We start from the raw sequence: 57,143 nt of genomic DNA on the forward strand, positions 1-57,143 counted from the left end.
ATATAAATATATGAGGTATACTGTTTTTTGTGGATCGAGTGCGGGTAGCAAAGTAGAATATATGGCAAGTGCGAAGGCTTTAGGTGCCGCTTTGGCAAAAAAGCAAATTGGCGTTGTGTATGGAGGTGCAAAAGTTGGGTTAATGGGGGCAATTGCCGATGGAGCTTTGTCGCATGGAGGTGAGGTTATTGGCGTATTGCCTCATTTTTTAGCAGATGTAGAATTGGGACATACGGGACTAACGTCGCTCTATCACGTGGATACGATGCACGAACGCAAAGCAAAAATGGATGAATTATCCGATGGGATTATCGCCTTACCAGGGGGATATGGTACCCTAGAAGAGTTCTTTGAAGTTTTGACTTGGGGACAATTAGGTTTGCACAAAAAGCCAATTGCACTGTACAATGTGGCAGGATTTTACAATCCGTTGATGCTAATGATTGATAGTATGGTAGAACAGGGGTTCCTCAAAAAAGAAAATAAAGAAATGATCATTATCTCAGACGATATTGACGCGCTATTACAACAAATGATTCAGTATGAAGCACCAAAAGTAGGCAAGTGGATAGCAAAGGATCAACCAGTCTAACTGTGCTAAAAAAAGATTAAAAACAGTTTTTTTCGGACTTTTTTTCGTATTTTACCTACTCAAGTATGAATAAACGTTAAAAATGGAAAAAAACAATAATAATATAGCGATACTCGTCGATGGCGATAACGCACAAGCAAAATTATTAGAGAATATTTTAGCGGAAGTATCGAAATACGGCAAAGTTACCATTCGCCGTATTTATGGAGATTGGACTACCCCGCAAATGAATAGTTGGAAAGACTTGCTCAATGATTTGTCTTTTTCACCCATTCAAAAATTCAACTATACCTCAGGGAAAAATTCAACAGACAGTTCGTTGATTATTGACGCCATGGATATTTTACACGATAAAATGGTCGATGGTTTTTGTATTGTCTCTAGCGATAGTGACTATACTGGATTGGCGAAACGAATCCGAGAGGAAGGAATTTTTGTGATGGGAATAGGGGAAAAGAAAACACCTAATGCCTTTGTACAGTCTTGTGAGATTTTTACCTATTGCGAAACGTTAACGCCCAAACCTGTAAAAGCAGAAAAGAGTATCAGTCAAGAGAAAAAACAAGTGATAGAAGAGGAAGATGATACTCTTACGATCACCAAAAAAGAAATGCGTTTGATTGATCGCGCTTTTGATATGTCAGTGGATGAAGAAGTAGAAGCGTATATTTCTACTGTAGGTAATAACCTTCGTAAACTAGATCCTAGTTTTGACTCTCGTGATTACGGGTTTAGAAACTTGACTGAAATGTTTAAACACTTAAAAACCTATGAGGTTATCAATAACAATGTAAAAGGGTTGAATCACCCCTTGGTCAAGAAGAAATAAAGAGAAAATATCAATAAAAAAGGTCAGCATTGCTGACCTTTTTATGTTTTACGCTATTTGTTTTTTTGCTGTCATATTCTTTATGATAGAAAGCAAAATATAAAGCAAGATGATCAGTGGAATTGCCAAGTAGTGCAGTACAACTAACAAGAGGATTGATGCTGCAACAAATCCCAACTGTAATTTATAAGCCCCTATGTTTTTAGGGTCTATTTTTAGTGAAAACAACGGTAATTCTGCATTCATAATATAGGCACTCAATACGCTGATAATCACTAATACATAGGGATTACTCAAGAAAGAGATCACCGCTTCAGAATTAGTTGTGCTTACAATAAGAGGTAAACTCAAAATGAAGAGCGCATTCCCCGGTGTAGGCAATCCGATAAACGAATCTGTTTGTCGGGTGTCAATATTGAATTTCGCTAGTCGATAGGCTGCGCCCAAAGTGATGAGGAAACCGATATACGGAACAATAGCCATGTAGTATGTCTCTGGTGTCAAATTGTATGGCCCTTGAGTTTCCTGAATATTAGCCAATTGTTTGTAAATAATTAATCCAGGAACCACTCCACTGGTTACCATATCCGCTAAGGAATCCAATTGAAGTCCTAATTCGCTTTTTACTTGAAGAATTCGAGCTAAGAATCCGTCCCAATAGTCAAAGAAAATACCAATACACACCCATATAAAAGCCATGAGAATATTATCGTCAAAGGCGTATATACAAGCGATTAGTCCTGAAAGGAGGTTCAATAAAGTAATGAAATTTGGAATATGTTTTTTCATGTAAGCTATATTTAGGTCTTGATCTAGGTTATAAAGATAAACGTTAATTTCCTAAAGCAAAGGTATTATAAACTTACAAATAATAATATCGTCCTCGCCTTTTAGTTTTTTACTATTTTTACAACTTAGTAAGAATAATAAAAAGATGTTTGTGAAAAAACTAACATTCGGTACATTGCTCTTTTGTGTTGGATTTGCTACCCATGCCCAAAAAGCGAGAAAATATTCCAATGAGTTCTTAAATATTGGAGTAGATGCTGTTGCTATGGGAATGGCAAATAGCGTGGTATCTTCTACGGCCGATGTAAATGCCGTATATTGGAATCCTGCGGGATTAATGCGATTGGAAGACCAGCAAATATCCCTAATGCACGCAAGTTACTTTGCCAATATTGCGCAATATGATTATGGAGCATTTGCGATGCCTTTGGATGAAAAAAGTGCTTTGGGATTTTCGATCATCCGCTTTGGGGTGGATGATATCATGAATACGACTGAACTAATCGATCAACACGGAAATATTGATTATAATCGCATCAGCCTATTTTCCGCGGCAGATTACGCCTTTGTATTGTCTTATGCGCGAAATACACCCATTGAAGGACTAACCTATGGGGTGAATGCCAAAGTAGTACGCCGTGTAATTGGAAAATTTGCCGATTCTTGGGGATTTGGATTTGATGCTGGGATACAATATAAAACCAAGTCCGATTGGATGTTTGGAGTCATGGCTAGGGACATTACAACGACCTATAACATGTGGAGCATCAATAAAAAAGAGTACAGCAAAGTACAAGAAGCCGTAGAGGGGATGAATCAAGAACTACCCGAAACGACTGAAATTACCCTGCCTAAACTGCAAATGGGGGTCTCAAAAAACGTACAACTATCTCGTGATTTGAACCTGTTAGCAGCCTTAGCACTACACGTAGAATTTGCGGAAACCAATGCGGTAATCTCCAGTGGTTCTATGAGTATGACGCCCTCTTTAGGAGTTGAATTTGGCTATGCCAATTTGGTTTTTGTGCGTGGAGGTGTCGGCAACTTTCAAAATAATAGACAAATGGACAACACCCAAAAAACAGAGTTTCAACCCAATATTGGTGTGGGATTCCACTATAAAGGGATTCAAGTGGATTACGCGCTAACAGATATTGGCGATCAAAGTGCTGCCATCTATTCAAATGTCTTCTCGTTAAAATTAGATTTAGGAATTTTTAGAAAATAAAAAGATGAAAAAAATAGTCGCGTTGCTTTTTGCAGTGCTCTTGGTCCAACTAAGCTATGGAAATCCAACCGAACGAATATTGTCTAACAAAGCTAGAATTAGCGTCTTGACGTGTGGAACAGGAAAAGAGCTCTACGCTTTGTTTGGACATACAGCCATTCGAGTATACGATCCCGCACAGGGGATAGATCGCGTGTATAATTATGGTCTTTTTGATTTTCGAACGCCCAATTTCTACGGTAAATTCGTTAAAGGCGATTTACTCTATTTTGTAGATTATGACGATTATGAGCGCTTCGTCATGAATTATGCCTATGATAATCGCTCCGTGGTCGAGCAAGAATTAAACCTCTCTCATACACAAAAACAAAAGGTGTGGAACAACTTAAACCAATCGTTAAAAGAAGAAAACCGCTATTATATTTATAAATTTATCGACCAAAATTGTACCACTAAGGTAGTCGATGTTCTAAACGATGTATTGCCAACGCCAGTAGAAATTAGCGTTGAAGGCAATACCGCCACCTATCGAACAATTTTAAATACCTATTTAAAAGATCGCTATTTCGAAATGTTGGGCATTAATTTAATTTTCGGTAATAAAGTCGATCACCCCTCTAATTTGTTGTTTTTACCTGATAAATTTCAATTGGGATTGACACAGACTAAAAACGGTAATCTACCTTTAGTTCAAGATGAAATTACGGTTTTTCAAGCAGAGCAAACGGAGAACTATGTATGGTGGAATACCTATTGGTTTGCTTCTTTACTCGTGCTTTTCTTGATGGGATTAGCCGTAAATAACGTGGTGCGATCTGTTTATTTCATCCTTTTTGGCTTGTTAGGATGTTTTTTCTTTTTAGTAGGTTTTTATTCTCTTCATGGAGAATTGTTGTGGAATAATGTGGTTTTTTTATGTAATCCTTTGTTGATTTTGATTCCGTTTGTTAAAAACTTAAATAAAATTAAGTCTATATTAGGTATTATTGTTGTGATATTGTTAATTTTATATATTGTATTGAATCTTTATTCAGAAAAATTAATAATAACCTTACCTTTGTACCTGTTAACTCTTGTAACTTTATTTTTGGAATTTAAGCCAGTTTTACAAAATAGAGTGAAGAATAAATAGTAGACTATGTTTTCTTTTTTTAAATCAAAACCTATTTTAAAAGATTTAATTCCCGATAACTATGTGGATATTCACTCGCATTTGATTTATGGAATTGACGATGGTGCCCAAACCATTGAGGATACGCGAACTATTATTAAAGCGATGCAGCAGATGGGATTTGACCAAGCGATTGCTACCCCGCACACAACCCCATTAGTTTGGGAAAATACAAGAGAAGGTATTTTAAATCAGTACAAGAAGGTACAGGAAGAATTACCTACAGAATCAAAAGCGATCGAATTACGTGTCGCTTCTGAGTACATGATGGATGAAACCTTACTGCCTCACATCGAAAATAAAGAGTTGCTAACGTTAAAGAAGGACTATGTGCTGGTGGAGATGTCGTACATGAATCCGCCTATTCAATTGATGGATATTTTGTTTCAGCTAAAGTCAAACGGATACGACATTGTTTTAGCTCATCCAGAGCGCTATAATTTTTACCATCAAAATACAGCAATGTATAAGAAGTTAAAGAAAGCGGGTTGTCTCTTTCAAATGAATTTGCTTTCCGCAACCGGTTACTATGGTAAACACGTTCTAGAAGCAGCTAATTTTTTATTGTCGAATGGATTAATCGATTTCGTTGGATCAGATATTCACCACGAAAAACACATCAAAGGATTTGAAGCTAAAGTAGAGGTGAAGGGAATTGAATTCTTTACCCAAGCGATAAGCAATAATCAAGAATTTAGAAAGTAAAACACATAGATATAAAAAAAAAGCCACTCGTCTGAGTGGCTTTTTTTTTATATGAGTAAGAAATTACTTATCAGTTACTTCTCCTTTTATTCTCAATGGAACTGTTCCATTTTCATAGTTTATCGCATTAGATTCAACCGTAATTGTACGGCTAATTCTACCAATACTCATGTTGTATTTTACATCGATTTTTCCTTTTTTACCTGGCATAATAGGCTCTGTTGGTTTAGAAGGAACTGTACATCCACATGTAGAACGTACGTTTGTGATGATCAATGGTTGATCACCTGTGTTGGTGAATTCGAAGGTACGTAATCCATCGTCTTTTCCTCTAACCACTGTACCGTAATCGATAGTGTTGTTTTCAGCGGCAAATTGAATTTTTGGACCACTTTGAGCGAATGATAAAGCACTAGATAATACTAATGCGAATACTGCTATTAAATTTTTCATTACTATAACTTTTTGTTGTTTTGTAAAATTAGAAACTTTTCGAAAACTCGCAAATTTTTTTACCTATTCGATTTTAGATAAACTTTTATAATTGACGAGTAATAATTACTTTTGTACAACACAAAGATAATGAAAACTAAGGTTACAAAGAATGAAAAAAACTTTTTTTCTGCCAAGCAACTAGATGTTTTGTCTTTTTTTAATAATTAAATTATAGAATAATGGTAATTCCTGCACAATTTGACGCAAAGCTAGTAGAGCAAAAATGGTATCAGTATTGGATGGAAAATAATTTTTTCCGATCTATACCAGATGAAAGACAGCCGTACACCATTGTAATACCTCCACCAAACGTAACTGGAGTATTGCATATGGGGCATATGTTGAACGTTACAATTCAAGATGTATTAATTCGTCGCGCCCGTTTAAAAGGGTTAAACGCATGTTGGGTCCCGGGAACGGATCACGCATCTATTGCAACTGAAGCCAAAGTCGTCGCTAAATTGAGAGAGCAGGGAATCAATAAAAACGACTTAACTAGAGAAGAGTTTTTAAAACACGCATGGGAGTGGAAAGAAGAATATGGAGGTGTGATTTTAGATCAGTTGAAAAAACTAGGGGCTTCATGTGATTGGGATCGTACGAAGTTTACGATGGATCCTGAAATGTCACAACAAGTGATTAAGTTGTTTGTTGATTTGTATAACAAAGGATTAATTTACCGCGGGTATCGCATGGTGAACTGGGATCCTGAAGCGAAGACTACCTTATCTGATGAAGAGGTGATCTACGAAGAACGCCAAGGAAAACTATACCACCTAAAATATCAAATCGAAGGAACGTCTGATTATTTGACAATTGCAACCACACGTCCTGAAACCATTTTGGGAGATACTGCTATTTGTATTCATCCAGCAGATGAACGCTACCAACATCTCAAAGGAAAACAAGCAATTGTGCCAATATGCAATCGCTCAATTCCTATTATATTTGATGAGTATGTCGATATGGAGTTCGGAACAGGATGTTTAAAAGTAACGCCTGCCCATGATATCAATGACAAAGAGCTTGGTGAACGCCACAATTTAGAAATTATAGACATTTTTAATGCTGATGCTACACTAAACGATCTTGGATTGCACTACAAAGGCAAAGATCGCTTTGTTGTACGCAAAGAAATTGAAGCTGAATTAGCGTCAATTGGCGCATTGGAAAAAGTAGAAAACTACCTGAATAACGTAGGAACATCTGAGCGCACCAAAGCTGTAATTGAACCGCGTTTGTCTGATCAGTGGTTTTTGAAAATGGAAGAATTGGCAAAACCTGCTTTAGATGCCGTAATGACAACGGAAGAGGTTAAACTGTATCCAAGTCGTTATAACAGTACTTATAGAAGCTGGTTGGAAAATATTCGCGATTGGAATATTTCTCGTCAATTGTGGTGGGGGCATCAAATTCCTGCATTCTACTACGGCGATGGAAAGGAAGATTTTGTTGTTGCTGAAACAGTAGAAGCTGCACTTGAATTAGCGAAAACAAAAACAGGAAAAACGGATTTGACTGTCGCTGATTTAAAACAAGATGAAGATGCTTTAGATACGTGGTTCTCTTCTTGGTTGTGGCCGATGGCGGTATTTAACGGATTAATCGACCCTGAAAACGAAGAATTTAAGTACTATTACCCAACAAATGATTTAGTGACCGGTCCAGATATTATTTTCTTCTGGGTGGCACGTATGATTATGGCAGGGTATGAATACACGGGTAAACAGCCGTTTACCAATGTTTATTTTACGGGAATTGTACGTGATAAACAGCGTCGAAAAATGTCTAAATCACTAGGAAACTCTCCAGATGCTTTAGGTTTGATCGACAAATTTGGTGCTGATGGAGTTCGCGTAGGTTTATTGCTATCGGCTTCTGCTGGAAACGATATCTTGTTTGATGAAGATTTATGTGCGCAAGGAAAGGCCTTTACCAATAAGGTTTGGAATGCCTTCCGTCTGATCAAAGGATGGGAAGTTTCTCAAACGTTGGAACAGCCTGAAACAGCAAAAGTTTCTTTGGCTTGGTATGAAGCAAAATTGCAAAAAACACTAGTGGAAATCGAAGATCACTTCTCAAAATACAGAATCTCAGATGCGTTAATGGCTATCTATAAATTAGTTTGGGATGATTTCTGCTCTTGGTTCTTGGAAATGATTAAACCAGGATACCAACAGCCAATTGATGCGGTTACCTACCGTAAAGCAATTGAATTGTTGGAAGAAAATCTCAAGCTTTTACATCCATTTATGCCATTCTTAACCGAAGAAATTTGGCAACATATCGATTCTCGTACGCCTGAACAAGCGTTAGTAGTTTCTGCTTGGCCAGAAATAAAAGGGTTTGACGAAAAGTTGATTAAAGAGTTTGAATTTGCCATGGAAGTAATTGCTGGTATTCGTACCATCAGAAAAGATAAAAATATCTCTTTCAAAGAAAGCATTGATCTTAAAATAATCAACAACGAAAAAGTGTCAACTTATTTTGATAGTGTAATCTCAAAATTAGGAAACATTGTTAGTATGGAATACGTTGCGGATCAAGTTAGTGGTGCGTTGTCCTACCGAGTGAAATCAAATGAATACTTTATCCCGATTGCAGGTAGTGTGAATGTGGAAGAGGAAATAGCAAAACTTGAAGAAGAGTTGAAGTATCTGAAAGGTTTCTTGAAATCTGTACAAGGGAAGCTATCAAATGAAAAATTCGTTAGTGGAGCACCAGAACAGGTGGTGGCAAATGAAAAGCAAAAAGAAGCAGATGCTTTGGCAAAAATTTCAACCATTGAACACAGTTTAGCTGGTTTGAAATAGAAATAAAAACAAGTTGATTATAAGGTCTTTCGTTTGTGTACACAAACGAAAGACCTTTTTTTTTATCTTCGCCTTCATGAAATACAACCTCCATACACATCATCGATGCAAGGACGCAGATACGTTAGCTATTGTCAGTCAAGACTTGTTAGCTGTGGACCTTAGCATTCCTCATTTTTCTTTGGGTATTCACCCTTGGTATATCACGCCTACTTTGATTGAAGAACAGTTGCATTTCATTGAATCACAGCTGCATTATCCCAATTGTTTAGCTATTGGAGAGTGTGGGCTAGATAAGAAAATAGATATTCCTTTGGCATTGCAAGAAGAAGTATTAGTTCGTCAATTACTTCTTGCAGAAAAATATAAAAAAGCTGTAATTTTGCACGTCGTTTCGGCTTATCAAGAAATTATAGCACTCAAAAAGCGGTTGAAACTGACCGTTCCTCTTGTGGTCCATGGATTTAATAAACATCAACAGGTGGCAGAAAGTTTGTGGAAAAATGGCATTTATCTCTCTTTTGGTCAGGCGTTGTTGTACAATACTCAATTGCAAGAGACTTTTGTTGCTGTGCCTCAAGCGTTTTTGTTTTTGGAGACGGATGATGTTCAGGAGATTACAATAGCGGATATCTATGCTAAAGCTGAAACGTTGCGTCCTGCTATAGGAGAAATTGTGGCGTCGAATTTTAAACGCATACTGAATAAAGAATAATAAGAACAGCCTTTTTAGGGTGATTAATAAATAGAAATAGATGGCTATTTGGCAAGAAAGAGCAGCCTTGCTTTTTAAAGAAGAAGGACTAGAAAAATTAAAAAACGCCAACGTATTAGTTGTTGGATTAGGAGGTGTTGGATCATTTGCCGCTGAGTTTTTGGCTCGTGCAGGGGTGGGAACGATGACGATTGTCGATGGTGATACAGTGGATATCACAAATATCAACAGACAATTGCCTGCTTTGCACTCTACTGTGGGAATGGCAAAAGTGCACGTAGTAGGTGATCGCCTGATGGATATCAATCCCGAATTGAACCTAACGCGTATACAAGAGTTTTTGTCTCCTGAACGCACACACGAAGTGGTAACCGATGATTACGACTACGTTTTGGATTGTATTGACAGTATTACCCCTAAAATTAATTTAATCCTCGCAGCCAAACGCAAGCGAATCAAAGTTATTAGTGCTATGGGAGCTGGTGGAAAGATGCAAGCGTCGAAAATAGTCGTAAAAGACATCAGTAAAACCGATGTATGTCCGTTGGCCAAACAAATTCGCAAGCGCCTAAAAAAAGAGGGGATTTCCTCGGGCGTAAAAGCTATATTTTCAACAGAAAAACCTGATGAAAGCAGTTTGAAAATGACGGATGGATCTAACTTTAAAAAATCGTTCTTCGGTACGAATAGCTGGATGCCAGCTTTGTTTGGTTTACACGCAGCAGAAAATGTAATCCGCTATTTGTTAGCAAAGTAAAAGCATAAAAAAGGAACTTGATCAAGTTCCTTTTTTTTATGTTATAGGTTGCCTTAAGACGGCAATAGGTCCATGGCAAGTAAGAGTTGTAATACAATGATCAATATTGAAAGCACCCACAAAAAACCATAAATAACATAGTGTAGGAGACTAGTTTTTTCACCCGCTATTTTTTTTGCTTTTTGCAACATCAACATCGGAATAATTAACGCTAAAACAACCAAAGAAATTGAAGCATATCCCAATGCAATTACAAAACCATCAGGATAGAACAGAGCAAAAAGGATAGGAGGCAAGAACGTTAGAATGAACGCTGTTGCGTTGTGCTTAATCTTTGGACGATCTTTAGCTAAATCCTTGATATAATCGTTTAATGCTAATGCAACACCCCAAAAAGAGGTTAAGATGGCTGCAGCGGCAAAGATGGTGAATGAAATCTTGATCCATGGAGAGTCACTACTAGCTTTAATCGCGACTAATAATCCTTCAAGTCCTGCATTATCTCTCAAAATAGTGCTGAACACGCTGCTTTCAATAGTACCTAAAATGGTCATTTCCCAGATGAGGTATAAGATCAACGGCAGTATACTTCCCGCAAAAAACACCCATTTTAGTTGGCGTAAATTACCGTCTAAGTATTTAACCAAACTTGGGATGACCACACTAAACCCAAAAGAGGTAAAGATAATAGGGATTGTGGCTAATGCAGGTAAGGGAGTGGTTGGGATATAGCTCAAATAAGCCGTTTCAATATGGGGAAGTAATAATCCCAATACCAAAAATAGACACAAGAGTTTGACTGAAAACACCACTTTCGTGCTGTAATCAACAGCTCGAGTACCAAAGGCAATAATGCCGCCGAAAAGCAAGGTAAAGAGAATGGCACTTAGTTGAGGTGGAATTTTTAGGTCGAGTACATGCTCTAAATTGGTGCGTAAAATATCACCACCACCAGCGATATAAGCGCTTGTCAAAGCATACATTAACGTTAACATACTTACGCCAGTAACATATGCGCCTGGTTTTCCCAAATATTTTATCGTCAGGGTGTTTAACCCATCCTCAGGTGAATTGTATCGATAGACGTTTACTAATAAAACGGAAGTATAAAACATAGCAAACCAAATACAGAATAAGATGAACGACATTAATATAAAGCCAACATTGGCTGATATAATGGGGATAGCTAACATGCCCGCGCCTATTGTAGTCCCTGCTACAATAAGAATACTTCCGATAATTTTTTGCATTTCGTTTAAAATTTATATTTTTTGTTATTTGTTCATTCATATAGGGGTAACTAATAATGTGGATACACCACAATTATTATACCTCTGTAAGGCTTTTTTTAAAATTCACTAAAAAAGACTATAAAAAAAATAAATATATGTTTTTATTCGTAGACTTTTCAATATGATTTCGCTTATTATTGAGATTATCTCAGTATAACTGGTTTTTTTTTGTCGTTTTTTTGTTTTTACTTCTTTTGAACGGGTTGCTTATTGCTGTTTTTTTAAGGTTAATTCATTGGTTTTTAGCGATTAAATAAGATGTAAATCCGAGTGTAATTGGAAAAGTACCAGGGATTCCCTAAACTGTCTCCCTGTGAATTGGATTACAATGTTTATCTTTGAGTAGATCAAAAGGAAAGCACTATGTTGAAAATTGAAGAAGAATTACTGTCCAAAAACATCAAACCTACCGCTATGCGCATCTTGGTTTTAAAGTTTTTAAAACAGCAAGAAGGAGCGGTGTCTCTAGCGGATATAGAAAATAGCTTTGATCAATCGGATCGAGTAACTATTTACCGCACCGTTAAAACATTTGAAAGTAAAGGACTTTTGCATCGCATTACGGCAACTAACACCACGCAATACGCTTTGTGTTCTTCTAATTGTTCTGAGGATAAACACCGAGATACCCACTTGCATTTTATTTGCAACCAATGTAAAAAAACAATCTGCCTGACCCAAGTCGCCATTCCAACTATTGAGATACCTGATGGATTTCAGTTGAGTCAAATCGAAGTTATTGCACAAGGAATATGCAACGATTGTAAATCTTAGGTTGTTTGAGTAATATGCTGCATAATGCGTTTCGCGTGTATTCTCGAATTCTCAATAAACCAAGTGTGTGTATTTAATCCTCCGCAAACTACACCGGCCAAATATAACTTTGGAATATTGGTCTCCATTGTTTCAGGATGATAGGTAGGGAATTGATCGACGGTGTCTTGTATTGTAATTCCCAGTTGTTGTAAGAAATTAAAATCTGGGCGATAACCCGTAAGTGCCAAGACAAAGTCATTGGAAATACAATAGGATTCTTTGCCGCTTTGAATGTACACTTCTGATGCTGTAATAGCAGTTAATTGGCTGTTGTAATACACTTGGATGGCGCCTTCTGCAATTCGATTCTCAATGTCGGGTTTTACCCAATACTTTACGTGAGAACTTATGGCTTGATCTCGAACAACCATCGTTACTTTGGCTCCTTTTCGGTAACATTCAAGTGCTGCATCTACAGAAGAATTACTCGCTCCAACAACCACAACTTGCATATTGGCATAAAAATGAGGGTCGTTGTAATAGTGAGAAACTTTAGGAAGATCTTCTCCTGGGATGTTCAATAAGTTGGGGAAATCGTAAAACCCAGTAGCAACTACAACATGAGAAGCTGCATACTGTGCCTTTGTTGTTTGTACGTGAAAATGCCCTTCGACTTGTTTGTCTACTGCTGTAACTTTTTCAAATAAGTGAATGCATAAATCGTGCAACTGAGTAACACGTCTATAATACTCTAAGGCTTCTTTTCGTCTTGGTTTATTTTCCGCACTAATAAAGGGGATGTGATCCAATTCTAGCAATTCTGAAGTTGAGAAGAACTGCATATTGATCGGATAGTGATACAAGGAATTTACTAAACAACCTTTTTCAATAATTACATAGGTTAATCCTGCTTTTTTCGCTTCTATTCCACAGGCAATGCCTATAGGACCTCCACCAATAATGAGTACGTCAACGTGTTTCATTGTGTAAGAAAATAAACCCAACAAGGGTAGTTTTTAGTCTTTCTAACAAAAGTATTGAATTATTTTGGATAGGCGACAAATGTCTAGGGAAAGACTTCGCTAAAAAAGGGTTAAAAAAAAAGGATGCCCAGTGGACATCCTTTATTATTTTATGTTGAAAAGATTACTCAGTTACTTTATCAGCTACTAAGTGAATTCCAATTTCCATATCTTGGCTAATCGCCCAGTCAGCTGGATTTAAAGCAGCTCCTGAATCTTTATCTGTAGTACCGAATACTAATCCCCATGCAGCGCGATCTGCGATGAATGAAGCATGCATAACCGCTTTACCGTTTTCTACTGTAACTTTAGCAGGGAAAGTGATGTTTACTGTTTTTCCTAAAATTGTTAAGTTTCCACTTACCATTTTGTTTGCTCCTTCTACAGTACTTTTGTGTTGTGTAGCGTCGAAATCTTCTACTTTAGTGATTTTGAAATCTACCGTAGGGTTTTTTTCTACGTCGAAGAAATCAGGACTTTTTAAGTGTCCTCCTAATTTTTCAATATCCTCATCAGCATCAACAGAAGCGCGGTCAACCTTAATAGAGTTCATGTCTATAGTGTATGAACCTGCGTTTAATCCATTTGCGTCAATGGCAATATCTCCAGCGCTTAAAGCTAATGTACCAAAACGAGGATTAAGTCCACCTTTGTGTCCTACTTTCCAGTTAACACTACTTTCTGTTAAGTTTACAACATACTTGTCTCCTTGTTCTGTTGCAACTTCTTGTTCTGTTGTAGTTGTTGCTTTATCAGCATTCTTATTTCCACATGATGCTAATGAAAGAGCAGCTACAACTGCTACTGATAATAAAATTTTTTTCATCTTAATTCGCTATTTTGTTACCCCAAATGTACAATACAAAAATGGATATGCAAGAGTTTATTCAGGTGTGGGATGTTAAAAAGTTGTAAATATTCGTTTTTTGTGAAATTATGACGCCTTTTTAGTTGATAATGTTTTTAAAAATATGTCTTTTTGGATAAAAAAGGTAGCTTTTTTCGTAAATCTTCTGTTAACTTCGCTGGCTGTGATCTGATGAATGGCTCCATTTGCTTAGGTAAAAAAAAAAGGATGCCCTATAGCATCCTCTTATGATCGTTTTTACGTGTTTTTTAAAACTATAGTTCCTTAAAAGTGGAAATAATATTCATTAATTCATCGCCTTGGTAGGTTTGGTTTTGTCCAATGGTCCAACCAATAATCTCATAGTATCCTTTTTTACCTTCTATCATTGTCTGAATCATGTACATATAGTTTCCTTCTTGAGACATAGACAGTTTGTATATTTTTCCCGACAATCCGTTTATTCTAACGTTTTCTTCTTTTACTATCTGGTAATCGGGTCTTTTTTCATAAGTAGCCAGCGCTTTTTTCGTAAACGTTGCGAAATCGGGCGCAGAAGTCTTAGGAGATTCTTTTGCTACGAGGTAAACTTGTTTGAATGTGTTTCCATACTGAATGGCCGCATCTGGATATAAATCGGTCATGGCAGCCAACGTACCAGGCATCTCCATAGAGAATTGATCATTGACATTCACTGTTTGAGGGGGTGCCACTTTTTGATTGCAACTTGCCATCCCTAAGGTTATACATAGAATAAAGAGAAGTTTTTTCATCTGAAAACAATTTTAAATAATGAATATTTAAAGTTAAGTCAAAATTCTCAAACGCTGAGCCCTGAAAGAGTAATTTTTTTTCAGCCAAAGTAGAGCGCATAAGCACTTGTCAAGGGGCTGATTGAGTTTGACTGCCTTGCTAGGCGTTATTTTAAGCGCATGTGTTTTCTGAATTGAATAGATTATCGTAATTTAGAAGACATTAATCAACAAAATAAAAAGAATTATGGCAAAAAGAGTTTTAATGTTAGCGGGTGATTTTGTGGAAGACTACGAAGTAATGGTTCCCTACCAAGCATTGCTATCTGTAGGAGTAGCAGTGGATGTGGTTTGTCCTGGAAAGAAAAAGAACGATATCATTGCAACGGCAATTCACGATTTCGTTGGATTTCAGACTTATGCGGAAAGCAGGGGGCATAATTTCGTGATTAACAAGAGTTTTGATGAGGTAAAAGTAGGGGATTATGCTGGGCTATATGTCTGTGGAGGACGTGCCCCTGAATATATTCGATTAAACAAAAAGGTGATTGAAATCGTTCAGTTCTTTTTTGAAAAGAATTTGCCAATTGCGGCTATTTGTCACGGAATTCAGGTCCTAACACCTGCAAATGTCCTACAAGGCAGAACCTTGACTGCGTATCCAGCAGTGGGACCAGACATCGTTGTAGCAGGAGGTGTATACAAGGAAATAGATGCGGACAAAGCCATAACGGACGGCAATTTAACCACTTCACCTGCCTGGCCTGGCCATCCTGCTATTTTGAGTGAATTTTATAAGTTATTAGGGATAAAAATAGGATAGGGATGATCCTGTAGTAGTTTGCGCGGCGAAAAGAAGAACACTTGTAAAACATTTCTTATTTTAGCAGCGCAAATTTTTTATATATGATTTCAGAACTACAATTCCAAGCCGAATTAAATCAAATTATAGTCAATGCAATACGCGAAGACGTTGGAGATGGAGATCACAGCTCCTTGGCGTGTATCCCATCAAATGCTAAGGGGAAAGCCCAAGTTCTAGTTAAAGAAGAGGGAATTATTGCGGGAGTTGCATTTGCTCAAATGATTTTAAACTACGTGGATGCGAGTTTAGTTGTTGAGGTGTTTATTCCTGATGGAACGGCAGTTCAAGTGGGAGATGTAGTATTAACCGTAGCAGGATCTTCTCAGTCCATTTTAAAAGCGGAACGCTTTATGTTGAATGCGATGCAACGCATGAGTGCCATCGCAACTAAAACGCGCGTTTTTGTGGATTTACTTGAGGGAACGGGAACTAAAATTCTAGATACGCGTAAAACTACACCAGGTATTCGCGCCATTGAAAAATGGGCCGTGAAAATTGCAGGAGGTGAAAATCATCGCTTTGCCCTATATGACATGATCATGCTCAAAGACAACCACATCGATTTTGCCGGCGGCATAAAAGAAGCAATAGAAAAAACCAACCAATACCTAAAAGAGCAAAACAAAGCATTGAAAATTATCGTAGAAGCACGTAATTTGGATGAAGTTAAACAAATCTTAGCCTGTGAGAATGTATATCGCATCCTCTTGGATAATTTTGACTTTGAAACGACAAAAGAAGCCGTAGCCTTAATCGGTAATCAATGCCAAACTGAATCATCTGGCAATATTGATGAAACAACAGTTCGTGCTTATGCGCTTTGTGGCGTAGATTATGTTTCTTCTGGAGCCTTGACTCATTCTGTTTATAATATGGATTTAAGTTTAAAAGCGGTTTTATAACAAAGACAAAAGCGAAAATGTCAGACGTAGAGAATAAGTTAGATCGAATACCTATCGTCAATAAAATTGTTCGAGGATTGAAACGAGTGAAGTTTTCTTTCCTGGAAGGGTATTCTCTTTTTGATTTAATCGAACTATATGTAGTCGGTATTATCAAAGGAGCTTTTTCTTATCGCGCAGGTTCTATTGCCTTTAGTTTCTTTATGGCTTTGTTTCCCTTTGCCCTTTTTATTCTAAACCTCATACCCTATATTCCCATTGACAATTTTCAGGCTGACTTTTTGCAGTTTATCGAAAATTCAGTGCCTCCAAATACCTATGAAGCCATTCAATCTATTATTCTTGATATTATGAATAATAGTTATAAATCATTGCTTTCTTCAGGTTTTTTACTGTCTATTTTTTTAATGACCAATGGCGTATTCGCTATTATTGGTGGATTTGAATCGTCCTATCACATTACGATTTCACGCAATATCATTCGACAGTATTTAGTTGCTTTAGCCTTGTCGTTGGCGCTGTCCTTTGTCTTGATTTTTTCTGTTGCCTTTTACGTCATCCTCGAAGTGTTGATTTACCGATTTGCCATTGGAGTGAATTGGTTGGTCTGGTTGCGTAATTTGTACCTATTACTCGTTGTTTTATTGACAACCTCCATCTTGTACAAATTTGGTGCAAAAGAAACCAAGAAAGTGTCTTTCATCTCCATCGGATCTGTATTTACAACGATCTTGTATGTGTTAACCTCTTATGGTTTTGGGGTGTATGTGCTTCGATTCGCGCGTTATAACGAACTGTATGGCTCTATTGGAACGCTACTCGTTGTTATGTTTTACTTGTGGATTAACTGTATGATCCTATTGCTAGGTTTTGAATTAAATTTGGCAATTCGTAAGATTAAATTGAAAAAATAAGTATATTTGAGTGTATTGTTTAATTCAAATGGCTAAAATATTATGAGAAATTCAATGTTAATGATCCTATTTTTAATAGGGGGGCTGTGCTTAGCGCATGGACAGTCGATTGTTGGTAAATGGAAGACCTTTGACGATCAGACAGGAGATGCGAAATCCATTGTAGAGATACTAGAAAAGGACGGGAAGTACCACGGCAAGGTAGTCGAAATACTCAATCCTGCTAAAAAGGATTCTAAATGCGAAAACTGCCCGGGTACAGATAAAGGAAAACCCATTGAAGGGTTAACGATTATTAAAAACCTGACCAAAAAAGGGGCTGAATATACAGGAGGAACAATAATTGATCCTCAATCGGGGAAAGAGTACAAATGCTCGATTAAAACCAATGGAACAACTAAATTAGAAGTCAGAGGTTATGTTGGAATATCCTTAATCGGACGAACCCAAACTTGGACTAAAATGTAAAATAGAACAGAAAGAGGATGCCCAAGAAGGGTATCCTCTTTTTTTGGTCGCTCTATCAACGAGCCATTCTTGCTATGTCAGCGTACTGCCAGCATTATGCGTCCATAGTCACTCTATAATAAACGCTAGTTTTAATAGACTCACTATGGACGCACTATGGACTCACTACGGACTCACCTCAAACAATACTTGTCTCGTCCTACTATAACTGTACAGCTCTTTTTTTTGCTCCTGTTTTTTACTGTACAGCTCTTGTTTATGCTCCTGTTTTTTACTGTACAAAGTGCGAAATAAGCAAAGTAACAATTGTTTGGGCAAGGGAAATGAAAGAGTTAGCACAACAAGCTGTAGTGAAATCGTTAAAATAGGATGAAGATTTGCTTTAAAACTCGTACTTTTGGGAATCAAAAAGTCTGAGACTATTTTTAATTCGTTATAACTTAAAAATCAAATGAATAGAGTATTGGTGTGTTTTTTGTTGCTTATAAGTGTGGGATGTATGACGTCAAAGTCAACGCATCAGCCTTATTTGTATGACAATGGACCCGATTTTGTAGTGGAAGGAATGTATCGCATTGTCGATGAAGAAGGAAAAATGGGATTTGCAAACGTAAAAGGACAAGTGGTTATAAAGCCTCAATTTGCTTTTGTGTTTCCCTTTAAAAATGGCAAGGCAAAAGCAACTTTTGAAGGAAGAAGTAGAGAAGTCTCTGGATCTCGAGGCGAATACCACTATTGGGATAGTCCTTCGTGGTTTTATATTGACAACAAAGGAAACATTGTTTCTGAGAAAAACGCGAACTAAAATAATCTCCTAACTTCGTGTACAACCGAAGCGTCGAAATGATTAATCAATCCTAACATGCATTATTTTGTAGAGGTTATTGTACCTTTAGCTTTAGACCCTACGTTTACGTATCGTATTAACGAGATGGAGTTTGACTTCATTCAAGTAGGTATGCGCGTAGCCGTGCCTTTCGGTCGAAACAAGGTGTATACGGCTTTGGTGGTAGAGAAGCACCATCGTCAGCCCGCCTTGTATGAAGCCAAGGATATTCATGAAATTATTGATGTTGAGCCCGTTGTAACACCAGCGCAAATTAAATTTTGGACCTGGTTGGCCGAATACTATATGTGTACGTTGGGTGATGTCTATAAAGGGGCTATGCCTTCGCGATTACTCTTAGAAAGCGAAACCATTATTCAATGGAATGACAAATCCGTTATCTCAGTAGAGGAATTAAATGATGCTGAATACTTGTTGTATGAGGCGATGCAAATTCAAGCGATCCTCAAATTAGACGAAGTTATCGCAATTTTAAATCGCAAAAAAGTATTTCCTGTCATCAATAGTTTATTGAGCAAAGGCGCTATTTTCTTACAAGAAGAAATGGTGGAAAAATATAGGCCGAAACAGATTCGCTATGTGCGATTGGCTGAAGCTTATACTCAAGAAGATGGCTTGACCAAGCTCATGGAAGTAGTGAGTCGAGCAGTAAAACAGCGAGAGTTGGTGTTGAAGTATTTTCAACTTCAAGCCATCCAAAAGAAACCCATTAGCGTCAAACAATTGATAGACGAAGGCGAGAGCAGTCAAGCAATCGTCAATGCTTTGATCGAAAAAGGCGTATTTGAAGCATACTATTTAAATCACGATCGCGTGATTTTTAATGAAGCAACGGCTGAGGGAATTCAATTGACCGATGACCAAAGCAAGGCGCTGTGGGAAATCGAACAACAATTTAAAGAAAAAGAAGTGGTGTTGTTACACGGAGTTACCGCATCTGGGAAGACTGAAGTGTACATCAAACTCATAGAAAAATATGTAGCGCAAGAAGGGCAAGTGTTGTTTCTTCTGCCAGAAGTGGGGATTAGTACTCAATTGGTACAGCGTTTGACTGCTTATTTCGGCAATCAAGTAGCGGTCTATCACTCGCGATACTCCCACAACGAGCGTTTAGAAGTGTGGAATCAAGTTTTGCAACAGTCGGAAAAAGCAAAAGTGATCCTTGGTACGCGATTATCCGTATTCTTGCCCTTTCAAGATTTGCGATTGGTTGTCATTGATGAAGAGCACGATTCCAACTACAAACAACACGATCCTGCTCCTCGTTATCACGGAAGGGATGCTGCTGTTGTACTGGCCATGCAACACAAAGCCAAAGTGTTGATGGGTTCGGCTACACCGAGCTTAGAAAGTTATTACAATGCCCATCAAAAAAAATACGGTCTCGTAGAGTTAACCAAGCGCTATACCAATGTATTGTTGCCAGATATCGTTTTAGTAGATATCAAAGACAAGTACAAGCGCAAACAAATGACGGGGCATTTTTCTGATCAGTTGATCGATGAGATAAATCAGGCCTTGTCGTTAGAAGAACAAGTCATTCTCTTTCAAAATCGCAGGGGATTTTCTCCTGTAGTGGAGTGTATGACTTGTGGAGCTGTGCCCGAATGTCCACATTGTGATGTGAGTTTGACCTATCATAAATACAGAAACGAACTGCGTTGCCATTACTGTGGCTATACGTTGCCTATGCCCAAACAATGTGTGCGTTGTCACAGTGTCGACTTGAATACCAAAGGATTTGGAACAGAACAAGTGGAGGAAGAGTTGAGAGAACTATTTCCCAACAAGCGTATTGGGCGTATGGATCAAGATACAACTAGGGGAAAATATGCGTATGAGAAGTTGATTGAATCCTTTGAAAATCGTCAAATTGATATTTTGGTAGGCACACAGATGCTAGCGAAGGGGTTTGATTTTGACAACGTCAATTTAGTGGGGATTATGAATGCCGATAACAGCTTATATCACCCAGATTTTAGAGCTCATGAACGCGCTTTTCAAATGATGACTCAGATTGCAGGACGTTCCGGTCGATTTGACAAGAAGGGAAAAGTAGTCATTCAAACGTTTAATCCCTATCACAACATCATTCAGCAGGTAACCAATTACGATTATAAGTCGATGTATAAAGAACAGATGTATGAACGTCATAATTTTCAATATCCGCCTTTTTATCGCTTGATTCGTTTGACCTTAAAACACCGCGATTTTGAAAAGTTGAGGGAAGCGTCTTTTTGGTTGTACAACAACTTGAAGGGGCAGTTGGGAATTCCTGTTTTAGGACCAGAAGAACCCGCTATTAATCGCATCCGAAACCAGTATATCCGCGTGATTTTAATCAAAATTCCACAGCAAGTGATGTTAAATCAAACCAAGGGGAACGTGAGGCGTATCCTAAAGAGTTTTGAATCGATCGGTGCTTATCGTTCGGTTCATGTAGTGGCTAATGTGGATTTTTATTAGCAACAAAAATAGGAGAGCGATAAATCGCTCTTTTTTTATGGAGGTTAAGTTGTATTTTTGTAGCTTGGACTAAGATTTTAAAAACAAAAGAACATGAGCCAACCCAAAATTGTAGTGTCAAAAGACGCAAGAGAAAGTCAAGATAATTACGACATCATCTATTCGAATATAACCTTCATCAATTTAATTCGCGAAGAAGCTGAAACAGAAGATCCGGAAGAAGACAACGTCGATGAATTAATTCCACATGATGCTTTTTTAAGCTACTATGTCGATTATTATTTGTCTCAGTATGAAAATGGGAATTTTTCCCAGTTTGTGTACAACACAGGAGCAGATTTAGAATTGATTGATTGGATTATCGAAGGATTGGAAAAAATGGGGTCAGTAGAACACCTGGCTTTGTTGAAAAAAAGGTTAGATGTATTAGAAAATATGGATGAGGTGGTGTTAGAAGCATTTGTTGAAAGCGATTACTTTGGAACCAATCCAACCCGCGATATTTTAAATGACGATGATTTCTTTAAGATAGAAGAGGACTTGATCGAGTTAAACGCCAATTGGTTGAAACAACATCCCGAACTACTAGCTTTATCCATTGATGAAATGTATGACTACGCAGAGCAATTGTTGGGTAAAAAAGTAGAACGCGAGTAAGGAAAACTCTTTTTTTCATTTAGAAAGAGTGAATGTCACAAAGATGTCGTAAGAATGACATGAGGTATTTGCTTGTCAATCATTAGGTTTGCTTGAAAATAAATAATGTGATTTACGATGTTAAACATGGAAGAACAGATGAAAAACCTTCGCATAGGTAAGGGCTATTCACAAGAAGAATTAGCGAATTTATCAGGATTATCGATCCGTACGATTCAACGCATTGAAAAGGGAGAAACTATTCCAAGAGGACATACCTTACATCGGTTAAGTGAGGTATTGGAGGTAGAAGTAAGTGAACTAGTCGCACAAGAAGAGCGAATCGCTGCAGCGCCAAAAAGTTCAGTACGCCCGATCTATCTCTTGGTTTTGATAGGTCTTGTAGTACCTCTAGGTAATGTGATTGGTCCCTTAATTGGGTGGAGTATATATAAAAAGGAAAGTGAAGTTGCTGATGTGATAGGTAAGAATGTGATTTTGACGCAATTGATTTATAGCTTGGTTACCAGTGCGTTAATTCTATATGCTGTTTTTACCAAATTGGATCAGCATCAAGGTTATGTATTTGAGTGGTTGATTGGTCTTGGTTTTGTTTTAGCAGTAATCAATTACAGCTTAGTTTTATATGCTGGTATTCAGTCAGAAGGGAAACGTAAAATGTATGTTCCTTTTTATAAAATGACGTATGTTTAGTTTGCTTTAGGTAGGACTGGACTAGTAGTACTTGTGTAAGAAGCTGTACTTGTTCAAAATAAAAACAAAAAAACTTTGGTAGATGTTATATAAAGTACTATTTTTGCACTCAATTTTATAACAAAATAAATTTTTATTTTATGAATCAATACGAAACTGTTTTCATCTTGAATCCCGTTTTATCTGAAACTCAGGTAAAGGAAACAGTACAGAAATTCGAAGAATTTCTTACATCAAGAGGAGCTGAAATGGTAGCTAAAGAGGATTGGGGCTTAAAAAAATTAGCTTACGAAATCCAACACAAGAAAAGTGGTTTTTATCACTTGTTTGAGTACAAAGTTGCTGGAGATGTAATCATCAACCTTGAAACAGAATTCAGACGTGACGAAAGAGTTATGCGTTTCTTAACTGTTGCTTTAGATAAACACGCTATATCTTGGGCTGAGAGAAGAAGAGAAAAATTAAAATCTAAAAAAGCTTAATTATTATGTCAACTATTGAGCAATCTGCAAAAGGAAAAAAAGACGGAGATATCAGATATCTAACGCCTTTAAACATAGAAACAAACAAAACTAAAAAGTATTGTCGTTTCAAAAAATCAGGAATCAAATACATCGATTATAAAGATGCTGATTTCTTATTAAAATTCGTAAACGAGCAAGGTAAAATTTTACCTCGTCGTTTAACTGGAACTTCTTTGAAATACCAAAGAAAAGTTTCTGTAGCGGTAAAAAGAGCTCGTCACTTAGCTTTAATGCCATACGTAGCGGATTTATTAAAATAATATAAAAAAAACAAGTTGTTGGTTTTCAACTTAGAAACCTAACTTCTTATTCAAAGGACATCAACATGGAAATTATCTTAAAACAAGACGTTCAAAAATTAGGATTTAAAGATGACGTAGTAACTGTAAAACCAGGATACGGACGTAACTATTTAATTCCTCAAGGACTTGCAGTTTTAGCTACTCCTTCTGCAAAGAAAGTATTAGCTGAAAACTTAAAGCAAAGAGCGCACAAAGAAGCTAAATTAATCGCTGATGCTAAAGTTGTAGCTGAGGCATTAAAAGCAATTGAAATCAAAATCGCGGTTAAAGCTGGTGGAGATAAATTGTTTGGTTCAGTAACAAACCAAGATTTAGCTGAAGTATTTGCTAAAAACGGACAAGAAGTAGACAAGAAATTTATTGCTTCAGGTGTTATCAAACGTTTAGGTAAATATAGTGCAACAGTACGTTTACACCGTGACGTAATTGTTGAAGTTGATTACGAAGTAATCGCTGAACAAGAGTAATTCACTTGAACGAGGTTAAACTTGTTCAATGGAAATATAACTTACAAAAAGCCTTCCTTTGGAAGGCTTTTTTTAGTTTATAGTAAACCGTAAATTATCTCTCATGGATATAAAAAAACGATTCGATCGCATTGTTAGTATTTTCATTCATCTGCAATCCAAGCCTGTTGTTACGGCTCAGGAATTAGCGGATCGATTTGATGTGAGTTTACGTACTATCTATCGGGATATTCGTTCCTTAGAGCAAGCAGGAGTGCCTATTTATAGCGAAGCTGGGGTTGGTTATTCTTTAGTAGATGGTTATAAGATACCGCCCACGCTTTTCACAAGAGAAGAAGCTTTGAGTTTTGCAGCTGCAGAGAAGATTATGCAAGTCTATGTGGATCAGGAATTAAACGATCACTTTGCATCGGCTTTGTTTAAGATGAAAGCTGTGTTGCGTTCCTCTCAAAAGGAAGAAGTATCGGACATTGCGCCTTCTATTGTGATGCGTTCTGACAAAACGATTTTCAATAAAAAAGTGCCTTCTGTGTTAGCTACGCTTTTTAAAAGTATTTCTCTCAAACAACAAGTGCAATTGGTCTATGTCAACGGAACAGAAAGCGAAGCTACTACGCGTACTTTAGAACCTATAGGCGTGTTCCATGAGAATAGTTTTTGGTATTTTATGGCGTATTGTCATTTGCGCGAATCCTATCGTCAGTTTCGATCAGACCGCATTCAATCCATTCAATTATTGGATGATGTCTTTACTCTCGATCACAAAGAATTGGCATTCTATCTGCCAACAAAAGTGGAGGAGCGAAACGTAAATGTACGTATTCTGGTTGATAAGCGCATGGCATCCTATTTGGTTTGGGATCGCAAGTACTACGGTTTTGTTGAAGAAATAGATCGAGGCGAACAGGTAGAAATGCACTTTAAAATGAAAGATTTTAACAATGGATTTCCGCGTTGGTTTCTGATGTTTGCTGACCAAGCTGAAATTTTAGAGCCTATAGCCTTACAAGAAAAAGTTGAAATGCTCCTGACAACGAGCTTGTCGAAACACAAAAAATAAAGTCCCTTCAATGAATTGAAAGGACTTTTATTGTTATAGCGTTTCCCAAAAATAAGGAGGTTCAATCCCCAAAGCGCGTAAATACACATAGGCTTGTCCGCGGTGGTGAATTTCATTGTCTATAAAATAGAAGATGTGTTGTTGGATTTTTAAATCGTATTCACCAAACAACACAAAGTTCTTTTGAAATTGTGCCTCCGATATGAGGGGGAACAATTCGTTAATCTTTGCCGTATCCGCATCCCATTGCTTTAAAAGCTCCTCTTTGGATTGAAAGGTCGGTTTTTCGTCTAATTTCTCGATTTTACCTGATGTAATCGACTGTAAAGACGGTACTGCAATGGCGATTAGTTCAGCGCACATTGCTGAAAAAGGACGCATTCCGCCGATGGTAAAGTTGAATAAATCCGGTTCTGGAAAAGCTTCAATAACTCTTCTTGTTAAATTTCTTTGGCCTTGCCAGTGCTGTAAAAGCTGCGCATTGGAAATAATTGTCGTGTGCATTTGTCGTATATTTTTCTTTGTTATACGGCAAATGTAAATGTTGAGATTGACAGCTGTTTGTCAGGAGTGATGGGTGTAATATTTATTTTTTATTTGGCTTAACAAAGGAAACAAAAAAATCCATTTTATAATTAGTATTTTTGTCTTTCAAAGCAATTATTATGAAGTATTCTCGTCTGACAAAAGAGCAATTTGAGGAGTTGCATCCGGAATTTGTAAATTTTTTAGCTGCACAGCAAATCGATAAAAATGAGTGGGATAAGATAAAAGAAGAAAGTCCAGCGATTGCCGAGCAAGAATTGGATGTTTTTTCTGATTTAATATGGGAGGGTGTCTTGACCAAAGCACAGTATTTGGAGCACTATTCTCGCAACCATATTTTCTTGTTTGGATTTGATGAGCAAACCATCAATACGATTGTGATTAAGACCTTACAGCAAGATATTGATTTCTTGACGCAAGAAGGGTTGCAGTGGTTATCTGAGGCTGTTTTTACAGCAGAAGTAGAAGTGAAACACGGCGGAAAGAATTTCGGTCCAGATCGCAATGCCGAGATTTTTGATATTATTCGTCAGGGGGCAATTCTAAGTGATGGCGTATTATATACTCAATTTAAAGAAATGTTGAAACTGTAAACAGGAAGTATGTCGGAGGTAAAAAATAAAATCGAAGCCCTTAGAAAGGAATTAAACCAGCATAATTACAACTATTATGTTTTAGATAATGCTACTATTTCCGATTTTGAGTTTGATCAAAAATTAAAGGAATTAGAAGCGCTAGAGCGCAAACACCCTGAGTTTTTTGACGCAGATTCACCTACACAGCGCGTAGGGGGAGCCGTGACAAAGAATTTTGAAACTGTTGTACACCGCAATCGCATGTATTCGCTGGACAATTCCTATTCTCAAGAAGATTTGTTGGATTGGGAAAAACGCATCCAAAAACTATTGGGTGATGTAGCGGTGGAATACACCTGTGAATTGAAGTACGACGGAGCTTCTATTAGTATAACCTATGAAGATGGGGTACTTGTACGTGCAGTTACCCGTGGAGATGGTATTCAAGGGGATGATGTGACCAACAACATCAAAACGATTAAATCGGTACCTATTCGATTAAAAGGGACAGATTATCCAAAGAGTTTTGATATTCGCGGGGAGATTATCTTGCCTTTTGCTGGTTTTGAGCGCATGAATCAAGAGTTAATTGAAATAGGAGAAACGCCCTACGCCAATCCGAGAAATACTGCTTCAGGTAGTTTGAAATTACAAGATAGTGCCGAAGTGGCAAAACGTCCTTTGGAGTGTTTGTTATACAACCTGACAGGGTCAGATTTGGGCATTGAAACCCAATACGAAGGCTTGGAAAAAGCGCGTCAGTGGGGCTTTAAAGTGCCTGCGGTTTCTAAACTAGCCAAAAACATAGACGAAGTATTGGAGTTTATCGCCTATTGGGATGTACACCGTCATGAGTTGCCTTATGAAACAGATGGTGTTGTGGTGAAAGTAAACTCACTGCACTATCAAGATGAACTTGGGTTTACTTCTAAATCCCCGCGTTGGGCTATTGCTTATAAATTTAAGGCAGAACAAGGGGAAACACTATTGGAATCAATTGTGTATCAAGTAGGGCGCACCGGAGCAATTACGCCAGTAGCTAACTTAGCACCTGTTCAATTGGCAGGAACTACAGTTCGTCGTGCCTCCTTGCACAATGCCGATCAAATAGCAAAATTAGATATTCGCGTTGGGGATTATGTTTACGTTGAAAAAGGAGGAGAAATTATCCCTAAAATTGTAGGGGTGAATACGGAGGTTCGTCCAAGTGATTCCCAACCGACAGTTTATATCAGTACATGTCCTGAATGTGATACTCCTTTAAAGCGAAATAAAGGAGAAGCACAGCATTACTGTCCTAATGTCTATGGATGTCCCCCTCAAATCGCTGGGCGAATTCAGCACTTTATCTCGCGCAAGGCAATGGATATTGAAGGCCTGGGAGAAGAAACTGTTGTTTTGCTGTACAAGAGTGGCTTGATTAAAGATTATGCCGATCTCTATGAGTTAAAAAAAGAAGATGTCTTGCCCTTAGAACGCATGGCTGAAAAGTCTGCAGATAATTTGATCAAAGGAATTGAAGCATCCAAGACGATCCCTTTTGAACGAGTACTATATGCGTTGGGTATCCGCTTTGTGGGTGAAACAGTAGCCAAAAAACTAGCCAATCACTATAAATCCATTGATGCATTGGCGGTTGCGCCTATGTTGGAAATGATGACGGTGGATGAAATTGGAGAGCGCATTGCACAAAGTGTTATTGATTTCTTTAGCAATGAGATCAACAAGCAAACTATTGAGCGCTTGAAAGCACACGGCCTTCAAATGGTATTAGAAGAAAAAGAATCAACTGTTGTATCGGATATTTTACAAGGGAAGACGATTGTTGTATCGGGCGTATTTACGCAAGTAAGCCGCGATGAATTAAAACAAATGATCGAAGACCACGGAGGAAAGAACGGAAGTTCAATTAGTTCGAAGACAGATTACGTTGTCGCAGGAGATAAAATGGGGCCATCAAAGCTTGAAAAAGCTAATCAATTGGGAATAACGATTTTGACGGAAGATGAGTTTTTAACTCTTATTAAATAATTTGTTGTTAAAGTAGCTCGTTTATTATTAGGCTTTTTCTAACTTTACTTCTTATCAAAGAATTATGTTTAGTACTTTCAAAAAGAAAACATTAAAAAAAGCGATTAATAAAGCGACCTTAGAGGGAGTGGAGTCGAATTACGATTTTCCTTTGCGCGTGATAGGCATATTAATCGAAAAAAGTGAAGTATCGAAAGTGGATGAATTAATTCAGTCCCTGCGTCAAAACGGCGCAAAAGCTGAACAGATATACGTATTGGTTTATACGGGATTGACAAAATCAAAGCAATTGTTAGATCCTTCTTTTAGCATGAAGGACTTTAGCATAATTGGCGATGTTCAAAATCAAGAAGTAAAAAAATTCATCGAGCAACCTTTTGACTTGTTGATTAATTTTTACGCAAAAGATATTGTACCTTTACTTTGGGTCAGTGCGAAATCGAAGGCGAAATTCAAAGTTGGAATAGCTGCCGTAACGCCAAGAATCAATCACTTTAGTTTGGAAATGCAGGAGTTACAAGCGGCTCCTTACATCAAACACTTAATGAATTATATAACTATTTTTAAAACGAAATAAACGACTATGCAATCGCTAAAAGGTACAGGAGTTGCTTTGGTAACTCCATTTAAAAAAGATCAGTCTGTAGATGTTGAAGCGCTACAACACTTGGTAAATTATGTAACTCAAGGAGGAGTGGAGTACCTTGTTGTTTTGGGAACAACAGGAGAATCCGCTACGTTAACACCAAGTGAAAAGGAGTTAGTCAAGCAGACGGTTAAGCAAGCGAATGCAGGAAAATTACCTTTAGTATTAGGAGTTGGTGGCAATAATACCGCTCAAGTTATGGAGGAGTTAAATCCTGAGAATTTAGCTGGGTTTGATGCTATTTTATCGGTTTCACCCTATTACAACAAACCGACACAAGAAGGAATTTATCAACATTTTAAGGCGATTGCGCAAAAGAGTAGTTTGCCTATTTTATTGTACAATGTACCGGGACGTACTGGAAGTAATATGAGCCCTAAAACGGTGGTTCGCCTAGCTAATGAATTTCCAAATATCGTTGGGATCAAAGAAGCAGCGGGTGACCTTGTACAAGGAATGGAGTTGATTAGACAATCAACTCGAAAAGATTTTCTCGTAATCTCTGGTGATGATGCAATTGCATTGCCTCTAGTTTTGGCAGGAGGAGCAGGAGTGATCTCGGTGATTGGACAAGGTATTCCTCAGCCGTTCTCAACCATGATTCGCTTGGGATTAGCAGGAAAAATAAGAGAAGCTTTTGACCTGCAATACCAAATGATGCCTATTATAGATATGATTTTCGAACAAGGAAATCCAGCAGGTATAAAAGCAGTACTTGCCCAGGCAGGCGTGATGGCTAATATATTGCGATTGCCATTGGTCGCTGTAGATCAAGATTTGGAACAGCGAATAGAAAAAGAATATATAAAACTCAAAAAGTAAAATTATGTTATCGAAAAAATTGCAAGATGCTTTAAACGGACAGATTAAAATAGAAGGAGATTCATCTCAAATTTATTTAGCGATGGCAACTTGGGCGGAAGTTCAAGGTTTTGAAGGAATCGCTTCTTTTATGTATGATCAATCCAACGAAGAGCGCACCCATATGCTTAAATTAATTAAGTATATCAATCAAAGAGGAGGAGAAGCGACTATACCAGCAGTTGCGAAGCCTGAATTGGATTACGCTTCATTTAAAACGCTTTTTACTCAACTTTTTGCACACGAAGTATTCGTGTCTAAGAGCATTAATGAATTGGTGCACATTGCCTTGGAAGAGCGCGATTATGCTACACACAATTTCTTACAGTGGTATGTTTCAGAACAAATTGAAGAAGAAGCAACTGCACGTACGATTTTAGATAAAATCAACCTGATTGGAGATGATAAAGGAGGGCTTTATCTATTCGACAATGATATGAAGAGCTTTAGAGGAGATGCGGGAGCAGCTGCAACTACCGTTTAATACTGCTATAAACACAGATAAAAAGATGCCTCTTAGGCGTCTTTTTATCTTTATTTTAGCGATATGTATAGCGAGAAAATGAATATTTACAAACAAAAGTCGGCCAAGTTTATTGTGTTTTTTGTTTGTGCTATGTTGATTTTTTTTAGTATCGTCACAGGAGACTATTGGTTCTTAGGTAGTTTACTTGTTTTTGTATTGGCGATCTATCTGTATACTGTTTCTTTTGACTATACGATTGGTCATACCCCAACATCACTTGTCTTTGGCGTGCGAAAAAAAAAGGAGATTCCCTTGGATACAATTCAAGAGATTAGCATAGAAAACATAGATTATACGGGGAAGTTTGGCGGTTACGGTTATCGTAAATTTGGCAAGCGTTCGGCTTATACGTTCAATGATTCAGGTAATTTCTTATGCGTAAAAACTGTAGATGGCCTGTATTTTCTCTCAATAGATAACAAAGCCTATTGGGTGGAGTGGCTAGATAAAAAGGTAGATTTAAGTCAGAAAGAATCAATTGATTACTAAAATATCTTGTTAAAGTAAAACAAAAAAGACCTTTTTTTCTTTTTAGTAAAGAAAGGTTTTTGTATAATGCAATTATATAACTAAATTTGCAGTTGCTTTTGAAGTGCTATAACTCAAGCAGTGATTGTTTAACACCGAATAAACCAAATGAAAAAATACATCGGATTATCTCTTTTAGCGTTAACTTTTGTAGGGTGTTCCCCTTTGCAAAAAGCTATGAAATCGGAAGATTTGGAATTTAAGACAAAAGTTGCAGATCAATATTATGAACAACAAAAGTATAGAAAAGCTATCCGATTATATGAGCAAGTAGAGACTTCGTTTAGGGGTCGACCAGATTATGAGGCGATGTATTTCAACTTTGCTGAAGCGACTTTTATAACAAAGGACTATATGTTAGCTGCTGAACGCTTCAAGTTATTTGCTGCGACCTATCCTAGAAGTGAGAAAAGAGAAGAAGCTTTGCTTAAAGAGATTAAATGTGGGGTAGAACTATCTCCTGTTTATTCTTTGGATCAAACCATTACAAATACAACAATCGACAAGCTGCAAAAGTTTATCGACCAATATCCGGGATCTAATTTCATTTTTGAAGCCAATTCGATCATGAGTCAGATGAACAAAAAGTTGGAGAAAAAGGCGTTTGAAAATGCAAAACAATTGAATACCATAGGGCCATATACGAGAAACTACGGTGCTGCGATTGTAGCGTTGGATAACTTTATCTATGACTATCCAGGGACAGAATTTAAAGAAGAAGCCTTGTTTTATAAATTAGATTCAGCCTACAAACTAGCGATGAATAGCGTGTACAGTAAAATGGAAGAGCGTTTGACCAATGCCAAGGGAATGTACGATGCCTTGGTGCGCTTTAATCCCGAAACTACATACAAAGAGAAAGCAGATGACATGCTTGAAGATATAAACACAGAATTACAAAAAATTTCAAAATAACCTAAGCGTAAAATGGATTTAAAGAAAACAACTGCTCCAGTAAACACAATTACTTATAACAAGAGTAAAATTGAAGAGCCAACTGGTAATATCTATGAAGCTATTACTATTATCGCAAAAAGAGCAAGTCAAATCAACGTTGAAATTAAAAACGAATTGATCGATAAGTTAGAGGAGTTCGCTACGAATAATGATAGCTTAGATGAAGTTTTTGAAAACAAGGAACAAATTGAAGTATCCAAGTTCTACGAAAAACAACCTAAAGCACAAGCATTAGCAGTTGAAGAATGGTTGGAAGGAAAAATTTCATACAAACAAGTTAACAAATAACATATACTATCATATGTCAGTGTTAAGCGGAAAAAAAATATTACTAGGTATAACTGGTGGAATTGCCGCTTATAAAACGGCAAATTTAGTACGTTTACTAATTAAAGCAGGTGCCGAGGTCCAAGTGATCATGACACCTGCTTCTCATCAATTTGTAACTCCATATACGCTTTCTACCTTATCAAAAAAACCTGTTTATACGCAGTTTTTTAATGCAGAAGAAGGAGGAACATGGAATAATCACGTAGAATTAGCGCTTTGGGCGGATTTGATGCTCGTAGCACCAGCCACAGCCAATGTATTAGCTAAGATGGCCAATGGCTTATGTGATAATTTACTATTAGCTGTGTACATGTCTGCGAAATGTCCGGTTTATCTAGCACCTGCTATGGACTTAGATATGTATATTCACCCCTCAACAGCAAAAAATCTTGCCACACTTACTTCCTACAATCACGTGATCATTCCCGCAGAAGAAGGAGAACTAGCCAGTGGTTTAATTGGAAGAGGAAGAATGGCTGAACCTGAGACTATTGTGTCAGTTTTAGAAGCTTCTTTGACCCAAAATTTACCTCTTCAAGGGAAAAAAGTTTTAATTACAGCCGGACCTACATACGAACCGATCGATCCTGTGCGTTTTATTGGAAATCACTCCTCTGGAAAAATGGGATACGATATTGCCAAAGAAGTAGCCAAACAGGGAGGTGAGGTAATTTTAGTCAGTGGTCCGACTAATCAAAAAATAGAGGACGCCCGTGTAGTTGTTGTCGATGTACTTTCTGCGCTCGATATGTATGAGGCCTGTCACCGTTATTTTGATCAAGTAGATGTAGTAGTCGCTGCAGCAGCTGTAGCAGATTATCGTCCCAAGGAAATTGCAACCCAAAAAATAAAAAAGAATGCCGAGGAATTTACCATCACCATGGATAAAAATCCGGACATTCTCGCTTCTTTAGGTGCAATCAAAAAACACCAATACCTGATTGGTTTTGCCTTGGAAACGGAAAATGAAGTGGAGCATGCCAAGCTGAAAATTACCAAGAAGAATTTAGATCTAATTGTGCTAAATTCACTTAATGATACAGGAGCAGGTTTTGGAAAACCAACCAATAAGGTTACCTTTATCGATAAGGCTTTTGCGGTAGAACCTATGGAGCTCAAATCAAAAGAGGAGGTCGCTCAAGATATTGTCAATAAAATCATTCAACACTATGAATAAACTTTTTGGACTTTTCGCTTGTTTTTTTCTTTGGATCGCTACGAGCCAAGCCCAAGAACTAAACGCCAATGTCAGTGTGAATTTTGCACAAGTTGGAAATACACATCAAAACTATTTCCGAACGCTAGAAAAGTCTTTAAAAGAATTGCTGAATCAAACCAACTGGAGTTCACAACGCGTGAATCCCAATGAAAAAATCGACTGTACTTTTTTGTTAACGGTAAGCTCTTTTGACAATAATGCCAATGTATCAGGAACGTTGCAAGTGCAATTTGGACGACCAGTTTTTAATACAACTTATAGTAGTCCAGTGTTGAATTTCAACGACAAAGACATCGCTTTTAGTTATACGGAATTTGAACCGCTTCGCTATAGTGCAGGCAGTTATGAATCCAATCTTATTTCCTTGATTTCGTTTTATGTCAATATTATCTTGGGCATGGATAGCGATACGTTTTCCAAAGAAGGCGGTACGGCCTACTATCAAGAAGCATCACTGATTGCCTCTATGGCACAACAATCCAACGCAAAGGGATGGAAACAAGGGGATGGAACCAATACGCGTTATGTTTTGGTGAATGATTTGTCTTCAGGTGCTAGCAAGCCTTTTAGAGAAGCGCTGTACAACTATCACCGCCTTGGATTAGATCTAATGAGTGAAGGGGTAGAACAAGGCAGAAATGGCGTATTTCAGGGGTTAAACGATTTAAGACAATACAATGCAGTGCGATCAAATGCCTTCTTAATTCGCGTATTCTTCGATACAAAAACGGAGGAATTGGTAAACTTATACAGTGGGGTTACCGATCCAAACAAGAAGCGAGTAGTTGAAATTTTACACGCAATATCTCCCTTAAATGCTTCGAAGTGGAATAATTTATAAGTATCTTTCCATTGTAAAATAAAATAGTCTCGAATTATGCTTACTTCTTTGAGTATAAAAAACTTCGCATTAATTGACCATTTAGAAATTGATTTTTTTAATGGTTTTTCTATTATTACTGGTGAGACAGGCGCTGGAAAATCAATTGTTTTAGGTGCATTAGGCCTATTGCAAGGAAAACGTGCCGATTTGGGATCACTGAAAAATAAGGAAGAGAAATGCGTGATTGAAGGACAATTTAGCGTTGATCCTTATAAATTGGAAGAACTATATTCTTTTTTGGATATGGATTACGAGCCTGTAACCATTATTCGAAGAGAGATTTTACCTTCTGGAAAATCAAGAGCTTTTGTCAATGACTCTCCTGTAAATTTAACGGATTTGCAAGAGTTGAGTGCGGTTCTACTCGATATTCACTCTCAACATCAAACGAGTGAATTAAGTGAGGAAACGTATCAAATCAAGGTGATTGACGCTATAGCAAAGAATGAAGAAACTTTAGAGGAGTACCAAAAATACCTCAAACAATATAAAACAGCGCTTGCTTCACTCCAGCAATTAAAAGAAGACGAAGTAGAATTGTTGAAGGAACAAGACTACCATGCTTTTTTGTTGGAAGAATTGGTGGCTGCTCAACTGTCGACCATTGATCAGGCGGAGTTAGAAAGTGAATTCGAAAAATTAAACAATGTCGAACATGTACGCGAGAGTTTTGCGCTTGCGACTCAGTTGTTAAGCGCAGATCAAGTAGGGGTAATTCAAGGCTTAAAAGAGTTGAGACAAACCTTGCAAAAGACAGCGACAGTTTCTAAAGACTACGAAGAGCTATACAATCGCGTTGTGAGTGCAGAAATTGAATTGGCTGATTTAGCTAATGAAATAGAACGCGAAGTGGATCACGTGGTGTTGGATCCAGAGCGTCTAACTGTCGTGCATGAGCGCTTACAAATGTTGTATGCCCTACAGAAAAAACATCAGGTCAATACGGTTGAAGAGTTACTGTCCATTGAGGCAGATTTAAACGACAAAGTTTTTCAAGTTGGCGACATACAGGAGAAAATCCTTGCTGTTGAAAAAGAAATTGCCACGTTATTGGTCAAATTAGATGAATTGGCTGCTGTATTGTCACAAGCAAGACAACAAGCCATTCCAGCCTTGAGCGATCAATTGGTTGAAATATTAACTTTGGTGGGAATGCCACATGCGACCTTCCAGTTCGATTTTAAAACAGTAGATCACTACCTAAACAACGGAAAAGATCAAATGCAATTGCAGTTTTCTGCAAATAAGGGGATGGATTACGGCTTGCTTAAAAAAGTGGCTTCAGGGGGAGAATTATCGCGTATTATGTTAGCCATTAAGGCGATTTTAGCGCGTTATTCCAACTTGCCTACCATTATTTTTGACGAAATTGATACAGGGGTATCTGGAGAGGTAGCGGATAAAATGGGGGTAATCATGAAAGACATGAGTACACTTATGCAGGTGTTCGCCATTACTCACTTACCGCAAATCGCCGCAAAAGGTCACCAACATTATAAAGTGTTTAAGGCCTCTGAAGGAGACTCTACCACATCTAAACTGATTCAACTAAATCCCGAACAACGCATAGAGGAAATTGCTCAAATGCTGTCAGGAAAAGATATTACAGCTTCTGCTTTACAACACGCAAAGGAGTTGTTGAATAGTTAACGGTAAACATAAAAAAAAAGCGACTACAGTCGCTTTTTTTATTACGGCTTCGGTTGCTCGAAGATTGTGTGAATTGTTTTTTGTTTCTCAATAATTCGGAAGTATCCCAACGCTTCTTTTTCTGGTGTGGTTATATTTTTGACATTTCCAATAATTCGACCACTTGGCACTTGAAAAGGTCCACCACCATTGCTAATGGCATCGAAAAAACTCATGGCAAAATCGTAGTAATTTCGCGATATCTGTGCGAGTTCAATTTCTACTTTTTCTCCTGGTTTCGCATCTTCATCTACAATGTAAAGGGATTCCATGCGATTGCCAATGGAGTATTCGTTTGATACTACGCGGGGTTGAGGAGCTTTCTTTTCATAGTGGTAATACAAATAGTAGTAATTCAAGTTCTCATTCACACGAGGCGTGTCCTGATAGTATACGCGTAATACATAGTAATCTTTGTCGAAGTATTTTTCTCTTTTTTGCGTAATCTCTAAGATCTCCGGACTTGCGATATATTGCTCTTTTGCTTCGTAAATATCGTTGTCATATTCAATGTGCAATTTAAAAACTGCTCCATCGGTTGGTTTTTCTATTTCTGTGGAATAATAGATTCCCGTTTTTTCCAATTCTAGGAATGGATATTTAGTACCAGTAGGATCTTCTACCCAAACAACTGCATTGTTAACAGGGGGGATTTCCGGATTAAAGTAATCCGTTGTTAGGCTCAATTTTACATAAGCAGGCATTATCGTATCGGAAACGGGATTGCGCTCAAAATCTAAATTGGCTTCCACAACTAATCTAGGTTCTGCAGTGGGTAAATCAATATCAATGATTTCTGTGCAAGAAGTCAAAGACAGCAGGAGTAAGAATATAATAGAATAGATTGCTTTCATTTGTTTAGAATTTAAAATTGTAAGTAACACTTGGTACTAATCCGAAGATAGACATTTTTTCAGCCTCATTTTTTCCGCGAATATCTTCATTTTCTCTAAAGGAGATCGAAGCAGCGTTGTATCTGCTATACAGGTTGTAGATTCCAAATACCCATTCCCCTTTCCAGCGTTTTGTCGAGTCTGGGTTGGGTGTATAGGTAGCAGAGATATCCAAATGGTGATAGGCAGGCATTGTATTTGCGTGGCGGTCTCCAAATTTTGGAACGCGTAGTCCTAAATATTCATATTGTCCTTCCGGATAGGTAATTGGACGACCAGATTGCAAGGTGAAACTAGCGCCAAAAGACCATTTTGGGTTTAATTCATACATAGCAGTAATAGATAAATCGTGTAATTTATCATAAGAAGCTCTATACCAATTTCCGTTGTTGATTCCTGGTTCGCCTGCTGTTCTGCCAGGTGTTCGTTGCTCTGCTCTTGATAAGGTATAAGCAACCCATCCTGTCAATTTCCCTATGTTTTTTCTAACTAATACTTCTAAACCATAAGCGCGTGCTTCTCCGTTGAGAATAACGCGTTCGATCGCTTCATTTCCTACTAGTTGTGCGCCGTCTATATAGTCAATGCTATTTTTTACTTTTTTAAAGAACACTTCTGTCTCTAAGCTGTATTTACCATCCGCAAAGTTCTGAAAATACCCCAATGCTACTTGATCTGCAAGTTCGGGATCGGTGTATTTACCACTTGGCGTCCAAATATCCAAAGGCGTTGGTGCTGCCGTATTAGACATCAAGTGAATGTATTGGGTCATGCGGTTGTAGCTTGCCTTAATGGATTGATTGTCATTGAGTATATAGGCAACGCCAATTCGAGGTTCTATATTGTTGAACTGTTCGATTGATTTATTTTTCTTGTAATAGGTCGTTTCTAAAATATCTGCCATTTTGTAGACGCCCAATTCGCTGTCGTATCGAACAGGTTGATTGTTGGCATATACGTGTTCAACTCCCTTTCCTTTGGCGTTGAAATGAGAAAAACGAAGTCCGTAGTTCACGCTAAAATGCTGACCGAAATTTTGTTCAGCTTCTACGTAAACACTGCTTTCTGAAGCATACTTATTGTCTATTTTCTTGTAGTTGATCGAAGAATCACTTGTTGTTGGTTTGATGGTTCCAGGATAGAAAATGTATGCTGTATGCCCAACACCATAGCGCAATTGCAAGGCCGGGTTAATGTCGTGTAAGAAATCATATCTTCCTTGCATACTCTTAATCCCATTGGTCCAGTTAAATCCAACTAAATCCAAATCGAGGTCATAATCATACTGACTCGTTGTTAACGATAAATTACCTGTTAATTTATCGCTGTATAAGGTTCTCCAATCTAAGGTAACAGCTAGGTTTCCAAAGCTGTTTTTCATCAGATCAGTAAAACTAAAAATATCTCTACCGTAATAAGCAGAAAAATTGATTTTATTCTTTTCATTGATATCAAAACTCAACTTGGTGTTGATGTCGTAGAAGTAAGCGGAGTTTTTGTTATCGGTAAGTTTGAGAAATAAATGGGCGTAAGAGCCACGTCCAGCAATGAGGAAAGACGACTTGCCTTTTTGGATTGGTCCTTCGGCTAGAAGGCGGCTTGAGATAACACCAATTCCTCCTTCAAATGAATAATCATTTTTATTGCCGTCTTTTTGATAAACGTCGAGCACAGAAGAAGCTCTTCCTCCGAAGCGAGCGGGAATTCCCCCTTTGTACAGTTTTAAATCTCGGATGGCATCTGCATTAAAAATGGAAAAGAACCCAAAGAGGTGAGAAGAGCTGTACACACTAGCCTGATCTAATAGGACCAAGTTTTGTCCTGCACTTCCCCCGCGAACATTAAAACCCGCAGCACCTTCTCCCGCATTGGTAACTCCAGGCAATTGAAGAATCGACTTTAAAATATCCGTTTCTCCCATCACGACGGGAATTTTCTTTATCTCTTCAGTGGTCATTTTATTGACACTCATTTCAGGTTTTCGAATATCTGCTTTGTTTCTATTCTGTACAATAACCACCTCAGATAGTTCAGATGAATCCGTTTTGAGTACAAAATTGAGGGTTTGGTCTTTGGTTACCTGAATAGTCGTCACGCGATCAATGTAGCCAATATAGGATACTTTTAAGGTATAAGATCCTTCTTTTAACTCGATCGAATAGTATCCCTTTTCATTGGTAATTACACCATTATTGATTTCATCAATATAAATAGTCGCTCCGATTAAAGGTTCCTGCTCGTCTTTGATTGTCCCTTGTAAGAGGTAAGCAGATTGTCCATGCATCCCCAGGGTAATAAAAAACAGAATAAAGGAAAGGAAAATCTTTCCACGTTGACAATATAGCATCGTATTTTATGATTTATTTGTATGCGAAAGTAACTAAGTTTCTTCTCTTTATTACCGTTACTTATACAAAAAACAAAACTTTTATCTTAATGGTCTTTATATAAGTTTTTTGCAATCAATGTGTTGGAATTCTTATCTTTATTCCATAAAGTAGTTGAGATGTGGAGATGGTATTCTAATATATGGTATCGAAATATTTTTGGGCTGTTTACTTTGTGCTTAATCTTTGGCTTTATTCAATATACGAGCTTGGGAAACAAAAGTATTCGAGAAATTTTGGCGGAAATGGTACCCGCCATTGCACTAATTTATGCACTGATATACGTCAATAACGTCTTTGTTATTAAACGGTTTTTACTGACTAAGAAATACGAGTCTTTCTTGCTTTGGTTTTCTGTTTATTTAGTGATTGGTGTTTTTTGTTTAAGTCAATATGCTATTTATGTAGGTGAATTTAAATCTTTGATTCTCGAAATTGTCAATACGTTATTTTTTACCATTTTGGGTACGGGAACGTATTTTATTCACCAATGGGCCTTTCAAAATATAACCTTACGCGAGAGAAAATTAGCGAATACTGTTGCGGAGTTGGAATTTTTGAAGATGCAGCTCAACCCTCATTTTTTGCTCAATGCGATGAATAACTTATATGGGGAAGCACTGACAAACCCCACCGATACACCCAATCGAATCTTACAACTCTCACATTTATTTCGCTATCAAATTGAGGCAAGTAAAAAGGAAGAAGTCCACCTTGATTTGGAAATTGACTTTGTAAATGAATACTTGGATTACTATAAGTTCACCAGCGATTCTTTAGTAGTTGAGAGTGAATATAGTGGAAATTTAGAGGCCTATTATGTTCCGCCACTCTTGTTTTTTAGCTTGGTCGAAAATGCTGTAAAATTTAGTTTACAAACAGAAGAACCATATATTTTAATTCGCTGGAAAGAAGAGGGAGGAAAAATATTTTTTGAAATCAGCAATAGTTGTCTGCTAAAAGAAAGGCAAAAACAAGGTACGGGTTTGGGATTAAGCAATTTGAGAAGGCGATTGGAAGTTTCGGGAATACAAGCGCACTTCAGCGTAGAGGAACAAAAAAATAGTTATAAAGCAAAACTTACATTATGGGGACTACATACACCTGTTTAATTGTAGATGATGAAAAACCGGCACATCAAGTATTGATGAGTCATATTAGTCAATGTGAAGATTTAGAATGCGTAGGCAATGCCTTTTCAGGGCGGGAAGCATTGGCTTTTTTGCAGAAACACGAAGTTGATATTTTGTTGTTGGATATTAATATGCCCCTAATTTCAGGTTTGGAACTCCTAGATATGGTTGCCGTAAAACCCGTGACGATTATCACAACAGCATACTCTGATTTTGCGTTAGAATCGTATGAAAAAGATGCGGTAGACTATTTGTTGAAACCTATTTCTTTTGGCAAGTTTTTAAAAGCCATCGAAAAAGCTAAAATTTTCTGCAAGAATCGAAGAGAATCTACCGGTGAAGTGCAGGAAAATATATTGAAAATTCGCGAGGATGGTTTAGATATTTCCATTGATGTGGATGAAATTATCTTTATAGAAAGTGCAGGAAACTACATCAAGATTTTCGTTGAGCATCGCAGTAAGAGCTATTTTGTTTATGGATCGCTAATTAGTATCAAGACAGAATTGCCTGATCACTTTATTCAAGTGCATCGATCGTTTATTGTAAACCGAAAACAAATCGTCAAAAAAGAATTGGGCAAGGTAACCCTGCACACCAATATTGAGATACCAGTAGGAAGAAAGTATCAGATTCTCATTGAATAATGAAAAGGAAATTTGTGTGTTTTTGTCAAACACTTGATCTGCTTTTAAGGGGGTAGGGCTATCTACAAAAAGCTAGCTGAACTAGAAAGGAGATATTTTTGATTTTTTTAATTTTCGTTGTCCGAGTATACAGAGGGCAAGGCAGGCGAGAGCGAGGGTAAGGGTACCAATTTCCAAGGTTTGTTTATAGAGTAATTGGTCGATATTTTGGACTAATAGGATCAAGCCGACGACCAAGAATAAAAAGGAGATGCTCCGTAATAAAGCAGTTGTAAAACGATTCATAATGAAACTATTTATAGGTTAATAGGTTTAAATATAGTCAATTATGCGTTTCTTTCAAAGTGATGACTAGAAAAAGTAGATGCAAAATAGGATAAAAATAAAAAGTCTGTCGATTTTCGACAGACTTTTTTTATGTTTTGAACGGTATAATTCAGTTGTGAATTACAAGTGGATTACTTCTCCGTAAGCATCAGCAACAGCTTCCATTACAGCTTCACTCATTGTTGGGTGAGGGTGAACGGCTTTCAAGATTTCGTATCCAGTTGTTTCTAGTTTACGAGCAACAACGGCTTCAGCAATCATATCTGTAACACCAGCACCGATCATGTGGCATCCTAACCATTCTCCGTATTTTGCATCAAAGATTACTTTTACGAATCCGTCAGGTGTACCACCAGCTTGTGCTTTTCCAGAAGCTGAGAACGGGAATTTTCCAACTTTGATTTCGTATCCTGCTTCGATTGCCTTTTTCTCTGTTAATCCAACAGAAGCAATTTCAGGTGTAGCATACGTACATCCAGGGATATTTCCGTAGTCTAATGGTTCTACATGGTGACCAGCAATTTTTTCAACACATAAGATTCCTTCTGCAGAAGCAACGTGTGCTAAAGCTTGTCCAGGAACAACGTCTCCAATTGCATAGTATCCAGGGATATTCGTTTGGTAGAAATCGTTTACTAAAATTTTATCGCGGTCTGTAGCAATTCCTACTTCTTCTAAACCGATGTTTTCGATATTTGTTTTGATCCCTACTGCTGATAAAACGATATCCGCTTCGATGATCTCTTCTCCTTTAGCTGTTTTTACCGTCGCTTTTACTCCTTCACCTGTAGTGTCAACTTTCTCAACAGAAGCATTTGTCATAACTTTGATTCCAGCTTTCTTCAATGAGCGCTCGAATTGTTTAGAAATATCTTCATCTTCTACCGGAACGATGTTTGGCATAAATTCAACAACAGTAACATCAGTTCCCATTGCGTTATAGAAATAAGCAAACTCAACGCCAATTGCACCTGAACCTACAACAATCATTTTCTTTGGTTGTTTTGCCAACGTTAAGGCTTGACGGTATCCGATTACTTTTGTGCCATCTTGTGGTAAGTTTGGCAATTCTCTAGAACGAGCTCCTGTTGCGATGATGATGTGGTCTGCGGTATATTCCGTTACTTTGCCATCTTTATCTGTTACGTCAACTTTTTTTCCAGGTTTTACTTTTCCAAATCCATCGATAACTTCAATTTTGTTCTTTTTCATTAAGAATTGAACACCTTTGCTCATTCCAGCAGCAACTCCACGTGAACGTGCAACTACAGCATCGAAATCTTTATCAACTTCTCCATTAATTGTCAAACCGTAGTCAGAAGCATGCTTCAAGTACTCAAAAACTTGTGCAGATTTTAGAAGTGCTTTCGTAGGAATACATCCCCAGTTTAAGCAAATACCTCCTAAGTTTTCTCTTTCAACTACTGCTACTTTAAAACCTAATTGAGAGGCTCTGATTGCAGTAACGTACCCTCCAGGGCCACTTCCTAAAACAATAATATCGAATTTCATATGTATGTATTTCTATATTTTACGCTACGAAAATAATCAATTATTTCCGTACTTGAAACTTTCGAGTTTGAAAAGTTGATGGACTGTAAATTATAGAATTATAAATTGAACTTCTTAGTCTATGTGTTTTAGCGTATAATTTGTAAGTAATAGTTTAAATTGTTGTATATCTTCTAATACAATAGAGACTAACAGAAATAAAAAGCGTGAGATTATGGAGAAATCTCACGCAATGGTAAAATAATAAAACAATTGAAGTAATAGGCGATTACCAATAGCCTAGAAGTTTCCACCACAGGCCTCCGAAGATAATCCAAATGAACAAGTTTACAAGACTAATAATAAAGCCGACTTTCCACCATTCTGCAAGTGTTGTATAACCGGCGCCAAATATAATGGGAGCGGTTCCCGTACCATAATGGGTCAACGACATCATAAGGGAGGACGAAAACCCGAGGAGTAAGGCTAGTAGCATAGGGGGTGTTCCCAAGGCGATTCCTGCAGCAAAAAAAGCGGCAAACATCGCTGTAATATGGGCGGTTGTACTGGCAAAAAAGTAGTGTGAATACACGTATACGAGTAGCAGGATCAAGGTGCCAGTAATCCAATTGACTCCAAGGTGGTTAATTCCAGTACCAACGGTTTGGGCCAACCAAGAGACGAGCCCTAGTTTGCCTAAAAAGCTGGCCATCATCACAAGGGCAGCAAACCAAACGATGGTATCCCAAGCGCCTTTATTTTTGAGAATATCATCCCAGGTGAGTACGCCCGTTGCCAAGAGGATGGATAAACCAATAAAAGCAGCAGTTGTTGGTTGTACAATAAAATCATCTCCCAAGAACATTGCGGGAACACCAGCCCAAAGCAAGAGCAGCAGCACAAAGACACTCAATGTGATTTTTTCAGGTAGTGAAAAAGGTCCTAGTGTTTTCAACTGTGCTTTCGCAAATACAGGAGCGTTTGGAGTTTTCTTAATTTCGGGTGGACATATTTTATAAATAACTATAGGCATAATCAGCAGTGAAAAAAGTGCTGGTACAAAAGCAGCTATAGCCCACATTCCCCAAGATAAGTGGAAACTCGCACCGGTTCCTTCATAGATCAAACTGACAATTAAAGGATTGGGAGCGGTTGCTGTAATAAACATCGCAGAGGTAATGGGATTGGTATTGTAGTTGACTAAGGATAGATAACGGCCAATGCGCTTTCTCAACTCTTCCGTTGGACTCGATCCAAAGCTCTCAGAAATGGAACGCATAATGGGATAGATAATTCCACCTCCACGAGCCGTATTACTCGGGGTAACAGGTGCTAAAATCGTTTCTGCAAAGGCTAAGGCATAAGCGATACCCAGCGTTTTTTTGCCGAATAAAGAAATGAGAAAGTAGCCAATTCGAGCGCCTAATCCCGTCTTACACAAACTAATAGAAATCATGATTGAAATACCGATTAGCCAAATTAAATCATTAGAAAATCCACTTAACGCATCAACTAAGGCTGCTCTGGAGTTTCCCGGATTAGTAACACCCGTTACAGCAACTAAGGCGATAGCACCAATAGAAACAGCGCCAATGGGCAAAGCCTTGCCTATAATGGCAGCAATGGTACCTACAAATAATGCCAGTAAATGCCAAGCATTAGGGGCTACACCTTCGGGAACGGGAATGCAAAACCAAATAAGTAGGGTTAGCGACACAGCGATTGCAGTGGGGATTGGTTTGATCGGTTCTAATGTATAAGCCATCTTCAATTTTTTTTAATTCAACGGATGCATGCTTTATCTCGGAAGACTATAAACGGTACATTTCCTTGATTTACATCTGAATACTATTTTTAGTATCTACCAATAAATAGACCAAACTTAATTTTTGTCTTGTTTTTTTTGAATAATGAAACTTTTACACGAGCAGAAAACAAAAAAAAAAAAGATCTGTATGCAAACAGACCTCTTTTGTATATTTGTAAAGGGCAGGAATTAAGCTGATTCAACTGCCTTAAATTGAGATTCATATAAGTTTCTATAGTAACCATTTTCATAGGTTAACAACTCTTGGTGGGTTCCTTTTTCCACAATTTTCCCTTTATCCATCACAATAATGACATCGGCGTTTACGATTGTGGCTAAACGGTGGGCAATGATAATAGATGTTTGATTGTGAGTGAGGTAATCCGTTGCTTTTTGAAGTAATTCTTCTGAATGTGAGTCAATGGAAGAGGTTGCTTCATCGAGAATCAAAATACTTGGTTTACTTACATAGGCGCGCAAAAAGGCGATTAATTGACGTTGACCAGAAGACAACATAACCCCGCGTTCTTTTACGTCGTAATCATATCCACCAGGTAAATTGACAATAAAATCGTGAATGCCGATTTTCTTAGCTGATTCAATAACAAATTCTCTTGAAATAGCGGGATTGTGTAGGGTGATATTATGGAGAATACTATCGCTAAACAAGAAGACATCTTGGAGTACGATAGCAATTTGCTGACGCAGTGAAGCTAGTTCAAAATCGTGTATATCAATACCGTCAATTTTAATTTGACCTGCATTGATATCGTAGAAGCGGTTGAGTAAGTTGATAATGGTTGATTTTCCAGCTCCAGAAGAACCTACAATTGCAACGGTTTGACCTGCTTTAATTTGAAGGTCGATGCCTTTTAAGACTTCCACTCCTGGAATATAGCTAAAGTGTACGTTACTCAAGGAAATATCACCTTTGAACGACGGTGCTATAATGGTTCCGTTATTTTCAATTGTCTCGTCCATTTCCAGCACTTCAAACACGCGTTCTGCCGCAATGATTCCCATCTGCATGACGTTAAATTTATCCGCAATTTGACGCAAGGGGTTGAATAGCATACTGATTAGCATCGTATAGGCAAATAAATCTCCAAAGGTAGTGAGGTTGTCCCCTTGAACAATAGACATCCCGCCGTACCAAATCACAAGCCCTAAGGTCAATGAGGATACAATATCCGCTATAGGAAAGAAAATGGAGTTATACAAAATGTTTTTCAACCAAGCTTGGTTGTGCTTTTCATTAATTTCTTTGAATTTTTCATATTCAATCTCTTCACGAGTAAAGAGTTGTACAATTTTCATTCCTGAGATTCGCTCTTGTACAAAGGTGTTGAGGTTGGCAATTTGCGTGCGCACTTCCTGAAAGGCAGATTTCATTTTGATTTGAAAAACACGAGTGGCGTAAAGCAAAATAGGCATGGCCAATAAAACAATACAGCTGAGCTTCCAGTTCATGTAGAACATAATCGCCAAGACCACAAACATTTTTAGCAAGTCGCTGACAATCATAAACAAACCTTGGCTAAAAATACTAGCGATGGATTCAATATCTGAAACCGAACGCGTTACTAATTTACCAACAGGTTCATTGTCGAAATAGCGCATGCGAAAAGAGATTATTTTTTTGAATAATTTTTCGCGTATGTCTTTGACGATATCTTGTCCCAACCAACTAGCCCAATAGGTAAACAAAAACTGAAAGGTCACTTCCAAAATCAAGACAATAGCCATTAGTCCAACATAGAGTAGAAGACCATTTTGATCTTTGGGTTGTACGTATTGGTTTACGGTTTCTTTGACCATATATGGACGAGCCGCAGCAAAGATTGATAAAGCAATAGCAAAGAAGATTACCCAACGGAATCTACTCTGATAGGGTTTGGCATATGCTAATGTTTTGCGTAAGGATATGGAGTTTAGTTTTTTCATAAATAAGGGTAACCTACTTTTGTTAAAAATAAGCCTTTTCCGGGAACTGAGAATCCTGCCTTTCCACGGTCTTTGCTTTCGATGATTGTTCTGAAATCATCAAGGGTGATTTTGTGTAATCCCACGTTGATCAATGTGCCGACAATAGCGCGTACCATATTGCGCAAGAATCGGTTAGCTTGTATGGTGAAAACCAATTGATTGTCGTTGATATAGGTCCATTCCGCTTTGTGGATGGTGCAATTAAACGTGAAGACATCTGTATGAGTCTTTGAAAAACACTCGAAGTCTTCGTATTCAAATAAAATTTGAGCCGCTTGATTCATCAGTTCTACATCCAAATGTCGGTGGTGATAGTAACTCAACGGGTGAACAAACGCATCTTTAAATAGATGCATATGGTATTCGTAGGTTCGATCTGTCGCATCAAAACGAGCATGTGCATCAGCTGGGACATCGTGAAATTGGTATACCACAATATCAGCGGGTAAAAACGAATTCATTTTTTGAATCAAAACCGATTTATCCAAGGGATCTTCGCAGTCAAAATGCGCAAACATCTGCTTGGCGTGTACACCTGCATCTGTTCTACCTGCTCCAGTGAGTTCAATCGGTTGGCGCAGTAAGGTCGAAATAGCCTCGGTTAACGTTTGCTGTACAGTAGGTGCATTAGGTTGTAATTGCCAGCCGTGATAGTTCGCACCATTATACGCAAATTCGATAAAATATCTCAAAATAGGTCTCGTTTTAAGCCTACAAATATACTTCAAAAATAGGAAATGGAAAACCGAAACACAGGGAAGGTTGATCGAATATCAAAACAAATATAAGGGCACAGAACTAAAGAGAGATTTGTTGTTTGTGTGGATTGTCATTTAAACAGTAAACAAAACGCCACAGCATAAACAAAATCAAAAAGCAAACGATAAAGTAGCGAAATAGTTTTATTTTTACTTTTTGAAAACGATACCGATCATGAGAACAATAAAAAAGGTGGTAGTAGGCTTCTTGTTGGGGGGACTATTTACTGCAGCTCAAGCCCAAGATTTTAACCAATATTTCGAGAATAAAACCCTGAGATTGGATTATATTTTTGGAGGAAATGTCGATCAGCAGTATATCTTGTTAGATGAATTAGTCCGCTATCCAACTTGGGCAGGGAGAACTCATCACCTGAGTGAAAATCCACTTAGAGGAAATGGACAAGTGCGCCTATATGACCAAGCAACGAATCAGCTGATCTATAGCACGAGTTTTAGTACGCTATTTCAAGAGTGGCTATCAACAGAAGAGGCAGTAACGACGACGAAGAGTTTTGAAAATGTTTTTTTAGTTCCGTTTCCAAAGCAACAAACCAAAGTAGAAGTTGTGCTATTTGATGAAAATGGAAGAGAGAAAAGTACGTTAACCCATGTGATTCAACCCCAAGATATGTTGATTCACGACAAGGGAATAGCGGAGGTAACGCCACATGAATACCTGCATCAGGCCAAAGACAGCGACAAGGCAATTAACGTAGTATTCCTTGCAGAAGGCTATACTGTAGAACAAATGGATCAATTTATCGATGCCGCAAAAGTTTCTGTTGAGGAAATACTAAAGCATCAACCATTTGGTCAATTTAGTGATTACTTTAATTTTATTGCTGTAAAAAGCCCATCTACTGATTCTGGAGTTAGTGTACCTCGTAGTGGCGATTGGAAGACAACGGCTGTTGAATCAAATTTTGATACGTTTTATTCTGCGCGTTATTTAACGACAAATCGCCTGAAAAAAGTACATGATCTCCTTGCAGGAATTCCGTATGAACACATTATCATCCTTGCGAATACCGATGTGTACGGCGGTGGTGGAATATACAATTCCTACACTTTGACTACAACGGGACATGCGGATTTTAAACCTGTGGTTGTGCATGAGTTTGGACATAGTTTTGCGGGATTGGCAGACGAGTACTTTTACGAACAAGATGTATTGAGTGAGTTTATTTCCAATCAAACAGAACCTTGGGAGCAAAACATAACCACGTTAAAAGATTTTGATTCCAAATGGAAAAAACTGTTGAAAAAAGGGACCCCTATACCTACTCCTGTGGACCAGGCAAAGAAATACCCTATAGGTGTTTACGAAGGATTAGCAGGGAATGGAATTTACAAAGGAGCGTTAGAATGTCGTATGCGCACCAATCAATACGATAAATTCTGTGCCGTTTGTCAACAGGCAATCGAAAAGTTGATTCAGTTTTACCTTGATTAATAGTTGTATAAAGAATAGTACCATTGAAAAAAATATTATTGCTATCCGATACCCATAGCTGTATGGATGCGTCGATTTTAAAATACGTCAAGCAGGCCGATGAAGTTTGGCATGCAGGAGATATTGGAAATCTTGCAGTTACCGATGAAATAAAAAAGTACAAACCCCTGCGTGCTGTTTATGGCAATATAGACGATGCAGAAGCACGTATAGAATTTCCAGAAGAGCAACTTTTTGTTTGTGAGGGGATGAAAGTGTATATGATTCACATTGGTGGTTATCCTGGGAACTACCGCACCCAAGTAAAAAATCAATTGAGAAGAGAAAAACCGGGATTGTACATCTGCGGTCATTCCCATATATTGAAGGTACAATACGATAACGAACATGGGGTATTGCATTTAAACCCTGGTGCTGCGGGTATTAGTGGTTTTCACCAAGTGCGTACCATGTTGCGATTTGTGTTGGATCAAGGGAGTATAAAAGATTTAGAGCTGATTGAATGGCCGAAAAACAAAAAAACCGAACAAATATAATTGTTCGGTTTTTTTTACGCACTAATAAACTAAGATGTTAGGTTTATCGCAAACGATCCACAGATTTTACAAGATCTTCATCCTTCTTGATGGCTTTGTTTGCTAATACAAGCAACACGATAGAAACAATAGGGAGGAACATCCCAATACCTTTCTCAGAAACGATTTCTGTCGCTTCTCCAGATACAGTTAGTGTTCGATAAACAAATAATCCTAATAGTATAACGTTTAATATCATAGTCAGTCTGTTGCAAACAAACTGTCGTTGTCTATTTTTGTAATTCATGATGCTCACAACGGTTAACGCAGCAGATGCCCCAAAAAGGAATGTAAATGAAGGGAAAAACATAAAGTAAACTTCCTCTTGCTTTGCATTGTACCATAAAGGAAAAACAAAGGGTAATACACCTAGTGCAATAAGCACTAGAATCATATATACGGTTTGAATTCGCTGTAACATGATGATTGATTTTCTGTAACTCAGACAAAAGTAAGGTTTCTTTTTTATAAAAACCTATTAAATATTAAAAATAATTCGTATTATTGCAACAGTTATGTCGTAAGTACTTCATAATACGACACTTCTACTAACAAAAATTCCATTCTTATTTTTAAGACACAACTCATTTATTTATAATCTATAAACATTTATATGTTTGACATTTCCCAATTAGAAAAAATGAAGGTTTCTGACCTTCAGGAGATCGCGAAGAAGGCTAAGCTGACTAAGGTGTCGACTTTAAAAAAAGGAGAGTTAATTGAACGAATATTAGCGGTTCAAGCTCCAGCAGAAGTTAAGGCAAAAGCGGCCAAGCCTGTTGCGCAAAAAGAAAAACCGGTTCAAGCCGAGGCAGTGCAACCAGCTCCGGCGGCAGCTACTCCAGTCGAAAAAACAAGACGTCCAAGACTTGCTAAGCAAACAACAGAGGTGGGAATAACACCAATGGAAGGGAAACAAGAGAAGAAGACTGAATCCGCAGCACGCAAATCGATTGAAACTTCAAATGAAGACACAACGGAAGAACGCGTGGCTGTACAAACAGAATCAACTGCAGATTCCAAAGTAGAGGCAAAGAACAATCCGCGTGACAATCGCAAGGATTTTGCACAAAAGAAGAAAAACGACAATACCAAGCGCGATTTTCAAAAACGCGACTTCAAGAATAACAAAAAACAACAAGGAGAAGAACAACGTCAAGGTGTTGCTCCTGATACTGCAAAAAGCGAAACTGAATCTTCAGTTGTAAACGACCAGCCTGCTGTTGAACAAGAAAACAAAAGACAGCATCAAAATCAACAAGGCAATAGAAATCAACAGCGCAATCAAAATCAAACTAACAACAATAACGCTCAACAAAAAAATAATTTCAGAGAACCTGATTATGAGTTTGATGGTATTATTGAAAGTGAAGGCGTATTGGAAATGATGCCTGATGGATACGGGTTCTTGCGTTCTGCTGATTACAATTATTTGTCATCTCCTGATGATATCTATTTGTCTCAATCGCAAATTCGCCTTTTTGGTTTAAAAACAGGAGATACCGTAAAAGGAGTGGTTCGCCCTCCAAAAGAAGGAGAAAAATTCTTCCCTTTAGTACGCGTATTAAAAATTAATGGGCACGACCCTCAAAGTGTGAGAGATCGCGTTTCTTTTGAGCATTTAACCCCAATTTTCCCTACAGAGAAATTTAAATTAGACGGCGCTAGAAGTACAACTTCAACGCGTATTATGGATATGTTTGCCCCAATTGGTAAAGGACAACGTGGAATGATCGTTGCTCAGCCAAAAACGGGTAAAACCATGTTGTTGAAAGATGTAGCTAATGCAATTGCAGCGAATCACCCTGAGGTTTATTTGATCGTTTTATTGATTGATGAGCGTCCAGAAGAGGTGACAGATATGCAACGCAGTGTTCGTGCTGAAGTGATTGCTTCAACCTTTGATGAGCCAGCAGAACGCCACGTAAAAGTAGCTAATATTGTCTTAGAAAAGGCCAAGCGTTTAGTCGAATGTGGGCATGATGTAGTAATCTTACTAGATTCTATCACGCGTTTAGCTCGTGCGTATAATACGGTACAGCCTGCATCAGGAAAAGTATTGAGTGGAGGGGTAGATGCTAATGCACTACAAAAACCAAAACGCTTCTTTGGAGCGGCGCGTAATATCGAGAACGGTGGTTCCTTGAGTATCATCGCTACGGCTTTAGTGGATACGGGATCTAAAATGGATGAGGTGATTTTTGAAGAATTCAAAGGAACAGGGAATATGGAGCTTCAATTGGATAGAAAATTGGCAAACAAGCGCATTTACCCGGCTATTGATATTACCTCTTCAAGTACACGTCGCGATGATGAATTACTCGATAGAGATGCCTTACAACGCACTTGGACAGTTCGCAAAGTAATGGATGATATGAATTCTATCGAAGCCATGACATCGATTATTGACTCGATTAAAAACACAAAAAACAACGAAGAGTTTTTTGGTGAAATTCAAGGATAATTAGTGATTTTGAATATAATTGAAAAGAGGGCATTCCAAAGCGAATGTCCTCTTTTTTTATTTTTGTTGGGTGTGTTTGTTATATAGTTTATTATTTTTGCGCCTAGAGAATACTGTGAATACCCATACGATGATAAAAGTTGCTTTACTATTACTGGTCTTATTGCTCGACTACCTAGGGTATCGCTATGGTCATTCGTACCTGTCGTCACAAGGTAAAGCGAAACAAATTAGAAGCAATGCACTTCAAAAAACATGGGCAGAAAAAAAAGCAAAACTCCAAGAAAAAACACAGCAACTCGAAAAGGAAATGAAAGAGGAAGAGGAAGACTTTGACGATTTGATCGATAAAGAAACCTTCAATTTTTTACTCATTGGCGCTGTCGCTACTGTTCTGTTTTTGGTTGTAGGGTTGTTCACGGGAAATCCCCTCTATTTTTATTTGCTTATTTTCTTGATTACCACCTTGGTTTATATCTACTACAGTAAATTGCAATAAAAGCGAAGCAGTAAAAAAAGTTTACCCAAATAAGAGGCGCAGAACGCGCGGTCTTGAATGGATAAACTTTTAGGTACATGATGCAGGAGTTAAAAAACGACCTGCTCTATGTAGATGTAATGATTAGTTAGCTTATTATTGACGTGTTTCAAACACAACTTCTTCTAATACTCTGTCAGGAATGCTAGGATCAACATAGATAGGATCGAAATCGCTACTAGGATAGGGGATCATATTGATCACACTCACAGGTTCTTGTGGTGTGCCTGGATAGTTTTGTTTTAATACGTTAATTCGATTGTTGATCCAGGCCATTGTATTTCTTCCTGTTTCTTTGTGTAGCATTTGCATCATCTGTGGACCGTTACCATTGTTTCTCAGTTTTTTCCAAACAACAATTTCGTAGTCATATTGTTTGAAATATTTATAGATCTGGTCTGTACGATCGCTTTCATTTGCAAAAGTCGTTGCTCCACATCCCAATACCAGGGCAAGAGTAAAAAGTGATTTTTTCATAATTAAATATTTTTGGTTCGATTGGTTATGTTAAAATACGCTGTTTTTTTAGGTTAAAAAATAAATCTGCTAACTTTAGCATAAAGTACAGTTTTTCTGTACTTGGCGTTTAGTTCTCGTAGAAGGAGTGCTTTATACCACAAAGGGAGATGTAATACAAAAGCAAAGGAGAAAAGCAGCTCGTCTATCTTTTAGTACTCGCACGCTATGACTATGTCGACATTCGCCAAATATGGGGTAATTCAGTTGTTAGAACCTACTTCGCTCTTGGAGTATTTTGAAGAGTGAAAGTCCTTCTATCACTAAGGGATTGCGCATTCATCAAAAAAAAGATAGAAAAAACTTTCAGGCTAAGCTACTCTCAATTAATTGATTAATAAAGCAAACAAAAAAAACCTCCATTTTTTTGTTGATCTAGTTTGGTTTTACAGAATATCGTCTTATATTTGCACTCGCAATAAGCAACAAGGCCACGTGGCGCAACTGAATAGCGCATCTGATTACGGCTCAGAAGGTTGCAGGTTTGAATCCTGCCGTGGTCACAAAATAATGGCGATGTGGCGCAACTGAATAGCGCATCTGATTACGGCTCAGAAGGTTACAGGTTTGAATCCTGTCATCGTCACAATAAAGAAAACCTTATACATTTGTATAAGGTTTTTTTATGCAATAAAGCCAAATTATATATATTTTTTTATATTATTATATAAAATTAAAAAGTAATTCGTATGTTTGTCGTGCAATAGTCGTGCAAGATTTACCACTCTTGACTATTACAACAATTACAATGTCAAACAAAAACCCTATTACAATGGCTACAATTAAGTTTCTACTTAGAGGGAAGTCTAATCCTTCGGTTTTGTACTTAAGATTCTTACATACAAAACAAATAGATATTTTCTACAGAACACAAATTCTTATTGATCCTGCTCATTGGGATGCTAAAAAGGAACAGATAAAAAATATTAGCGCTGTTAAAAACAGAAATGAGTTAAATATAAAACTTAACGAACTTCAAGTTCACATTCTAACAGAATTCAATAATTCATACATACAAGGTGAAATAATTGATAAAGCCTGGATTGCTAGTAAAGTAAATGAATTCTTTAATCGTCCAACTTCAGAGAATAATTTTCAAATAAAAAAAGAAGAAGTTTATTTAACTTCTTTCGCTACGTGGTGGATTGAAAACAAAGCTACAAAACACAAAGTAGCTGCCGATAAATATATGAACGATAAGTCTATTAGTCATTATAGTAGATTAAGAGATTTATTAATTGAGTTCGAAGGTAATAACAAAATCAAGTTAACAGATATTGACAATAAAGTATTAGACAATTTTAGTAGCTATCTTTCAAATGATAGAGGATTTTCTGAAACAACAGTACACAGACACGTTTCTCGCGCTAAATTCTTTTGCGAAAGAGCTGAAAAGATGAATTTAAAAGTCAATAAAGGTTATAGAGAAATAGTATATATCAAAAAAACAGAAACACCATATAAAGCACCATATCTAAATACAGATGAAATAAACAAGATTTATAATCTTAAAATAAATGACAAGAAAAAAGAGGCTATTAGAGATAATTTTATAATTGGCTTATGGACCGGAATGCGTGTATCAGATTTCTTAACTAGATTATCAATGAACGATATTCAAGGAGATTTTATAAATATCAAGACTTTCAAGACCAATCATAGCGTAACAATACCATTACATCCACAAATCAAAGAAATACTTAAAAAATGGAATGGACTACCTCCAAAAACCTTTGAACAAGAATTCAATAGAGAAATTAAAAGTATTTGTAAATTAGCTAATATTACAAATATGATAACAGGTGGTAAGATAAAAACTAAAGTTGATAATTCAACAGGAGAAGATACCGTTCGAAAAGAAGTTGGAGAATACCCTAAATACAAATTAGTATCTTCTCATATTTGCAGAAGATCTTTTGCAACAAATCACATTGGGAAATTACCAAACAAAGTAATAATGGATGTTTGTGGCTGGAAGTCGGAAAAACAAATGTTAGAATATAACAAACAGACAAATTTAGAAAGCGCTAAAATATTAGCAGAGTTCTGGAAACAACAAAATATATAATTATGTCAGACAAAAAAATAATTGAAAACCCAGCAGAAAGAATTAAAATGCTTGCTGATGAATTAAGAGTTCCCGTAAGTCATTTAGGTGCAAAATTAGGACATAACAATAACGCTACTGTAAATTCTATCATTTACGGAAAAACAGCAACCATAACTAACGCATTTGCAGATAACGCAATTGAACACATACCCGAAATAAATTATCTTTTTTTATTAAAAGGCGAATTACCTATTTTAAACAATAACGACACAACTACTCAACTGCAACAAAATATGCTCGGAAATAATGGAGATATTACAATGCAGCAAATTATAGCTAAACTTGATGTAATTTCTAAAACACAGATAAAAATTCTAAAAGAAATTGAAGAATTGAAAAAAAACAAATAATATAGTTTTTATATAATTATATAAAATATTTTATATATTTGTACCAATCAATTAGACGTGGTAATCTGAATTGATTTAGGTTATATGTCTTAATTGATTGCCTTAAAAAACCTCCAACAGCTTACCACGTCGCTGATTGGAGGTTTTTTTATGCGTTCTACGGCTCGATTTCGAAAACCTCATAATATAAAGTCAAGAAGAAATGAAAGGTTGCTTGACAGGTCATTGCAAGAGACAGACCACCAAGGGCAGTACTAACAATCTGCAAATTGTCTCAAATTACAACATTGGTAGTTAGACGTAGTTGTATGTTTTAGATGCGCGTATTTTCCTAACGAAGCAGATAAATAAAACACAATCCTGGCTTTTCGAGTTATATATATTTAGTATCAAATATTCTCGGATTGCTTAAGGATAATTGTGTTTTAGCCACAACGTTTTAGCCTTCAAAGCAGTTATAAATATCAAGTATTACTTATAATATAACTTACCCTTTTTTTTAAAAAAACTACTCAAAAACACCCCCAATTCAAACAAGTGTTAACAAAACTAAGCAAGTGCTTCGTTAAATTGAAATAAACCATACCATGTCAAGTAGAGAAATTGCTACTATGACTAGAAAAAGACACGATCATGTTATGCGTGACATTAGATCAATAGAGGTTAATTTGGAGAGTCCAAATTTGGACAGTCTATGGAAATCAAGCGTTTACACTATTTAATAAGTGGCTTTTTGTTTTATTTATTTAGTGATAAACTATATTAATACTCAATCTTACACGCTGTTCTTCCTGCGTTTCTCGCTTCGTTTAAACTAACTTTATAAATACTTGTAGAACAGTTACTCAATCCCCTACATTTGTTTGATTTGTGATATTTCTTACTTGATTTACCTTTGCAAATATAAACTTCTTGTTGACTTGAAAAAGAAAACAAAAACACAGATAACAAGCCGATTAAAAGTGATTTTTTAGCCATTATTTAATTTATCTTTTTTTTACTTTCTAAAGTTAATACATCTCCAGTTCTTGTATCAAGCATCATTTTACTATCAACAATATGTGTATATCTACCATTTATACTATTCAAATATCCTATTATTGAAAAAGATACAATTGCTACAATAAATAATATAATTTTTATTTTCTCGTATTTAGTCATAATTATAATCCATTTTTATTTATCCATTTCAAAAACTCATCATACTTTAACTGACCATCAATAGACATCTTATTATTACCTTCTTCAATGCCTTTAAGCTCCATTTTCATACCTTTTAAATATTTATTATAGTAAATATTACCATAACCGTCCTTCACAGAATTTAAAACAATAGTATCTACTTTTTCAGCTTCATCTATGGCGTATTTAAGATATTCTTTTATTAGTAACATATCCTTTGAAGATACTAATAACGTTGTATCTTTATTTACTAATTGTATCCGTTTATTATTCCATTCAATAGATTTTTGTAAATGCTCTACATTTCTTTCGATAGATTCTTTTTTAGAATATTCTTTTTTTTCATTGCAAGAATAAAACGTTACAAAACAAATTAGGTATAAAAAAGCTCTTTTCATTTAAGAAATGTATATGTTAACAAAAACCAAATATAAACAAATAAAAAATGCGATCTAAACAGACCGCATTAATTTGACTTATTTAAAAACTTCTCTTTATTACATTGAATATCTGATACACATCATTTGCCGAGTATTCAAAAGGTTTATGTTCTGGGTTTCTACTAAGCAAAGTAAATTTCCCCGTTTCTTTATTATAACCTCCAATATCTTTATGCATAATACCCGATTTGGTTACGAAAATCAGACCATATTTAGTACTATGCAAATTATCCCAAAACTGACGACCAACTTCACGAGCTAATATTTCAGAACCTCCTGGGGTATCGTCTAGCATTCCTCCGTTCATACTTTCTCCCTCGCTTACAAAACAAATGTAATTTCCTTTCGCAATATGATCAGCTTT

Annotated in this window: 59 protein-coding genes and 2 tRNA genes (1 of these 61 cut by a window edge); 43 read left to right on the forward strand and 18 right to left on the reverse strand. The window is 37.2% G+C overall.

Annotated elements, in window-relative coordinates; all coding sequences use genetic code 11:
* Window positions 1–10: 10 nt before the first annotated feature.
* Both H4K35_RS09605 and H4K35_RS09610 read left to right on the forward strand, forming a co-directional pair.
* Window positions 11–592 (forward strand): TIGR00730 family Rossman fold protein, encoded by a 582-nt coding sequence (locus tag H4K35_RS09605; RefSeq protein WP_182627370.1) that lies wholly within the window; start codon window positions 11–13, stop codon window positions 590–592.
* An 82-nt stretch (window positions 593–674) separates the two neighbouring features.
* Window positions 675–1,421: an NYN domain-containing protein gene (locus tag H4K35_RS09610; RefSeq protein WP_182627372.1), complete on the forward strand. Its 747-nt coding sequence runs from the start codon at window positions 675–677 to the stop codon at window positions 1,419–1,421.
* A 48-nt stretch (window positions 1,422–1,469) separates the two neighbouring features.
* Here H4K35_RS09610 and H4K35_RS09615 read toward each other — a convergent pair whose 3' ends face one another.
* The gene (locus tag H4K35_RS09615; protein WP_182627374.1) at window positions 1,470–2,210 is read right to left on the reverse strand and encodes a phosphatidylcholine/phosphatidylserine synthase; all 741 of its coding nucleotides are present in this window, start codon (window positions 2,208–2,210) and stop codon (window positions 1,470–1,472) included.
* Window positions 2,211–2,361: 151 nt separating this feature from the next.
* On the opposite strand from H4K35_RS09615, the gene H4K35_RS09620 reads away from it, so the two are divergent.
* The 3 genes from H4K35_RS09620 to H4K35_RS09630 are packed head-to-tail and all read left to right on the forward strand — an operon-like array spanning window position 2,362 to window position 5,314.
* Window positions 2,362–3,438, forward strand: coding sequence for a PorV/PorQ family protein (locus tag H4K35_RS09620; protein WP_182627376.1), 1,077 nt, complete (start codon window positions 2,362–2,364; stop codon window positions 3,436–3,438).
* A gap of 4 nt (window positions 3,439–3,442) precedes the next feature.
* Window positions 3,443–4,570 (forward strand): DUF4105 domain-containing protein, encoded by a 1,128-nt coding sequence (locus H4K35_RS09625; protein WP_182627378.1) that lies wholly within the window; start codon window positions 3,443–3,445, stop codon window positions 4,568–4,570.
* Between the two features lie 6 nt (window positions 4,571–4,576).
* Window positions 4,577–5,314 carry a tyrosine-protein phosphatase gene (locus H4K35_RS09630; protein WP_182627379.1) on the forward strand — a complete coding sequence of 246 codons (738 nt, stop codon included), beginning with the start codon at window positions 4,577–4,579 and terminating at the stop codon, window positions 5,312–5,314.
* A 63-nt stretch (window positions 5,315–5,377) separates the two neighbouring features.
* On the opposite strand, the gene H4K35_RS09635 is transcribed toward H4K35_RS09630, so the two are convergent.
* Window positions 5,378–5,767 (reverse strand): DUF1573 domain-containing protein, encoded by a 390-nt coding sequence (locus H4K35_RS09635; RefSeq protein WP_182627381.1) that lies wholly within the window; start codon window positions 5,765–5,767, stop codon window positions 5,378–5,380.
* 221 nt (window positions 5,768–5,988) lie between these two features.
* Between H4K35_RS09635 and H4K35_RS09640 the strand changes: the two genes are divergently transcribed.
* The 3 genes from H4K35_RS09640 to H4K35_RS09650 all read left to right on the forward strand — a co-directional run bounded on the left by H4K35_RS09640 (window position 5,989) and on the right by H4K35_RS09650 (window position 10,094).
* Window positions 5,989–8,622 (forward strand): valine--tRNA ligase, encoded by a 2,634-nt coding sequence (locus H4K35_RS09640; RefSeq protein WP_182627383.1) that lies wholly within the window; start codon window positions 5,989–5,991, stop codon window positions 8,620–8,622.
* 76 nt (window positions 8,623–8,698) lie between these two features.
* A complete protein-coding gene (locus H4K35_RS09645; RefSeq protein WP_182627385.1) occupies window positions 8,699–9,337 on the forward strand; it encodes a TatD family hydrolase in 639 nt (212 codons plus the stop codon).
* 40 nt (window positions 9,338–9,377) lie between these two features.
* Entirely contained in the window at window positions 9,378–10,094 is a 717-nt protein-coding gene (locus tag H4K35_RS09650; protein WP_182627387.1) for a ThiF family adenylyltransferase, read from the forward strand.
* 53 nt (window positions 10,095–10,147) lie between these two features.
* Here H4K35_RS09650 and H4K35_RS09655 read toward each other — a convergent pair whose 3' ends face one another.
* A complete protein-coding gene (locus H4K35_RS09655) occupies window positions 10,148–11,344 on the reverse strand; it encodes an aromatic amino acid transport family protein (protein ID WP_182627389.1) in 1,197 nt (398 codons plus the stop codon).
* 405 nt (window positions 11,345–11,749) lie between these two features.
* On the opposite strand from H4K35_RS09655, the gene H4K35_RS09660 reads away from it, so the two are divergent.
* The gene (locus H4K35_RS09660) at window positions 11,750–12,160 is read left to right on the forward strand and encodes a Fur family transcriptional regulator (RefSeq protein ID WP_182627390.1); all 411 of its coding nucleotides are present in this window, start codon (window positions 11,750–11,752) and stop codon (window positions 12,158–12,160) included.
* On the opposite strand, the gene H4K35_RS09665 is transcribed toward H4K35_RS09660, so the two are convergent.
* The 3 genes from H4K35_RS09665 to H4K35_RS09675 form a co-directional block, all read right to left on the reverse strand.
* Window positions 12,157–13,125, reverse strand: a complete 969-nt coding sequence (locus H4K35_RS09665; protein ID WP_182627392.1) for a YpdA family putative bacillithiol disulfide reductase — start codon at window positions 13,123–13,125, stop codon at window positions 12,157–12,159. The two genes, H4K35_RS09660 and H4K35_RS09665, sit on opposite strands and share 4 nt — an antisense overlap.
* A 163-nt stretch (window positions 13,126–13,288) precedes the next feature.
* Window positions 13,289–13,990: a YceI family protein gene (locus H4K35_RS09670; protein ID WP_182627394.1), complete on the reverse strand. Its 702-nt coding sequence runs from the start codon at window positions 13,988–13,990 to the stop codon at window positions 13,289–13,291.
* Window positions 13,991–14,286: 296 nt separating this feature from the next.
* A complete protein-coding gene (locus H4K35_RS09675) occupies window positions 14,287–14,784 on the reverse strand; it encodes a hypothetical protein (protein WP_182627396.1) in 498 nt (165 codons plus the stop codon).
* 226 nt (window positions 14,785–15,010) lie between these two features.
* On the opposite strand from H4K35_RS09675, the gene H4K35_RS09680 reads away from it, so the two are divergent.
* From H4K35_RS09680 to H4K35_RS09735, 12 genes are all read left to right on the forward strand, one after another.
* Window positions 15,011–15,586 (forward strand): DJ-1/PfpI family protein, encoded by a 576-nt coding sequence (locus H4K35_RS09680; RefSeq protein ID WP_182627398.1) that lies wholly within the window; start codon window positions 15,011–15,013, stop codon window positions 15,584–15,586.
* Between the two features lie 83 nt (window positions 15,587–15,669).
* Window positions 15,670–16,530, forward strand: coding sequence for a carboxylating nicotinate-nucleotide diphosphorylase (nadC, locus tag H4K35_RS09685; RefSeq protein WP_182627400.1), 861 nt, complete (start codon window positions 15,670–15,672; stop codon window positions 16,528–16,530).
* 17 nt (window positions 16,531–16,547) lie between these two features.
* A complete protein-coding gene (locus H4K35_RS09690; protein ID WP_182627402.1) occupies window positions 16,548–17,444 on the forward strand; it encodes a YihY/virulence factor BrkB family protein in 897 nt (298 codons plus the stop codon).
* A 42-nt stretch (window positions 17,445–17,486) separates the two neighbouring features.
* The gene (locus H4K35_RS09695; RefSeq protein WP_182627404.1) at window positions 17,487–17,912 is read left to right on the forward strand and encodes a DUF2147 domain-containing protein; all 426 of its coding nucleotides are present in this window, start codon (window positions 17,487–17,489) and stop codon (window positions 17,910–17,912) included.
* Between the two features lie 451 nt (window positions 17,913–18,363).
* Complete coding sequence (locus H4K35_RS09700) at window positions 18,364–18,717, forward strand: WG repeat-containing protein (RefSeq protein ID WP_182627406.1); 354 nt, start codon at window positions 18,364–18,366, stop codon at window positions 18,715–18,717.
* A gap of 57 nt (window positions 18,718–18,774) precedes the next feature.
* A complete protein-coding gene (gene priA / locus H4K35_RS09705; RefSeq protein ID WP_182627408.1) occupies window positions 18,775–21,225 on the forward strand; it encodes a primosomal protein N' in 2,451 nt (816 codons plus the stop codon).
* Window positions 21,226–21,318: 93 nt separating this feature from the next.
* A complete protein-coding gene (locus tag H4K35_RS09710; RefSeq protein ID WP_182627410.1) occupies window positions 21,319–21,882 on the forward strand; it encodes a DUF4375 domain-containing protein in 564 nt (187 codons plus the stop codon).
* A 117-nt stretch (window positions 21,883–21,999) separates the two neighbouring features.
* The gene (locus H4K35_RS09715; RefSeq protein WP_182627411.1) at window positions 22,000–22,575 is read left to right on the forward strand and encodes a helix-turn-helix domain-containing protein; all 576 of its coding nucleotides are present in this window, start codon (window positions 22,000–22,002) and stop codon (window positions 22,573–22,575) included.
* A 140-nt stretch (window positions 22,576–22,715) separates the two neighbouring features.
* A complete protein-coding gene (gene rpsF, locus H4K35_RS09720; RefSeq protein ID WP_002987044.1) occupies window positions 22,716–23,057 on the forward strand; it encodes a 30S ribosomal protein S6 in 342 nt (113 codons plus the stop codon).
* Window positions 23,058–23,062: 5 nt separating this feature from the next.
* Window positions 23,063–23,359 carry a 30S ribosomal protein S18 gene (gene rpsR / locus H4K35_RS09725; protein ID WP_002987043.1) on the forward strand — a complete coding sequence of 99 codons (297 nt, stop codon included), beginning with the start codon at window positions 23,063–23,065 and terminating at the stop codon, window positions 23,357–23,359.
* 65 nt (window positions 23,360–23,424) lie between these two features.
* Window positions 23,425–23,868, forward strand: a complete 444-nt coding sequence (gene rplI / locus H4K35_RS09730; protein ID WP_182627414.1) for a 50S ribosomal protein L9 — start codon at window positions 23,425–23,427, stop codon at window positions 23,866–23,868.
* 103 nt (window positions 23,869–23,971) lie between these two features.
* Complete coding sequence (locus tag H4K35_RS09735; RefSeq protein ID WP_182627416.1) at window positions 23,972–24,928, forward strand: YafY family protein; 957 nt, start codon at window positions 23,972–23,974, stop codon at window positions 24,926–24,928.
* Between the two features lie 33 nt (window positions 24,929–24,961).
* Here H4K35_RS09735 and H4K35_RS09740 read toward each other — a convergent pair whose 3' ends face one another.
* Window positions 24,962–25,432 (reverse strand): DinB family protein, encoded by a 471-nt coding sequence (locus tag H4K35_RS09740; RefSeq protein ID WP_182627418.1) that lies wholly within the window; start codon window positions 25,430–25,432, stop codon window positions 24,962–24,964.
* Between the two features lie 161 nt (window positions 25,433–25,593).
* On the opposite strand from H4K35_RS09740, the gene H4K35_RS09745 reads away from it, so the two are divergent.
* The 11 genes from H4K35_RS09745 (at window position 25,594) to recN (ending at window position 35,680) form a co-directional block, all read left to right on the forward strand.
* Window positions 25,594–26,067 carry a DUF6495 family protein gene (locus H4K35_RS09745; RefSeq protein ID WP_182627420.1) on the forward strand — a complete coding sequence of 158 codons (474 nt, stop codon included), beginning with the start codon at window positions 25,594–25,596 and terminating at the stop codon, window positions 26,065–26,067.
* Between the two features lie 9 nt (window positions 26,068–26,076).
* Entirely contained in the window at window positions 26,077–28,080 is a 2,004-nt protein-coding gene (gene ligA / locus H4K35_RS09750) for an NAD-dependent DNA ligase LigA (protein WP_182627421.1), read from the forward strand.
* Between the two features lie 64 nt (window positions 28,081–28,144).
* Window positions 28,145–28,657: a hypothetical protein gene (locus tag H4K35_RS09755; RefSeq protein ID WP_182627424.1), complete on the forward strand. Its 513-nt coding sequence runs from the start codon at window positions 28,145–28,147 to the stop codon at window positions 28,655–28,657.
* A gap of 6 nt (window positions 28,658–28,663) precedes the next feature.
* Window positions 28,664–29,548 carry a 4-hydroxy-tetrahydrodipicolinate synthase gene (gene dapA, locus H4K35_RS09760; protein WP_182627426.1) on the forward strand — a complete coding sequence of 295 codons (885 nt, stop codon included), beginning with the start codon at window positions 28,664–28,666 and terminating at the stop codon, window positions 29,546–29,548.
* A 4-nt stretch (window positions 29,549–29,552) separates the two neighbouring features.
* Window positions 29,553–30,071: a ferritin gene (locus H4K35_RS09765; protein ID WP_182627428.1), complete on the forward strand. Its 519-nt coding sequence runs from the start codon at window positions 29,553–29,555 to the stop codon at window positions 30,069–30,071.
* 132 nt (window positions 30,072–30,203) lie between these two features.
* The gene (locus H4K35_RS09770; RefSeq protein WP_255492419.1) at window positions 30,204–30,602 is read left to right on the forward strand and encodes a hypothetical protein; all 399 of its coding nucleotides are present in this window, start codon (window positions 30,204–30,206) and stop codon (window positions 30,600–30,602) included.
* A 147-nt stretch (window positions 30,603–30,749) separates the two neighbouring features.
* Complete coding sequence (locus tag H4K35_RS09775) at window positions 30,750–31,556, forward strand: outer membrane protein assembly factor BamD (RefSeq protein WP_182627430.1); 807 nt, start codon at window positions 30,750–30,752, stop codon at window positions 31,554–31,556.
* A gap of 12 nt (window positions 31,557–31,568) precedes the next feature.
* Window positions 31,569–31,886, forward strand: a complete 318-nt coding sequence (locus tag H4K35_RS09780; RefSeq protein WP_182627432.1) for a DNA-directed RNA polymerase subunit omega — start codon at window positions 31,569–31,571, stop codon at window positions 31,884–31,886.
* A 13-nt stretch (window positions 31,887–31,899) separates the two neighbouring features.
* Complete coding sequence (coaBC, locus tag H4K35_RS09785; protein WP_182627434.1) at window positions 31,900–33,105, forward strand: bifunctional phosphopantothenoylcysteine decarboxylase/phosphopantothenate--cysteine ligase CoaBC; 1,206 nt, start codon at window positions 31,900–31,902, stop codon at window positions 33,103–33,105.
* Window positions 33,098–33,988 (forward strand): DUF4835 family protein, encoded by an 891-nt coding sequence (locus tag H4K35_RS09790; protein WP_182627436.1) that lies wholly within the window; start codon window positions 33,098–33,100, stop codon window positions 33,986–33,988. Before coaBC ends, H4K35_RS09790 begins: the two co-directional genes overlap by 8 nt.
* 36 nt (window positions 33,989–34,024) lie before the next feature.
* Complete coding sequence (gene recN, locus H4K35_RS09795) at window positions 34,025–35,680, forward strand: DNA repair protein RecN (protein ID WP_182627439.1); 1,656 nt, start codon at window positions 34,025–34,027, stop codon at window positions 35,678–35,680.
* A 41-nt stretch (window positions 35,681–35,721) separates the two neighbouring features.
* Here recN and H4K35_RS09800 read toward each other — a convergent pair whose 3' ends face one another.
* Window positions 35,722–36,573 (reverse strand): DUF4249 family protein, encoded by an 852-nt coding sequence (locus tag H4K35_RS09800; protein ID WP_182627441.1) that lies wholly within the window; start codon window positions 36,571–36,573, stop codon window positions 35,722–35,724.
* Window positions 36,574–36,577: 4 nt separating this feature from the next.
* Window positions 36,578–38,959, reverse strand: a complete 2,382-nt coding sequence (locus H4K35_RS09805) for a TonB-dependent receptor (RefSeq protein WP_182627443.1) — start codon at window positions 38,957–38,959, stop codon at window positions 36,578–36,580.
* 159 nt (window positions 38,960–39,118) lie between these two features.
* Between H4K35_RS09805 and H4K35_RS09810 the strand changes: the two genes are divergently transcribed.
* Window positions 39,119–40,111: a sensor histidine kinase gene (locus H4K35_RS09810; RefSeq protein WP_255492420.1), complete on the forward strand. Its 993-nt coding sequence runs from the start codon at window positions 39,119–39,121 to the stop codon at window positions 40,109–40,111.
* Window positions 40,087–40,779, forward strand: a complete 693-nt coding sequence (locus tag H4K35_RS09815) for a LytTR family DNA-binding domain-containing protein (protein ID WP_182627445.1) — start codon at window positions 40,087–40,089, stop codon at window positions 40,777–40,779. The genes H4K35_RS09810 and H4K35_RS09815 overlap by 25 nt, the downstream gene beginning before the upstream one ends.
* A gap of 447 nt (window positions 40,780–41,226) precedes the next feature.
* On the opposite strand, the gene lpdA is transcribed toward H4K35_RS09815, so the two are convergent.
* The 4 genes from lpdA to truA form a co-directional block, all read right to left on the reverse strand.
* A complete protein-coding gene (lpdA, locus tag H4K35_RS09820) occupies window positions 41,227–42,618 on the reverse strand; it encodes a dihydrolipoyl dehydrogenase (RefSeq protein ID WP_182627447.1) in 1,392 nt (463 codons plus the stop codon).
* A gap of 268 nt (window positions 42,619–42,886) precedes the next feature.
* Window positions 42,887–44,362: a DASS family sodium-coupled anion symporter gene (locus H4K35_RS09825; RefSeq protein ID WP_182627449.1), complete on the reverse strand. Its 1,476-nt coding sequence runs from the start codon at window positions 44,360–44,362 to the stop codon at window positions 42,887–42,889.
* A gap of 231 nt (window positions 44,363–44,593) precedes the next feature.
* Window positions 44,594–46,348: an ABC transporter ATP-binding protein gene (locus tag H4K35_RS09830; RefSeq protein ID WP_182627451.1), complete on the reverse strand. Its 1,755-nt coding sequence runs from the start codon at window positions 46,346–46,348 to the stop codon at window positions 44,594–44,596.
* Window positions 46,345–47,082, reverse strand: a complete 738-nt coding sequence (truA, locus tag H4K35_RS09835) for a tRNA pseudouridine(38-40) synthase TruA (protein WP_182627453.1) — start codon at window positions 47,080–47,082, stop codon at window positions 46,345–46,347. Before truA ends, H4K35_RS09830 begins: the two co-directional genes overlap by 4 nt.
* Before the next feature lie 241 nt (window positions 47,083–47,323).
* Between truA and H4K35_RS09840 the strand changes: the two genes are divergently transcribed.
* A complete protein-coding gene (locus H4K35_RS09840; RefSeq protein ID WP_182627454.1) occupies window positions 47,324–48,604 on the forward strand; it encodes a M64 family metallopeptidase in 1,281 nt (426 codons plus the stop codon).
* Window positions 48,605–48,627: 23 nt separating this feature from the next.
* A complete protein-coding gene (locus tag H4K35_RS09845; RefSeq protein ID WP_182627456.1) occupies window positions 48,628–49,140 on the forward strand; it encodes a metallophosphoesterase in 513 nt (170 codons plus the stop codon).
* Window positions 49,141–49,183: 43 nt separating this feature from the next.
* Here the strand turns inward: H4K35_RS09845 and H4K35_RS09850 are convergent, their stop codons facing one another.
* Entirely contained in the window at window positions 49,184–49,600 is a 417-nt protein-coding gene (locus H4K35_RS09850) for a DUF4293 domain-containing protein (protein ID WP_182627459.1), read from the reverse strand.
* Between the two features lie 192 nt (window positions 49,601–49,792).
* On the opposite strand from H4K35_RS09850, the gene rho reads away from it, so the two are divergent.
* A complete protein-coding gene (gene rho, locus H4K35_RS09855; protein WP_182627461.1) occupies window positions 49,793–51,643 on the forward strand; it encodes a transcription termination factor Rho in 1,851 nt (616 codons plus the stop codon).
* A 130-nt stretch (window positions 51,644–51,773) separates the two neighbouring features.
* Complete coding sequence (locus H4K35_RS09860) at window positions 51,774–52,142, forward strand: hypothetical protein (RefSeq protein ID WP_182627462.1); 369 nt, start codon at window positions 51,774–51,776, stop codon at window positions 52,140–52,142.
* Window positions 52,143–52,277: 135 nt separating this feature from the next.
* On the opposite strand, the gene H4K35_RS09865 is transcribed toward H4K35_RS09860, so the two are convergent.
* The gene (locus H4K35_RS09865; protein WP_182627464.1) at window positions 52,278–52,658 is read right to left on the reverse strand and encodes a hypothetical protein; all 381 of its coding nucleotides are present in this window, start codon (window positions 52,656–52,658) and stop codon (window positions 52,278–52,280) included.
* A gap of 468 nt (window positions 52,659–53,126) precedes the next feature.
* Here H4K35_RS09865 and H4K35_RS09870 point away from each other — a divergent pair.
* The 5 genes from H4K35_RS09870 to H4K35_RS15915 all read left to right on the forward strand — a co-directional run bounded on the left by H4K35_RS09870 (window position 53,127) and on the right by H4K35_RS15915 (window position 55,879).
* Window positions 53,127–53,200: transfer RNA gene (locus H4K35_RS09870), tRNA-Arg, on the forward strand.
* A 9-nt stretch (window positions 53,201–53,209) separates the two neighbouring features.
* Window positions 53,210–53,283: transfer RNA gene (locus H4K35_RS09875), tRNA-Arg, on the forward strand.
* A gap of 186 nt (window positions 53,284–53,469) precedes the next feature.
* Complete coding sequence (locus tag H4K35_RS09880) at window positions 53,470–54,765, forward strand: site-specific integrase (RefSeq protein ID WP_182627466.1); 1,296 nt, start codon at window positions 53,470–53,472, stop codon at window positions 54,763–54,765.
* A 2-nt stretch (window positions 54,766–54,767) separates the two neighbouring features.
* The gene (locus H4K35_RS09885; RefSeq protein ID WP_182627468.1) at window positions 54,768–55,157 is read left to right on the forward strand and encodes an XRE family transcriptional regulator; all 390 of its coding nucleotides are present in this window, start codon (window positions 54,768–54,770) and stop codon (window positions 55,155–55,157) included.
* A 587-nt stretch (window positions 55,158–55,744) separates the two neighbouring features.
* Window positions 55,745–55,879, forward strand: coding sequence for a Rha family transcriptional regulator (locus tag H4K35_RS15915; RefSeq protein WP_220497681.1), 135 nt, complete (start codon window positions 55,745–55,747; stop codon window positions 55,877–55,879).
* Window positions 55,880–56,138: 259 nt separating this feature from the next.
* Here H4K35_RS15915 and H4K35_RS09895 read toward each other — a convergent pair whose 3' ends face one another.
* The 3 genes from H4K35_RS09895 to H4K35_RS09905 all read right to left on the reverse strand — a co-directional run.
* Entirely contained in the window at window positions 56,139–56,318 is a 180-nt protein-coding gene (locus H4K35_RS09895; protein WP_182627469.1) for a hypothetical protein, read from the reverse strand.
* 2 nt (window positions 56,319–56,320) lie between these two features.
* Window positions 56,321–56,737, reverse strand: coding sequence for a hypothetical protein (locus tag H4K35_RS09900; protein ID WP_182627471.1), 417 nt, complete (start codon window positions 56,735–56,737; stop codon window positions 56,321–56,323).
* Between the two features lie 82 nt (window positions 56,738–56,819).
* A protein-coding gene (locus H4K35_RS09905) for a helix-turn-helix transcriptional regulator (protein WP_182627473.1) crosses the window boundary here: on the reverse strand, window positions 56,820–57,143 show its 3' end. It continues 510 nt past the right edge of the window; only the last 324 of its 834 coding nucleotides appear in the window; its start codon lies beyond the right edge, outside the window; the stop codon is at window positions 56,820–56,822.

Origin of the sequence: Myroides sp. NP-2 (genome assembly GCF_014145665.1) — a bacterium.
In the GTDB taxonomy this organism is placed as follows: Bacteria; Bacteroidota; Bacteroidia; order Flavobacteriales; family Flavobacteriaceae; genus Flavobacterium.

Bases quoted from the DNA above. Each gene is read 5' to 3' on its own strand.
- H4K35_RS09605 (WP_182627370.1), top strand. From the start codon at position 11: ATGAGGTATACTGTTTTTTGTGGATCGAGTGCGGGTAGCAAAGTAGAA.
- H4K35_RS09610 (WP_182627372.1), top strand. From the start codon at position 675: ATGGAAAAAAACAATAATAATATAGCGATACTCGTCGATGGCGATAAC.
- H4K35_RS09615 (WP_182627374.1), bottom strand. From the start codon at position 2,210: ATGAAAAAACATATTCCAAATTTCATTACTTTATTGAACCTCCTTTCA.
- H4K35_RS09625 (WP_182627378.1), top strand. From the start codon at position 3,443: ATGAAAAAAATAGTCGCGTTGCTTTTTGCAGTGCTCTTGGTCCAACTA.
- H4K35_RS09630 (WP_182627379.1), top strand. From the start codon at position 4,577: ATGTTTTCTTTTTTTAAATCAAAACCTATTTTAAAAGATTTAATTCCC.
- H4K35_RS09635 (WP_182627381.1), bottom strand. From the start codon at position 5,767: ATGAAAAATTTAATAGCAGTATTCGCATTAGTATTATCTAGTGCTTTA.
- H4K35_RS09640 (WP_182627383.1), top strand. From the start codon at position 5,989: ATGGTAATTCCTGCACAATTTGACGCAAAGCTAGTAGAGCAAAAATGG.
- H4K35_RS09645 (WP_182627385.1), top strand. From the start codon at position 8,699: ATGAAATACAACCTCCATACACATCATCGATGCAAGGACGCAGATACG.
- H4K35_RS09650 (WP_182627387.1), top strand. From the start codon at position 9,378: ATGGCTATTTGGCAAGAAAGAGCAGCCTTGCTTTTTAAAGAAGAAGGA.
- H4K35_RS09655 (WP_182627389.1), bottom strand. From the start codon at position 11,344: ATGCAAAAAATTATCGGAAGTATTCTTATTGTAGCAGGGACTACAATA.
- H4K35_RS09660 (WP_182627390.1), top strand. From the start codon at position 11,750: ATGTTGAAAATTGAAGAAGAATTACTGTCCAAAAACATCAAACCTACC.
- H4K35_RS09665 (WP_182627392.1), bottom strand. From the start codon at position 13,125: ATGAAACACGTTGACGTACTCATTATTGGTGGAGGTCCTATAGGCATT.
- H4K35_RS09670 (WP_182627394.1), bottom strand. From the start codon at position 13,990: ATGAAAAAAATTTTATTATCAGTAGCAGTTGTAGCTGCTCTTTCATTA.
- H4K35_RS09675 (WP_182627396.1), bottom strand. From the start codon at position 14,784: ATGAAAAAACTTCTCTTTATTCTATGTATAACCTTAGGGATGGCAAGT.
- H4K35_RS09680 (WP_182627398.1), top strand. From the start codon at position 15,011: ATGGCAAAAAGAGTTTTAATGTTAGCGGGTGATTTTGTGGAAGACTAC.
- nadC (WP_182627400.1), top strand. From the start codon at position 15,670: ATGATTTCAGAACTACAATTCCAAGCCGAATTAAATCAAATTATAGTC.
- H4K35_RS09690 (WP_182627402.1), top strand. From the start codon at position 16,548: ATGTCAGACGTAGAGAATAAGTTAGATCGAATACCTATCGTCAATAAA.
- H4K35_RS09695 (WP_182627404.1), top strand. From the start codon at position 17,487: ATGAGAAATTCAATGTTAATGATCCTATTTTTAATAGGGGGGCTGTGC.
- H4K35_RS09700 (WP_182627406.1), top strand. From the start codon at position 18,364: ATGAATAGAGTATTGGTGTGTTTTTTGTTGCTTATAAGTGTGGGATGT.
- priA (WP_182627408.1), top strand. From the start codon at position 18,775: ATGCATTATTTTGTAGAGGTTATTGTACCTTTAGCTTTAGACCCTACG.
- H4K35_RS09710 (WP_182627410.1), top strand. From the start codon at position 21,319: ATGAGCCAACCCAAAATTGTAGTGTCAAAAGACGCAAGAGAAAGTCAA.
- H4K35_RS09715 (WP_182627411.1), top strand. From the start codon at position 22,000: ATGTTAAACATGGAAGAACAGATGAAAAACCTTCGCATAGGTAAGGGC.
- rpsF (WP_002987044.1), top strand. From the start codon at position 22,716: ATGAATCAATACGAAACTGTTTTCATCTTGAATCCCGTTTTATCTGAA.
- rpsR (WP_002987043.1), top strand. From the start codon at position 23,063: ATGTCAACTATTGAGCAATCTGCAAAAGGAAAAAAAGACGGAGATATC.
- rplI (WP_182627414.1), top strand. From the start codon at position 23,425: ATGGAAATTATCTTAAAACAAGACGTTCAAAAATTAGGATTTAAAGAT.
- H4K35_RS09735 (WP_182627416.1), top strand. From the start codon at position 23,972: ATGGATATAAAAAAACGATTCGATCGCATTGTTAGTATTTTCATTCAT.
- H4K35_RS09740 (WP_182627418.1), bottom strand. From the start codon at position 25,432: ATGCACACGACAATTATTTCCAATGCGCAGCTTTTACAGCACTGGCAA.
- H4K35_RS09745 (WP_182627420.1), top strand. From the start codon at position 25,594: ATGAAGTATTCTCGTCTGACAAAAGAGCAATTTGAGGAGTTGCATCCG.
- ligA (WP_182627421.1), top strand. From the start codon at position 26,077: ATGTCGGAGGTAAAAAATAAAATCGAAGCCCTTAGAAAGGAATTAAAC.
- H4K35_RS09755 (WP_182627424.1), top strand. From the start codon at position 28,145: ATGTTTAGTACTTTCAAAAAGAAAACATTAAAAAAAGCGATTAATAAA.
- dapA (WP_182627426.1), top strand. From the start codon at position 28,664: ATGCAATCGCTAAAAGGTACAGGAGTTGCTTTGGTAACTCCATTTAAA.
- H4K35_RS09765 (WP_182627428.1), top strand. From the start codon at position 29,553: ATGTTATCGAAAAAATTGCAAGATGCTTTAAACGGACAGATTAAAATA.
- H4K35_RS09770 (WP_255492419.1), top strand. From the start codon at position 30,204: ATGTTGATTTTTTTTAGTATCGTCACAGGAGACTATTGGTTCTTAGGT.
- H4K35_RS09775 (WP_182627430.1), top strand. From the start codon at position 30,750: ATGAAAAAATACATCGGATTATCTCTTTTAGCGTTAACTTTTGTAGGG.
- H4K35_RS09780 (WP_182627432.1), top strand. From the start codon at position 31,569: ATGGATTTAAAGAAAACAACTGCTCCAGTAAACACAATTACTTATAAC.
- coaBC (WP_182627434.1), top strand. From the start codon at position 31,900: ATGTCAGTGTTAAGCGGAAAAAAAATATTACTAGGTATAACTGGTGGA.
- H4K35_RS09790 (WP_182627436.1), top strand. From the start codon at position 33,098: ATGAATAAACTTTTTGGACTTTTCGCTTGTTTTTTTCTTTGGATCGCT.
- recN (WP_182627439.1), top strand. From the start codon at position 34,025: ATGCTTACTTCTTTGAGTATAAAAAACTTCGCATTAATTGACCATTTA.
- H4K35_RS09800 (WP_182627441.1), bottom strand. From the start codon at position 36,573: ATGAAAGCAATCTATTCTATTATATTCTTACTCCTGCTGTCTTTGACT.
- H4K35_RS09805 (WP_182627443.1), bottom strand. From the start codon at position 38,959: ATGCTATATTGTCAACGTGGAAAGATTTTCCTTTCCTTTATTCTGTTT.
- H4K35_RS09810 (WP_255492420.1), top strand. From the start codon at position 39,119: ATGTGGAGATGGTATTCTAATATATGGTATCGAAATATTTTTGGGCTG.
- H4K35_RS09815 (WP_182627445.1), top strand. From the start codon at position 40,087: ATGGGGACTACATACACCTGTTTAATTGTAGATGATGAAAAACCGGCA.
- lpdA (WP_182627447.1), bottom strand. From the start codon at position 42,618: ATGAAATTCGATATTATTGTTTTAGGAAGTGGCCCTGGAGGGTACGTT.
- H4K35_RS09825 (WP_182627449.1), bottom strand. From the start codon at position 44,362: ATGGCTTATACATTAGAACCGATCAAACCAATCCCCACTGCAATCGCT.
- H4K35_RS09830 (WP_182627451.1), bottom strand. From the start codon at position 46,348: ATGAAAAAACTAAACTCCATATCCTTACGCAAAACATTAGCATATGCC.
- H4K35_RS09840 (WP_182627454.1), top strand. From the start codon at position 47,324: ATGAGAACAATAAAAAAGGTGGTAGTAGGCTTCTTGTTGGGGGGACTA.
- H4K35_RS09850 (WP_182627459.1), bottom strand. From the start codon at position 49,600: ATGTTACAGCGAATTCAAACCGTATATATGATTCTAGTGCTTATTGCA.
- rho (WP_182627461.1), top strand. From the start codon at position 49,793: ATGTTTGACATTTCCCAATTAGAAAAAATGAAGGTTTCTGACCTTCAG.
- H4K35_RS09860 (WP_182627462.1), top strand. From the start codon at position 51,774: ATGATAAAAGTTGCTTTACTATTACTGGTCTTATTGCTCGACTACCTA.
- H4K35_RS09865 (WP_182627464.1), bottom strand. From the start codon at position 52,658: ATGAAAAAATCACTTTTTACTCTTGCCCTGGTATTGGGATGTGGAGCA.
- H4K35_RS09880 (WP_182627466.1), top strand. From the start codon at position 53,470: ATGGCTACAATTAAGTTTCTACTTAGAGGGAAGTCTAATCCTTCGGTT.
- H4K35_RS09885 (WP_182627468.1), top strand. From the start codon at position 54,768: ATGTCAGACAAAAAAATAATTGAAAACCCAGCAGAAAGAATTAAAATG.
- H4K35_RS15915 (WP_220497681.1), top strand. From the start codon at position 55,745: ATGTCAAGTAGAGAAATTGCTACTATGACTAGAAAAAGACACGATCAT.
- H4K35_RS09895 (WP_182627469.1), bottom strand. From the start codon at position 56,318: ATGACTAAATACGAGAAAATAAAAATTATATTATTTATTGTAGCAATT.
- H4K35_RS09900 (WP_182627471.1), bottom strand. From the start codon at position 56,737: ATGAAAAGAGCTTTTTTATACCTAATTTGTTTTGTAACGTTTTATTCT.